Origin of the sequence: Aureimonas glaciei (assembly GCF_014643375.1) — a bacterium.
Lineage (GTDB): Bacteria > Pseudomonadota > Alphaproteobacteria > Rhizobiales > Rhizobiaceae > Plantimonas > Plantimonas glaciei.
This window is the reverse complement of sequence record NZ_BMJJ01000003.1, coordinates 280,771-338,250: the sequence shown is the minus strand read 5'-3', so window position 1 is coordinate 338,250 and position 57,480 is coordinate 280,771. Positions and strand designations below refer to the sequence as shown.

51 protein-coding genes, 1 tRNA gene and 1 pseudogene (2 of these 53 cut by a window edge) are annotated in these 57,480 nt (G+C 65.7%); 28 read left to right on the top strand and 25 right to left on the bottom strand.

The genetic code is table 11. The features are described from left to right. The 4 genes from IEX88_RS08320 to rsmA form a co-directional block, all read left to right on the top strand. Positions 1–1,627, top strand: the 3' portion of a protein-coding gene (locus tag IEX88_RS08320) for an LPS-assembly protein LptD (RefSeq protein WP_188850117.1). It extends 815 nt beyond the left edge of the window; only the last 1,627 of its 2,442 coding nucleotides appear in the window; its start codon lies off the left edge, out of view; its stop codon occupies positions 1,625–1,627. A 181-nt stretch (positions 1,628–1,808) separates the two neighbouring features. Beyond that, positions 1,809–2,756 (top strand): SurA N-terminal domain-containing protein, encoded by a 948-nt coding sequence (locus IEX88_RS08315; protein ID WP_188850116.1) that lies wholly within the window; start codon positions 1,809–1,811, stop codon positions 2,754–2,756. After that, positions 2,753–3,796, top strand: a complete 1,044-nt coding sequence (gene pdxA, locus IEX88_RS08310; RefSeq protein WP_188850115.1) for a 4-hydroxythreonine-4-phosphate dehydrogenase PdxA — start codon at positions 2,753–2,755, stop codon at positions 3,794–3,796. The genes IEX88_RS08315 and pdxA overlap by 4 nt, the downstream gene beginning before the upstream one ends. Further along, positions 3,793–4,620 carry a 16S rRNA (adenine(1518)-N(6)/adenine(1519)-N(6))-dimethyltransferase RsmA gene (gene rsmA / locus IEX88_RS08305; protein ID WP_188850114.1) on the top strand — a complete coding sequence of 276 codons (828 nt, stop codon included), beginning with the start codon at positions 3,793–3,795 and terminating at the stop codon, positions 4,618–4,620. Before pdxA ends, rsmA begins: the two co-directional genes overlap by 4 nt. Positions 4,621–4,683: 63 nt before the next feature. Here the strand turns inward: rsmA and IEX88_RS08300 are convergent, their stop codons facing one another. From IEX88_RS08300 to fabD, 8 genes are all read right to left on the bottom strand, one after another. Then, positions 4,684–5,745, bottom strand: coding sequence for an SDR family oxidoreductase (locus tag IEX88_RS08300; RefSeq protein ID WP_188850113.1), 1,062 nt, complete (start codon positions 5,743–5,745; stop codon positions 4,684–4,686). 174 nt (positions 5,746–5,919) lie between these two features. Further along, entirely contained in the window at positions 5,920–6,576 is a 657-nt protein-coding gene (gene gmk, locus IEX88_RS08295) for a guanylate kinase (RefSeq protein ID WP_188850112.1), read from the bottom strand. After that, a complete protein-coding gene (locus IEX88_RS08290) occupies positions 6,573–7,460 on the bottom strand; it encodes a YicC/YloC family endoribonuclease (RefSeq protein WP_188850111.1) in 888 nt (295 codons plus the stop codon). The genes gmk and IEX88_RS08290 overlap by 4 nt, the downstream gene beginning before the upstream one ends. A gap of 123 nt (positions 7,461–7,583) precedes the next feature. Next, a complete protein-coding gene (gene mltG, locus IEX88_RS08285) occupies positions 7,584–8,747 on the bottom strand; it encodes an endolytic transglycosylase MltG (RefSeq protein ID WP_244639954.1) in 1,164 nt (387 codons plus the stop codon). Positions 8,748–8,816: 69 nt separating this feature from the next. Continuing rightward, entirely contained in the window at positions 8,817–10,082 is a 1,266-nt protein-coding gene (gene fabF, locus IEX88_RS08280) for a beta-ketoacyl-ACP synthase II (RefSeq protein WP_188850109.1), read from the bottom strand. Between the two features lie 43 nt (positions 10,083–10,125). After that, complete coding sequence (locus tag IEX88_RS08275; protein WP_188850108.1) at positions 10,126–10,362, bottom strand: acyl carrier protein; 237 nt, start codon at positions 10,360–10,362, stop codon at positions 10,126–10,128. 206 nt (positions 10,363–10,568) lie between these two features. Further along, the gene (fabG, locus tag IEX88_RS08270; RefSeq protein WP_188850107.1) at positions 10,569–11,306 is read right to left on the bottom strand and encodes a 3-oxoacyl-[acyl-carrier-protein] reductase; all 738 of its coding nucleotides are present in this window, start codon (positions 11,304–11,306) and stop codon (positions 10,569–10,571) included. A gap of 82 nt (positions 11,307–11,388) precedes the next feature. Further along, positions 11,389–12,327 carry an ACP S-malonyltransferase gene (gene fabD, locus IEX88_RS08265; RefSeq protein ID WP_188850106.1) on the bottom strand — a complete coding sequence of 313 codons (939 nt, stop codon included), beginning with the start codon at positions 12,325–12,327 and terminating at the stop codon, positions 11,389–11,391. A gap of 909 nt (positions 12,328–13,236) precedes the next feature. Here fabD and rpsF point away from each other — a divergent pair. The 7 genes from rpsF (at position 13,237) to alr (ending at position 19,913) form a co-directional block, all read left to right on the top strand. Then, positions 13,237–13,689, top strand: coding sequence for a 30S ribosomal protein S6 (gene rpsF, locus IEX88_RS08260; protein WP_188850334.1), 453 nt, complete (start codon positions 13,237–13,239; stop codon positions 13,687–13,689). Between the two features lie 6 nt (positions 13,690–13,695). Then, positions 13,696–13,944 (top strand): 30S ribosomal protein S18, encoded by a 249-nt coding sequence (rpsR, locus tag IEX88_RS08255; RefSeq protein WP_188850105.1) that lies wholly within the window; start codon positions 13,696–13,698, stop codon positions 13,942–13,944. Positions 13,945–14,091: 147 nt separating this feature from the next. Further along, a complete protein-coding gene (locus IEX88_RS08250; RefSeq protein ID WP_188850104.1) occupies positions 14,092–15,042 on the top strand; it encodes a hypothetical protein in 951 nt (316 codons plus the stop codon). A gap of 42 nt (positions 15,043–15,084) precedes the next feature. Further along, positions 15,085–15,666 carry a 50S ribosomal protein L9 gene (gene rplI, locus IEX88_RS08245; RefSeq protein ID WP_188850103.1) on the top strand — a complete coding sequence of 194 codons (582 nt, stop codon included), beginning with the start codon at positions 15,085–15,087 and terminating at the stop codon, positions 15,664–15,666. A gap of 188 nt (positions 15,667–15,854) precedes the next feature. Then, entirely contained in the window at positions 15,855–17,120 is a 1,266-nt protein-coding gene (locus tag IEX88_RS08240) for a cyclopropane fatty acid synthase (RefSeq protein WP_188850102.1), read from the top strand. Positions 17,121–17,289: 169 nt separating this feature from the next. Further along, on the top strand, positions 17,290–18,774 hold the full coding sequence (locus IEX88_RS08235) for a replicative DNA helicase (RefSeq protein ID WP_188850101.1): 1,485 nt from the start codon (positions 17,290–17,292) through the stop codon (positions 18,772–18,774). Between the two features lie 2 nt (positions 18,775–18,776). After that, a complete protein-coding gene (gene alr, locus IEX88_RS08230) occupies positions 18,777–19,913 on the top strand; it encodes an alanine racemase (protein WP_188850100.1) in 1,137 nt (378 codons plus the stop codon). 628 nt (positions 19,914–20,541) lie between these two features. Here the strand turns inward: alr and IEX88_RS08225 are convergent. Then, positions 20,542–20,862, bottom strand: a complete 321-nt coding sequence (locus tag IEX88_RS08225) for a DUF1294 domain-containing protein (RefSeq protein WP_188850099.1) — start codon at positions 20,860–20,862, stop codon at positions 20,542–20,544. 158 nt (positions 20,863–21,020) lie between these two features. On the opposite strand from IEX88_RS08225, the gene radA reads away from it, so the two are divergent. From radA to IEX88_RS08200, 5 genes are all read left to right on the top strand, one after another. Beyond that, on the top strand, positions 21,021–22,415 hold the full coding sequence (radA, locus tag IEX88_RS08220; RefSeq protein ID WP_188850098.1) for a DNA repair protein RadA: 1,395 nt from the start codon (positions 21,021–21,023) through the stop codon (positions 22,413–22,415). A gap of 135 nt (positions 22,416–22,550) precedes the next feature. Further along, positions 22,551–23,231: a CvpA family protein gene (locus tag IEX88_RS08215; RefSeq protein WP_188850097.1), complete on the top strand. Its 681-nt coding sequence runs from the start codon at positions 22,551–22,553 to the stop codon at positions 23,229–23,231. A gap of 237 nt (positions 23,232–23,468) precedes the next feature. Next, positions 23,469–24,929 carry an amidophosphoribosyltransferase gene (gene purF / locus IEX88_RS08210; RefSeq protein ID WP_188850096.1) on the top strand — a complete coding sequence of 487 codons (1,461 nt, stop codon included), beginning with the start codon at positions 23,469–23,471 and terminating at the stop codon, positions 24,927–24,929. Between the two features lie 264 nt (positions 24,930–25,193). Next, entirely contained in the window at positions 25,194–25,934 is a 741-nt protein-coding gene (locus IEX88_RS08205; protein WP_188850095.1) for an SDR family NAD(P)-dependent oxidoreductase, read from the top strand. A gap of 32 nt (positions 25,935–25,966) precedes the next feature. Continuing rightward, positions 25,967–26,974: a KpsF/GutQ family sugar-phosphate isomerase gene (locus IEX88_RS08200; RefSeq protein ID WP_244639951.1), complete on the top strand. Its 1,008-nt coding sequence runs from the start codon at positions 25,967–25,969 to the stop codon at positions 26,972–26,974. Between the two features lie 119 nt (positions 26,975–27,093). Here IEX88_RS08200 and IEX88_RS08195 read toward each other — a convergent pair whose 3' ends face one another. The 9 genes and pseudogenes from IEX88_RS08195 to IEX88_RS08155 all read right to left on the bottom strand — a co-directional run bounded on the left by IEX88_RS08195 (position 27,094) and on the right by IEX88_RS08155 (position 37,214). Further along, the gene (locus IEX88_RS08195; RefSeq protein WP_188850333.1) at positions 27,094–27,426 is read right to left on the bottom strand and encodes an SMR family transporter; all 333 of its coding nucleotides are present in this window, start codon (positions 27,424–27,426) and stop codon (positions 27,094–27,096) included. 176 nt (positions 27,427–27,602) lie between these two features. Then, the gene (gene kdsA, locus IEX88_RS08190; protein ID WP_188850093.1) at positions 27,603–28,439 is read right to left on the bottom strand and encodes a 3-deoxy-8-phosphooctulonate synthase; all 837 of its coding nucleotides are present in this window, start codon (positions 28,437–28,439) and stop codon (positions 27,603–27,605) included. A gap of 34 nt (positions 28,440–28,473) precedes the next feature. After that, entirely contained in the window at positions 28,474–29,028 is a 555-nt protein-coding gene (locus IEX88_RS08185) for a pyridoxamine 5'-phosphate oxidase family protein (RefSeq protein WP_188850092.1), read from the bottom strand. 10 nt (positions 29,029–29,038) lie between these two features. Continuing rightward, the gene (locus IEX88_RS08180; RefSeq protein ID WP_188850091.1) at positions 29,039–29,881 is read right to left on the bottom strand and encodes a CDP-alcohol phosphatidyltransferase family protein; all 843 of its coding nucleotides are present in this window, start codon (positions 29,879–29,881) and stop codon (positions 29,039–29,041) included. 2 nt (positions 29,882–29,883) lie between these two features. Further along, positions 29,884–30,588, bottom strand: a pseudogene (locus IEX88_RS08175) (phosphatidylserine decarboxylase); the annotation flags it as partial. Positions 30,589–30,697: 109 nt separating this feature from the next. After that, positions 30,698–32,578, bottom strand: coding sequence for an ABCB family ABC transporter ATP-binding protein/permease (locus IEX88_RS08170; protein ID WP_188850332.1), 1,881 nt, complete (start codon positions 32,576–32,578; stop codon positions 30,698–30,700). 157 nt (positions 32,579–32,735) lie between these two features. Further along, positions 32,736–34,655, bottom strand: coding sequence for a LysM peptidoglycan-binding domain-containing protein (locus IEX88_RS08165; protein WP_188850089.1), 1,920 nt, complete (start codon positions 34,653–34,655; stop codon positions 32,736–32,738). Between the two features lie 328 nt (positions 34,656–34,983). Next, positions 34,984–35,910: a Gfo/Idh/MocA family protein gene (locus IEX88_RS08160; protein WP_244639948.1), complete on the bottom strand. Its 927-nt coding sequence runs from the start codon at positions 35,908–35,910 to the stop codon at positions 34,984–34,986. A gap of 149 nt (positions 35,911–36,059) precedes the next feature. Then, entirely contained in the window at positions 36,060–37,214 is a 1,155-nt protein-coding gene (locus tag IEX88_RS08155) for a DegT/DnrJ/EryC1/StrS family aminotransferase (RefSeq protein WP_188850088.1), read from the bottom strand. A 495-nt stretch (positions 37,215–37,709) separates the two neighbouring features. Between IEX88_RS08155 and IEX88_RS08150 the strand changes: the two genes are divergently transcribed. Beyond that, positions 37,710–37,799 (top strand) — tRNA-Ser (locus IEX88_RS08150). Positions 37,800–38,133: 334 nt separating this feature from the next. On the opposite strand, the gene IEX88_RS08145 is transcribed toward IEX88_RS08150, so the two are convergent. Next, positions 38,134–38,298: a hypothetical protein gene (locus tag IEX88_RS08145; protein ID WP_188850087.1), complete on the bottom strand. Its 165-nt coding sequence runs from the start codon at positions 38,296–38,298 to the stop codon at positions 38,134–38,136. A 231-nt stretch (positions 38,299–38,529) separates the two neighbouring features. Here IEX88_RS08145 and IEX88_RS08140 point away from each other — a divergent pair, with 231 nt between their 5' ends. The 9 genes from IEX88_RS08140 (at position 38,530) to IEX88_RS08100 (ending at position 48,131) form a co-directional block, all read left to right on the top strand. Continuing rightward, positions 38,530–39,669, top strand: a complete 1,140-nt coding sequence (locus IEX88_RS08140) for a DegT/DnrJ/EryC1/StrS family aminotransferase (protein ID WP_188850086.1) — start codon at positions 38,530–38,532, stop codon at positions 39,667–39,669. Beyond that, the gene (locus IEX88_RS08135; RefSeq protein ID WP_210319250.1) at positions 39,657–40,682 is read left to right on the top strand and encodes a glycosyltransferase family 2 protein; all 1,026 of its coding nucleotides are present in this window, start codon (positions 39,657–39,659) and stop codon (positions 40,680–40,682) included. The genes IEX88_RS08140 and IEX88_RS08135 overlap by 13 nt, the downstream gene beginning before the upstream one ends. Continuing rightward, entirely contained in the window at positions 40,679–41,635 is a 957-nt protein-coding gene (locus tag IEX88_RS27035; RefSeq protein WP_188850085.1) for a WxcM-like domain-containing protein, read from the top strand. The genes IEX88_RS08135 and IEX88_RS27035 overlap by 4 nt, the downstream gene beginning before the upstream one ends. 13 nt (positions 41,636–41,648) lie before the next feature. Continuing rightward, positions 41,649–42,041, top strand: a complete 393-nt coding sequence (locus IEX88_RS08125) for a GtrA family protein (RefSeq protein WP_188850084.1) — start codon at positions 41,649–41,651, stop codon at positions 42,039–42,041. A 408-nt stretch (positions 42,042–42,449) separates the two neighbouring features. Next, positions 42,450–43,313, top strand: a complete 864-nt coding sequence (locus IEX88_RS08120) for an ABC transporter permease (protein WP_188850083.1) — start codon at positions 42,450–42,452, stop codon at positions 43,311–43,313. Next, complete coding sequence (locus IEX88_RS08115; RefSeq protein WP_188850082.1) at positions 43,303–44,673, top strand: ABC transporter ATP-binding protein; 1,371 nt, start codon at positions 43,303–43,305, stop codon at positions 44,671–44,673. Before IEX88_RS08120 ends, IEX88_RS08115 begins: the two co-directional genes overlap by 11 nt. An 8-nt stretch (positions 44,674–44,681) precedes the next feature. Further along, positions 44,682–45,236: a class I SAM-dependent methyltransferase gene (locus tag IEX88_RS08110; protein ID WP_188850081.1), complete on the top strand. Its 555-nt coding sequence runs from the start codon at positions 44,682–44,684 to the stop codon at positions 45,234–45,236. After that, a complete protein-coding gene (locus tag IEX88_RS08105; protein ID WP_188850080.1) occupies positions 45,236–46,975 on the top strand; it encodes a glycosyltransferase in 1,740 nt (579 codons plus the stop codon). Before IEX88_RS08110 ends, IEX88_RS08105 begins: the two co-directional genes overlap by 1 nt. A gap of 106 nt (positions 46,976–47,081) precedes the next feature. Further along, complete coding sequence (locus tag IEX88_RS08100) at positions 47,082–48,131, top strand: DUF2793 domain-containing protein (RefSeq protein ID WP_188850079.1); 1,050 nt, start codon at positions 47,082–47,084, stop codon at positions 48,129–48,131. Positions 48,132–48,204: 73 nt separating this feature from the next. Here IEX88_RS08100 and IEX88_RS08095 read toward each other — a convergent pair whose 3' ends face one another. Genes IEX88_RS08095 through rfbC form a run of 6 tightly spaced genes read right to left on the bottom strand, consistent with a single transcriptional unit; the run spans position 48,205 to position 55,782 of the window. After that, on the bottom strand, positions 48,205–50,892 hold the full coding sequence (locus IEX88_RS08095) for a rhamnan synthesis F family protein (protein WP_188850078.1): 2,688 nt from the start codon (positions 50,890–50,892) through the stop codon (positions 48,205–48,207). A gap of 53 nt (positions 50,893–50,945) precedes the next feature. Then, positions 50,946–51,881, bottom strand: a complete 936-nt coding sequence (locus tag IEX88_RS08090; protein ID WP_188850077.1) for an NAD-dependent epimerase/dehydratase family protein — start codon at positions 51,879–51,881, stop codon at positions 50,946–50,948. A 1-nt stretch (position 51,882) separates the two neighbouring features. Further along, entirely contained in the window at positions 51,883–53,211 is a 1,329-nt protein-coding gene (locus IEX88_RS08085; RefSeq protein WP_188850076.1) for a glycosyltransferase family 4 protein, read from the bottom strand. Beyond that, positions 53,208–54,137, bottom strand: a complete 930-nt coding sequence (gene rfbD, locus IEX88_RS08080) for a dTDP-4-dehydrorhamnose reductase (RefSeq protein ID WP_188850329.1) — start codon at positions 54,135–54,137, stop codon at positions 53,208–53,210. Before rfbD ends, IEX88_RS08085 begins: the two co-directional genes overlap by 4 nt. Beyond that, entirely contained in the window at positions 54,137–55,201 is a 1,065-nt protein-coding gene (gene rfbB, locus IEX88_RS08075; RefSeq protein WP_188850075.1) for a dTDP-glucose 4,6-dehydratase, read from the bottom strand. Before rfbB ends, rfbD begins: the two co-directional genes overlap by 1 nt. After that, positions 55,198–55,782: a dTDP-4-dehydrorhamnose 3,5-epimerase gene (gene rfbC / locus IEX88_RS08070; RefSeq protein ID WP_188850074.1), complete on the bottom strand. Its 585-nt coding sequence runs from the start codon at positions 55,780–55,782 to the stop codon at positions 55,198–55,200. Before rfbC ends, rfbB begins: the two co-directional genes overlap by 4 nt. Positions 55,783–55,915: 133 nt before the next feature. Here rfbC and rfbA point away from each other — a divergent pair, with 133 nt between their 5' ends. Continuing rightward, positions 55,916–56,803 carry a glucose-1-phosphate thymidylyltransferase RfbA gene (rfbA, locus tag IEX88_RS08065; protein ID WP_188850073.1) on the top strand — a complete coding sequence of 296 codons (888 nt, stop codon included), beginning with the start codon at positions 55,916–55,918 and terminating at the stop codon, positions 56,801–56,803. A 272-nt stretch (positions 56,804–57,075) separates the two neighbouring features. Beyond that, positions 57,076–57,480 carry the start of a rhamnan synthesis F family protein gene (locus tag IEX88_RS08060; protein WP_188850072.1) on the top strand. 543 nt of this gene lie beyond the right edge of the window, so only the first 405 of its 948 coding nucleotides appear in the window; it begins with the start codon at positions 57,076–57,078; its stop codon lies off the right edge, out of view.

The following is a 57,480-nucleotide window of genomic DNA, read 5'->3' as shown; positions in this document are numbered from 1 at the left end:
CCTCGGCGAGGTCGAATACCGGCAGGCGATGGAGAACGGCTTCTTCACGCTTCAGGCGGCCGGGATCTCGCAGAACGATCCGGATGCCTTTACGCGGGACACGCCGAGTTTCGACAATGTCGATCGCGGCATGCTGGCCAGCACGGGGCGCTTCGACCTTAGCGACCGCTGGACTTTCGGCTGGGACATCCTCGCCCAGAGCGACCGGACCTTCTCGAACGTCTACGGCATCGAGAACTTTACCTCGCTCTACCATACGTCGGAAGTGTATCTGACGGGTCTTGGCGACCAGAGCTTCTTCAACCTCAGGGCACAGCGCTTCGACGTGCAGTCGGATGACGAGTTCACGTCCGAGAACCAGGCCGACGCCCTGCCGATCTTCGACTACCAGCGGATCGACCCGTCTTCGATCGGCGGCGGCGAGGTCGAGGTGAACGTCAACGTCGCGAGCCTCAGCCGCGACGATGCCAGAAACACCGAGCAGCTGCTGTGCTACTCGCAGTTCATCGTCAACGGTGGATGCAACAGCGCGGCAGCGTTGGCGGCAGGAGTGTCTACGCCGTTCCGAGACGACTTTTTCGATCGCAGCGTGCTGGAGGGTGACTATACGCGCGCCTCGACGGACGCCACCTGGCGGCGGACCATGACGACGGACGGCGGCCTGGTTATCACGCCGTCCGCCGGCGTCAGGGGAGACGTTTACCGGGCCGACATGTCACTCGACGAGCGCATCGGCGATAGTTATGCCAACTACCTTGATGGCGTCGACGTCGACGAGTCCGGCTTTCGCGGCATGGCCAACGCCGCCGTGATGGTGCGCTATCCCGTGGTGTTCGAGACGGCCAGCTCGTCCCATGTCATCGAGCCGATCGGCCAGCTGATCGTGCGGCCCGACGAGATGAAGGCGGGCCGGTTGCCGAACGAGGACGCCCAGAGCCTCGTCTTCTCGACCGCCAACCTCTTCTCCGAGGACAGGTTCTCCGGCTACGACCGGATCGAGGGCGGCACGCGCGCCAATGTCGGCCTGCGCTATGCCGGCACTTTCACCACCGGCTACACGCTGGACGCCATGGTCGGCCAGTCCTATCACCTGGCCGGGGCCAACCCCTTCGATCAGGCCGATCTCGCTCTGGTCGGCTATGATTCCGGCCTGGAGACCGACCGTTCGGATTATGTCACCTCGCTGACGCTCAGCACGCCGGTCGGCCTGTCGCTCGGCACCCAGGCGCGCTTCGACGAGGAGACCTTCGAGAACCGCCGCACCGACGTGTCCGCCGCCTACGGCAACAGCCGGGGCTCCGTCAGCGTCGCCTATTCCTTCATCGGCGCGCAGGAGATCTACGGCTTCCCGCTCGACCGCCGGCAGGTCACCACCTCCGCCAGCTTGAAGCTGACCTCGGAGTGGACGGCCTCGGCGTCTCTCGGCTACGATCTGGAAAATTCGACGCTGATCAGCCGGTCCTTCGGCCTCGGCTATCTCGACGAATGCTTCAGCGCGATGGCGACCTATACCAGCACCGAGGACGCCTACCGGCAGACCGACGCCCAGAACACCGTGCTGTTCAAGATCGGGCTGCGGACGATCGCCGATACGGAATTCGAGTACGATCTGAGCGACAAAGAGTAAGCCTGACCATGGTTTCGCCAAAGCGGTGGGTTAACCGCCCTGGCGAACAGGGAATGCTGGCGACACCCGTGCGGCGGCGGACAACAGGACGTGGCGCCCGCGACGCGGGGACATCGTCGCCTCCGTCCTCACCAAACCGTTCCCGGACCGCCGGAAACGGATCAATTCTGGGAGATATTCATTGGCGACCGCAGTCCTTCTCCGGCGAGCCCTGCTGGCTCTGACGCTCACCGTCGGCGTGGTCGCCGGCCTGGCGACGGAACCCGCCTCGGCCGCCTCCGAGATCAAGATCATCGTCAACAAGGAGCCGGTGACGACCTTCGCCATCCGGCAGCGCGCTGCCTTTCTCAAGCTGCGCCGGGTCAAGGGCGACCTGACCAAGGCGGCGACCGAGGAACTCATCGACGAGGCGCTGAAGAAGCAGGAGACGCGCCGGCGCAACATCAGCGTTCCCGACAGCGCGGTGGAGCAATCCTTCCAGAAATTCGCCGCCGACAACAAGCTGACCGCGGCGCAGCTCAACCAGATTTTCGGCCAGGTCGGCTTCTCCGAGAAGGCCTTCAAGGAATACATCCGGGTGCAGATGGGCTGGGGCCAGGCCGTGCAGTCCAGCGTGCGCAGCGGTGGCGGCACGGGCGGTCGCGTGACCGAGCAGGAAGCCGTGCAGCGCATGCTGGCGCAGGGCGGTACCAAGCCCTCGACGACCGAATACACGCTGCAGCAGGTGATTTTCGTCATTCCCGAGGCCAAGCGCGGCGCCATGAAGGCCGAGCGCCTGCGCGAGGCGAACGCTATGCGCGCCCGCTTCACCTCCTGCCCGGCGAACTACGAATTCGCCAAGGGCCTGCGTGACGTCACCGTGCGCGAACTCGGCCGCGTGCCGCAGCCGGCCCTCCCCGAGCGCTGGAAGGACGGCGTCGTCAAGGCCGGCTCGTCGGGGACGACGCCGGCGCAGGAGACCGAACGCGGCGTCGAATACATTGCCGTCTGCGCCGCGCGCACCGTCTCCGACGACAAGATCGCGGCCATGGTGTTCCAGACCCAGGACCTCGAAAAGATCGGCAATTCCGAGCCCGACGCCAAGCTCCTGAAGGATCTCCGCGACAAGGCGTCGATCATCAGACGATGACGGGTCCCGAGCCAAGGCCGCTCGCCGTCACCGTCGGCGAGCCTTCCGGCGTCGGCGCCGACATCACGCTCGCCGCCTATGCAGGGCGGGCGCACCGTCCTCTTCCCGTCTTTGCCTTTTTGGCCGATCCGGCGATGCTGGCCGCGCGCATGGCGCGTCTCGGCCTGACGCTTGCCGTGCGCGAGGTCGCATCGATCGAGGAGGCGTCCTCGTGCTTTGCCAGCCACCTGCCGGTCCTGCCCCTGGCGAACCGGCACCATGAGGCGCCGGGCCTCATCGACGCGCGCAATGCGCCGGCGACGATCGAGGCCATCGACCGAGCGACGCAGCTGGCGCTGGCGGGCGCGGCGAGTGCCGTCGTCACCAACCCGATCGACAAGAAGGCGCTCTACGACGCCGGCTTCCGGCACCCCGGCCACACCGAATATCTCGCCGATCTCTGCGCGACGGCGCTCGGCCGGGATTTCATGCCGGTGATGCTGCTGACCGGTCCGGCGTTGTCCTGCGTTCCCGTGACGATCCACATTCCCATCGCCGACGTGCCCTCGGTGCTGACGACCGCGCTCATCATCGACACGGGCCGGATCGTCGCGCGCGAAATGCGCACGCGCCTCGGGATACCTGCCCCGCGCCTCGCCTTTGCCGGCCTGAACCCACATGCGGGCGAACGCGGCGCAATCGGCCAAGAGGACGAGACGATCATCCGTCCGGCGGTCGAGCAGCTACGGGCCGAGGGGATCGACGCGGTCGGCCCCCTGCCCGCCGATACCATGTTCCATCCCGAGGCCCGCGCCCGCTACGACGTGGCGCTGTGCATGTATCACGACCAGGCGCTGATCCCGGCAAAGACGCTGGCCTTCGACGAGACCGTCAACTGCACGCTCGGCCTGCCGATCATCCGCACCTCGCCCGATCACGGCACGGCATCGGGTATCGCCGGGACCGGCACGGCGCGGCCGGACAGCTTTATTGCCGCCCTCGAGCTGGCCGCCCGCATGGCCGGGCACGCCGCCCTCGGCGACGCCGCGGCCGCCGCGTGAGCGCCCCCGACGGGCTGCCGCCGCTGCGCGCCGTGCTGGCCGAATACGGACTCGATCCCAAAAAGGCGCTTGGGCAGAATTTTCTCCTCGACCTCAACCTCACCGGCCGCATCGCTCGCCAGGCGCTTCCGCTCGCGGGTTGCAGCGTCGTCGAGATCGGCCCCGGTCCAGGCGGACTGACGCGGGCGCTCCTGGCTAACGGCGCCGAGCATCTGACCGTCATCGAGAAGGACAGCCGCTGCCTCGGCGCGCTCGCCGCCATCGCAGCGCATTATCCCGGCCGGCTGACGGCTATCGAGGGCGACGCGCTGAAGACTGACGTCGCAGCGTTCGCCGAGGGACGGCCGCTGAAGATCGTCGCCAACCTGCCCTACAATATCGGGACGCAGCTGCTGCTCGACTGGGTCGCCGTGCCGTCCTGGCCGCCGGTCTGGAGCGAGGCGACGCTGATGTTCCAGCGCGAGGTGGCCGAGCGCATCGTCGCCAAGCCGGGCACCTCGCATTACGGCCGCCTCGCCGTCCTCTGCGGCTGGCGCACGAAGGCCTCGATCCTCTTCGACGTCGGCCCGGAGGCGTTCACGCCGCCGCCGAAGGTGACCTCGTCGGTGGTGCAGCTGCATCCCCTTGCCGAGCCGATCGACGTCCCGCTGGAGGCGCTCGAGGCGGTCACCGCTGCCGGCTTCGGCCAGCGCCGCAAGATGCTGCGCCAGAGCCTGAAGCCGCTCGGCGGCGAAGCGCTGCTCTTGCGCGCGGACATCTCGCCCCAGCGCCGCGCAGAGACGCTGAGCGTCGAGGAATTCTGCCGCTTGGCCGCCCTGCTGTAGGGCGATGGCCTTCAGGACAGCGGCGGGCGAAGCGGCTTGCCACCCGCCCGCCGCGTTCGCGGCTCAGGGGATCAGGCGATCCCGGCGAAGCTGGGCAAACAGGTCGAAGAAGGCGTCGTCGGTCGGCTGGTAGGCCGTAAAGCCCAGCCGCCGGCTCTTCGACATGTCGGTCACCACCTCGATCGGACGGCCGAGATCGGCATCGGTGTGCCACGGCGAGGCGAGCCGGCCGAGGTCGGGCTCGGCCAGGTCCTCGCGTTCGGCGATCACCCGCCAGACCGGCGCATCGTCCGCCATCTGGATCTCCAGTGGCGCCGGTTCCCCATCGAAGGGCGCCGCCGTCGGGCCGAACCAGTCGGCGATCCGGCCCCACATCCACGACCAGCGAAAAACGTCGCCATTGACGATGTTGAAGGCCTCGTTGGCGGCCGCAGGGGTCGTGGACGCCCAGACCAGCTGCTGCGCCAACATGCGCGCATCGGTCATGTCGGTGAGCCCGTTCCACTGCGCGGCCGAGCCGGGGAAGCGGAAGGGACGGCCGGTCTCGCGGCAGAGCACGGCATAGGCGGCCAGCGTCGTGCCCATGTTCATCGTATTGCCGACGGCCTGGCCGATGACCGTGTGCGGGCGGTGAACGCTCCAGGTGAAGCCGTCGCGGGCGGCGGCGGCGAAGACCTCGTCCTCCTGCGCATAGTAGAAGTTGTCGACGTCGAGCCGGCCCTGCTCCTCGCGGAACGGCGTCTGCGGCAGCACGCCCTTTCCATAGGCCTCGAAGGGCCCGAGATAGTGTTTCAAGCCGGTGACGAGGGCGACGTGGCGGACACTGCCGCCGGGCCGCAGGGCGTCGAGGAGATTGCGGACCATCGCGGCGTTGACGCGGATGTTCTCGGCCTCGGTCGCCTGCCGCGCCCAGGTGGTCAGGAAGACGGTGTCGGGGCGGACCTCGGAGAGCGCCTGGTCGAGGGAGGCGGGGTCCTGGAGGTCGGCGGCCACGGGCGTGACGCCGTCCTGCGGCTGCGGCTTGCGCGCCAGGCCAAAGACCTGGGAGCCCTGTTCGCCGAGAAGCCTGGCCGTGGCACTACCTGCAATGCCGCTGGCACCGACGACGAGCGCGGTTTTGATCATGATATCCATCCTTGCTGAGACGCCGCTAATTGGGGCAGGCCGTCAGAAAGTCACGGAATTCGTCCCCGGCGACGATCAGCGCGTCGGGCATTCGAACGCCCCGGCCGGCTCACGGCCCCCGCCGGCCGGGCCTTTGGGCCCGGCAGGGACGTCGGCCAGGCGCGTCGAAACGCCTCAGACGTCTTCGCTCAGAAGCGCAGCGGTGAAGTCGAACAGGCCGGGACGCCGGTCGCGGCGCAGGCGCTCGGCATCGATGATCGCCCTGACCTCGCTGAACGCCTGGTTCAGGTCGGTGTTGACGACGACATAGTCGTAATCGCGCCAGCGCTCGATCTCGACGCGCGAGTTCTTCAGGCGCATGGCGATGGTGTCGGCGGAGTCCTCGTTGCGGCGCAAGAGGCGCCGCTTCAGCTCGGCCATCGACGGCGGCAGGATGAAGATCGAGACGATGTCGCCGCGGGCCTGTTCCTGCAGCTGCCGCGCGCCCTGCCAGTCGATGTCGAAGAGCATGTCGCGGCCCTCCTGCATCGCCTTTTCAGCCGCGGCACGAGGCGTGCCGTAGAAATTGCCGTGGACCTCGGCCCATTCCAACAGAGCATCGCCGTCGCGCAGGCGCTCGAACTCGTCGCGGCCGATGAAGCGGTAGTGCCGGCCCTCGATCTCGCTGCCGCGGCGCTGGCGCGTGGTGACGCTGACCGACAGCGAGAAGCGCGGGTCGCTTTCCAAGAGGTGGTGGGCGATCGTCGACTTGCCGGCGCCCGAAGGCGAGGACAGGACGAGCATCAGCCCCCGTCGCTTGATGTCGAGGGGCGGCTCAGCGATTTCGGTCATTCGACGTTCTGTACCTGTTCCCGGAATTGATCGACCACGACTTTCAGTTCGAGACCGACGGCGGTCAGCGAGGACGCGTTCGACTTGGCGCACAGCGTATTCGATTCGCGGTTAAATTCCTGCGAAAGAAAATCGAGGCGACGGCCGACCGGCCCGCCGGCGGCCAGAAGTTCGCGCGCGGCGACGACATGGGCGGAGAGCCTGTCCAGTTCCTCGCGGATGTCGGCCTTGGCGGCGAGGATCGCGGCCTCCTGGTGCAGCCGCTGTTCGTCCAGGCGCGGGCTGGCCTCCAGGAGCAACGCGACCTGGTCCGACAGCCGGCGTCGAATGGCCTCCAGCGTGCGGGCCGGATCGCGCTCCGCGGCGGCGGCCAGCGCGGCGACCTCCTCCAGACGCTCGTCGAGCAGCCCGCGCAGGATGGCGCCTTCTTCCTCGCGCATGGCGCACAGGCGCGACAGTGCGACGGCGAAGCCTTCCAGCACCGCCTCGCGCCGCTCGCGCTGGTGCACGGGATCGACCAAGGTTTCGGCGACGTCGATAATGCCCTTGACGCCGAGAATGCCGTCGGCTGTCGGCGCCACGGCGTGGCCGCCGGTGATCAGCCGGTCGGACAGTTCCAGCACCTGGCTCAGCATGGCTTCGTTCACGGTGAAGACCGGCGCGTCGTCGGTGCGCCGGAGCGCCAGGTTGATCTGGACATTGCCGCGCGACAGGCGCGCGCCGGCCATGCGCCGGATGTCGACCTCCAGACTTTCCATGCCTTGCGGCAGGCGCAGCCGCAGTTCCAGGCCCTTGCCGTTGACCGAGCGCAGTTCCCAGACGAAGGCGGTGTCGCCGATGTCGCCCTCGAAACGGGCAAAGCCTGTCATGCTGGCAACCGGCATGCCGCGCTCCTCTTCACTCTCGGATCGGTTCACCGCCCGCCGACGGGCTCTCGGCCCTGGCCCATCGGCCCTGCGACCCGATGTCATTCGCCGATTCCGCACCGATTGGCGAGGCCTGGGGCATTATTGGGCGACGGGGTCGTCCGGCTCGGCGTCGGCCGGGGCTCCGCCGGCGGCCGCGGCCGCGTTCTGCGCCCGCTCGATGGCGCGGTAGCGCCGGACATTGGCATTGTGCTCGTCGAGCGTCTTGGCAAAGATATGCCCGCCCGTTCCGTCGGCGACGAAGTAGACGTCCTGGGTCTCCGACGGATTGGCGACGGCTTCCAGCGCGGCTCGTCCCGGATTGGCGATCGGACCGGGCGGCAGGCCGTTGATGACGTAGGTGTTGTAGGGGTTGGCGTCCTTGATGTGGGACTGGCGGATCGGCTCGCTCGGCGGCTTTCCGCTGCCACCCCAGATGCCGTAGATGATCGTCGGGTCGGACTGGAGGCGCATGCCCTTCTTCAGCCGGTTGAGGAAGACGGCGGCGACGCGCGAGCGCTCGTCGGCGCGCCCGGTCTCCTTCTCGACGATCGAGGCGAGCGTTACGAACTCGCCGATATCCTTGATGTCGATGTCCTTGTCGCGGCGGGCCCAGACTTCCTCGACGAGGGCCGTCTGCGAGGCCTGCATCTTGGCGACCAGTTCAGCCCGGGTCATGCCGCGCTGGACGCGGTAGGTGTCGGTGCGCAGCGTCCCTTCCGGGACCAGCGGCGGGAGATCGCCGGTCAGCACCGGTTCGGCCTGCAGCCGGTCGTAGACCTGGCGGACCGTCCAGCCCTCGGGCACCGCGACGGAATGCAGGATCGACTGGCCGCTGCGGATCTTGTCCATCACGTCGCGCATGCTGGCGCCCGGCTCGAAGCCGTATTCGCCCGCCTTCAGGTCGCCGTCGGCCGAGGACAGCCGCACGCCGTACTCGAACACACTGGAATTGGAGATGATGCCCTCGCGCTCCAGGCCACGGGCGATGGTTTCCAGGCCCGAATTGCGCGGGATGACGTAGCTTGCCTGCGTCGTCAGCGGGCCCGCGCCATAGAACTCCGCCCGGCCCCAGGCGACGACGCCGACGGCGACGAGTGCGACGAGCAAAGCGACGGAGAAGATCAGGTTGAAGAAGACCACGACCTGGTTGCGGGCCCCGCGCGAGCGGCGCGGCGGCTTGGGAGCGGGCCGCGGCCGCAAAGCCTCGGCTGCGGACTGCGGAACCAAGCGCTGGTCACGACGGTCGCCAGATTCTTCGGTCACGAAGTCATCCTTCAAGGGTCGGTCGACAAAGGCTGGAACCACCACCGGAATGTGGCGAAAGACGGGATGTCAGTCGGCGAGACGCCGGAACACCAGCGAGGCATTCGTCCCGCCGAAGCCGAAGGAATTGGACAGGGCCACGTCGATCCGGTGCTCGCGCTTGGTGTGCGGGACGAGATCGATCTTGGTCGCGACCGAGGGATTGTCGAGATTGAGCGTCGGCGGGGCGATGTTGTCGCGGATGGCGAGGACGCAGAAGATCGCCTCGACCGAACCGGCGGCGCCCAGGAGATGGCCGATGGCCGACTTGGTGGACGACATCAGCATGCCGTCGGCCGCATCGCCGAGCAGGCGCTCGATCGCCCGCAGCTCGATCTCGTCGCCCATCGGCGTCGAGGTGCCGTGGGCGTTAATGTAGTCGATGTCGGCGGCCGTGATGCCGGCCCGCTTCAGCGCGGCCGACATGCAGCGATAGGCGCCGTCGCCGTCGGGAGCCGGCGCGGTGATGTGGTAGGCGTCGCCCGACATGCCGTAGCCGATGACCTCGGCATAGATCTTGGCGCCGCGGGCCCTGGCATGCTCGAGTTCCTCGAGCACGACGATGCCGGCGCCCTCGCCCATGACGAAACCGTCGCGGTCGCGGTCATAGGGGCGGGAGGCCTTGGTCGGGTCGTCGTTGAAACTGGTCGACAGCGCCTTGCAGGCGGCAAAGCCGGCCAGCGACAGGCGCGAGACCGGCGATTCGGTGCCGCCGGCGACCATCACGTCGGCGTCGCCGAAGGCGATCAGCCGGGCCGCGTCGCCGATCGCGTGCGCGCCGGTGGAGCAGGCGGTGACGATGGAGGAATTCGGCCCTTTCAGGCCGTTGCGAATCGACACCTGGCCGGCCGCCAGATTGATCAGGCTGCCGGGGATGAAGAAGGGGCTGATCCGTCGCGGACCCTTTTCGTCGAGGGTGAGCGACGTCCGCTCGATCGCCTGCAGGCCGCCGATGCCCGAGCCGATCAGAACGCCGGAGGCTATCTGGTCCTCGTAGGTCTCGGGGTGCCAATTGGCATCGTCCAGCGCCTCGGCGGCAGCGGCGACGGCGTAGATGATGAAATCATCGACCTTGCGCTGCTCCTTGGGCTCCATCCACTGGTCGGGATTGAAGCTTCCGTCGGTGCCGTCCCCCTTGGGGATTTCGCAGGCGATCTGACAGGGAAGGTCGGAAACCTCGAAACTGTCGACGCGCCGAGCGGCGCTTTCGCCGTTCAGCAACCGTTTCCAGGTGATGCCGGCGCCCGTCCCCAAGGGACTGATCATTCCAACGCCAGTGATGACCACTCGTCTCATGCAACACTCAATTCGCGGCGGCGGGACATGCCCGCCGCACGAGTCAGGACTGATTCTTTTCGATGAACTTCACGGCGTCGCCGACCGTCAGAATGGTCTCGGCGGCATCATCGGGAATCTCGACGCCGAACTCTTCTTCGAACGCCATCACGAGCTCGACCGTATCGAGGCTGTCGGCACCCAGATCGTCGATGAAGCTGGCGTTGTCGGTGACCTTGTCCTGCTCGACGCCGAGATGTTCGACCACGATCTTCTTAACCCGTTCAGCGGTGTCGCTCATGTTTCTTCCTCTGTTGAGATGGTTTCGTTGTTTTCGTTAGACGCGCCGGGTCTATGAATCAAGCGCCGGCGGCATCAATCGTCGTCGCTGGCCAGTCTGTCGGCGCGACGCACTGTCCCGATGCGCTTAGCATGCGGACCGGCGGCGGCCAAGCGCCCCCGGCCCCGGACCGGCCCCGACCGAACCGGCCGGGGCGCCCGAGCGTGTCAGATCATCGCCATGCCGCCGTTCACGTGGATGGTCTGTCCGGTGACGTAGGCGGCCTCGCTGGAGGCCAGGAACAGGGCGGCGGCGGCGATCTCGGCCGACTCGCCCATGCGCCGCATCGGGATCGCGCCCATGATGGCGTCCTTCTGCTTGTCGTTCAGCTTCTCGGTCATGGCGCTGGCGATGAAGCCGGGGGCGATGCAGTTCACCGTCACATTGCGGGAGGCGATTTCCTGTGCCAACGACTTGGAAAAGCCGATCATGCCGGCTTTGGCGGCGCAATAGTTCGCCTGGCCGGGATTGCCGGTGACGCCGACGATGGAGGTGATGTTGACGATGCGGCCATAGCGCCGGCGCATCATCTGGTGGGTCAAGCCGCGGGTCAGGCGGAAGGCCGCCGTCAGGTCGACCTCGATGACCTTGTCCCAGTCGTCGTCGGACATGCGCACGAACAGGCCGTCCTTGGTGATGCCGGCGTTGTTGACAAGGATGTCGACGCCGTCCATCGCCTTGTCGGCGGTCTCGGCCAGCGCCTTCTGCGCGTCGCGGTCGGACAGGTCGGCGGGAAAGACGTGGACCCGGTCGCCGAGCGAGGTCGCCAGCTCCTCGAGCTTTTCGCGGCGGGTGCCGTGCAGGCCGACGGTGGCGCCGGCGCCGTGCAGCGCGCGGGCGATGGCTTCGCCGATGCCACCGCTGGCGCCGGTGACGAGAGCCTTGCGGCCGGTGAGATCGAACATGGCTTCACTCCTTGGATCGGGGCCCTCCCCCGGCGCTGTGCCGGAGACGGCGGGTCGCGCCTCGGCGCGTATTATCGTCGTTTCAGGCGGGCGGCAGCAGGTCGAGATCGGCGGGGGCGCCGATGCTGATCGTGCCGACGGCCTCGTCGATTCGCTTGCCGAGGCCGGCCAGCACCTTGCCGTTGCCGATCTCGATCATGGTGTCGACGCCCTCTCGGGCCATGAACTCCACGCATTCGCGCCAGCGCACCTGACCCGTCACCTGTTCGACCAGGCGCTGGCGGATCTCGGCGGGATCGTCGATCGGGGCGGCGAGGACATTGGCGACGACCGGCACGACCGGCCGCTGCATGGCGACCCCTTCCAGCGCCTCGCGCATGCGCTCGGCCGCCGGCTGCATCAGGCTGCAGTGGAAGGGGGCCGAGACCGGCAGCGCGATCGCCCGCTTGGCGCCCTTCTCCAGCGCCAGCGCCATCGCCCGCTCCACCGCCTTCGCGGCGCCCGAGACGACGATCTGCCCGCCGCCATTGTCGTTGGCCAGTTCGCAGGGCTCGCCGGCGGCGCTGGCGGCGGCGCAGACCGCACCGACCCCGGCATGGTCGAGGCCGAGGATGGCGGCCATGGCGCCCTCGCCGGCCGGCACCGCCCGCTGCATCGAATCGCCGCGAATGCGCAGCAGCCGCGCCGTGTCCGCGAGGGTGAAGGCCCCGGCCGCGGCCAGCGCCGAATATTCGCCGAGCGAGTGGCCGGCGACGTAGCGCACCGAGGCGGCGAGGTCGAAGCCCCGCGCCCGCATGGCGGCGAGCGCCGCCATCGACACGGCCATCAGCGCCGGCTGGGCATTGGCAGTCAGCGTCAGCTCCGCCTCGGGACCCTCGAAGATGATCGCCGACAGTTTCTGCCCGAGCGCCTCGTCGACTTCCTCGAAGACGCGGCGGCTCTCGGGAAAGGCATCATGGAGGGCCCGGCCCATGCCGACGCTCTGGCTGCCCTGGCCGGGAAAGATCAATGCAAGCGCCATGGTGGTTCCAAAGTGGTTGATCGGATGTGTCGCGCCGTTGAAGGCGAATGCGGCGCAGCCTGTCAAGGCGGCCCCGCCGGGCCCTCCGTTTCAGCCGCAAAGAAAGAGCTGCATCGACTTCTTCTCCTTCCACGCCAGCAAGGCGGCATCGCGGCGGCCGAGGGGCCCGTCGGCATCCCGTCGCACCGCGCGACCCTCTCGCAGAATCGGGCAGCATGGAGCGGCGGCCCGCGCAGGTCTCACGGCCGCATCCCCCTCAACGCCGCATCTCTCTCAACGCCGCATTTCTCTCAAGGCCGCATCTCTCTCAAGGCCGCATTTCTCTCAAGGCCGCCTTTCTCTCAAGGCCGCATCTCTCTCCGGATAGTCATTCTCGGGCTTGACCCGAGAACCCATGCCGCAGCGGGGCATTTGCCAAATCGGGTCAAAACCATCCTCTTGGCAGCGGGATAGAGCGTCCCCGTCTCGGCATGGGTTCTCGGGTCAAGCCCGAGAATGACTACGCTTTTAGGGTGCATCCTGCCTTGCCCCATCAAGAGCGGATCGAGGTGAGACCAAACGAACGCGCGATAATCCTTATTGCAAGGGCGCAGATAGGATGAGCAGGCGTTCAGGGACGGCGCGAAGCCATCGCAGTGTCCCCGCACCTGCGGCACCCGGCCTTGTCATTTCCCGCAGAAACCGCTAAACGCCAGTCCGTCACTGCCCGGTCACAAGCCGGGGGCTGAACGGAAGATGCCGGCTCGCCGGTATGAGGACGCGCTGTCCGCTTCCCGTGTCCCCGCTCTCGACCGTCCCAAAGACGCGCCTTTCCGCCGCCGGCCCTCGGGCCTTCTGGAGAGTCGCAGAGGCTTAGCCGCTGTATCCGGGCAAGGGACAGGAAAACGAAAGAACGGAAAGGCGAAAGCGATGGCTCTGTATGAGCACGTATTTCTCGCCCGGCAGGACATTAGCGGCCAGCAGGTCGATCAGATCGTCGATACCTATCGCGGTGTGATCGAAGCCAATGGCGGCAAGGTCGGCAAGGTCGAGAGCTGGGGTCTGAAGACCCTGACCTATCGGATCAAGAAGAACCGGAAGGCCTACTACATCCTGATGAACATCGACGCCCCTTCCGCGGCGGTGCAGGAAATGGAGCGCCAGATGCGCTTCAACGAGGACATCCTGCGCTACATCACCATCAAGGTCGATGCGCATGATGAAGGCCAGTCGGTGATGATGCAGAAGCGCGACGACCGTCCGCGCCGTGGCGACCGTGACGACCGCCCGGGCGGCGACCGTCCGCGTCGTGACCGCGACGACCGTCCGCCGCGCCGCGACGACGACGATCGTCCGCGCCGCCCTCGTCCTGATGCGGAGTAAGGCACCATGAGCGACTCTTCTTCCAGCACCGTCCGTCGGCCGTTCCACCGCCGTCGCAAGTCCGATCCCTTCGCGGCGAGCGATTCGCCGAAGATCGACTACAAGGACGTCCGTCTGCTGCTGCGCTACATCTCCGAGCGCGGCAAGATCGTGCCCTCGCGCATCACCGCCGTCTCGCAGAAGAACCAGCGGGCGCTGGCCCAGGCGATCAAGCGCGCGCGCTTCCTCGGCCTGCTTCCCTACGTCCTGAAGTAAGCTTTCGACATCCGGCTGCGCGGCCCTTTCGGGGTCGCGCAGTCCTCGCCGCCGGCAATCGGCGAGACTGACAACAGGCCAATGTGGCCGAGCCGAGCTGGGGTGGCTTTTCCGCCCCTAACTGCGACGAGCAGGACAGCGACTTTCATGAAATTTTCCGCGATCCTCATCGGACTGGCTGCCGGCCTCGCCTCGGCGCTGCTGTTCGCCGGCCTGATCCTGCAGTCGCCCACGGCTGTCGGCCTGTCGCTGGCCGCGCCGATTCCGATTCTGATCGCCAGCCTCGGTTGGGGCAGCCGCATCGGCTTCATCGCCGCGCTCACCGCCTCCATCGCGCTCGCCGGCGTCACCGGATTTGCCGGCAGCGGCCTGATCCTCTTCGCCACCATGGCCCTGCCGAGCGCCATCGTCGGTCATCTGGCGGGCCTCGCGCGTCCGAAAGAGAACCCGGAGCCCGGCGTCGAGGGCCCCCTCGCCTACGACTGGTATCCGCTCGACCGCATCCTCTTCGCCATTGCCGGGATCGCCTCCCTCGCCTGCCTCTTCATCGGCTGGATGTTCGGCTACGACGCGGCCGAGATCGGCCCGGAGCTGGCGACGGCGCTCGGCGAACAGATGGGCGCCACGGTCGATCCGGCCATGCAGCAGCAGGTACAGACCTTGGCGCGGCTGATCGTGCAGATGGTGCCGTTCATCCAGCCGGCGCTGCTCGTCATCACGCTCGTCGCCGGCCTGCACCTCGCGGCGATTCTGACCCGCCTGTCCGGCCGCCTGGACCGCCCGCGCGACGATATTCCCTCTTCGGCTACGCTGCCCGGCTTCGCCGTGTCGATCTTCGCCCTCGCCGTCGCCGGCTGCTTCGTGCCCGGCACGCTGTCGGTGATCGCGTCCGTCGTCGCCGGCGCTTTCGGCACCGCCTTCACCCTGGTCGGCCTCGCCTCGCTGCATCGCCGCACGCGCGGCGCCAAACAGCGCGCTCTCCTGCTCATCGGCGCCTATGGCGCGATCGTGCTCCTGACCTTTCCGCTGCTGGCCGCCACGGCGATCGGCATCTTCGAAACCGCCCGTTCCGCTGCCAGGGACCGGGCGCCGCGTTAGTTCGCATTCCCCTCAACACCCTCAACGAAAAGGAATACCCCCATGGACGTCATTCTTCTGGAGCGCGTCGCCCGCCTCGGCCAGATGGGCGACACCGTCCGCGTCAAGGACGGCTTTGCCCGCAACTTCCTCCTGCCCACCGGCAAGGCGCTGCGCGCCAACGAGGCCAACCGCGCCAAGTTCGAATCGCAGAAGAGCGAGCACATCGCCCGCAACGAGGAGCGCAAGCGCGAGGCGGGCGAGATCGCCGAGACGCTGGCCGGCAAGAGCTTCACCACCATCCGTTCGGCCGGCGAAACCGGCCAGATGTACGGCTCGGTCTCGGCCCGCGACGTCTCCGACATCCTGAAGGAAGCCGGCTTCCGCATCGGCCGCAACCAGATCCTCCTGAACCAGCCGATCAAGGTCATCGGCCTGCACAAGGTTCAGATCTCGCTGCATTCGGAAGTCGAGATCTCGATCGAGATCAACATCGCCCGCTCGCATGAGGAAGGCCAGCGCCAGGCGCAGGGCGAGAACCTCACCTCGGTCGACGCGATGATGGACATCGACGATCTCGAGGACGAGTACGACGCCGGCGAAGACGCCGAGGCGACCGAGACGACCGACGAGACCGCCGCCTGATCCCAGCGGATCTTTCGCAGAAGAACAGAAGGCCCCGGCATCGCGCCGGGGCCTTTTTTTGTGGTCCGATACCCCGCTTGCCCGCCCTGCCGCAATGCACAGCCGACGACGAATCTTGCGATTGACGATTTCGCTAAGGGGTCCAAACTGAAGTTCTAGACCGATCAGTCAAAATGGATGGCGGTGCAATGAACCCCCTCTTGTCGTTCTACCTCCACCGCCTGTTCAGGCAGGGAAACCTGCGCATCACCGACGCCGGCGGCGGTGACCATCGCATCGGCGACGGGACCGGCGATCCGATCCACGTGCGCTTTCGCGATCCGGCCACCGAGCGAGCGGTCGCCATCAATCCCGGGCTGCGCTTCGGCGAAGCCTACATGGAAGGGCGGATCGACCTGATCGAAGGCACCATCTTCGACCTTCTCAAGCTGATCTCGGAGAATGCCGGCAGCGCGGGTGCCGCCGAGCCCTGGATGAAGGCGATCGACAGGGTCCGCCTCTCCTATCGCCGCATTGTCCAGGACAACACGCCGACGCGCGCCCGGCGCAACGTGCACCATCACTACGACCTTTCGGCCGAGTTCTACGGCCTGTTCCTCGACAGCGACCGACAATATTCCTGCGCCTATTTCGAGACGCCGGACTCGACGCTGGAGGAAGCGCAGCTGGCCAAGAAGCGCCATATCGCCGCGAAGCTCTTGTTTGATCATCCCGGCCTCGACGTGCTCGACATCGGCTGCGGCTGGGGCGGCATGGGCCTCTATCTCGCCGAGAACTGCGGGGCCGAGGTCAAGGGAATCACCCTGTCCACCGAGCAGCACGCTCTGGCCAACGAGCGTGCCCGCGCCGCCGGGCTCGAGGACCACGCGCACTTCGAGATCGAGGACTACCGCGCCGTCACCGGCGGCTTCGACCGCATCGTCTCGGTCGGCATGTTCGAACATGTCGGCCGCGACTTCTACGACGATTTCTTCCACCAGTCCTCCCGGCTGCTCCGGGACGACGGCGTCATGCTGCTGCACACGATCGGGCGCTACGAGCCGCCGGCCAACACCAACGCCTTCATCTCCAAATACATTTTCCCCGGCGGCTATATCCCGGCGCTGTCGGAAATCATGCCCGCGGTCGAGCGTGCCGGGCTGATCGTCACCGACGTCGAGGTGCTGCGCCTGCACTATGCCGAGACGCTGAAGCACTGGCGGCTGCGCTTTGCGGCACGACGCGACGAAGCCAAGGCGATCTACGACGAGCGCTTCTGCCGCATGTGGGAATTCTACCTCGCCGCCTCCGAATGCACTTTTCGCTGGCAGGACCTCGTGGTCTTCCAGCTGCAACTCGCCCATCGCCACGGCGTCGTGCCGATCACGCGCGGCTACATCGCCGAGGCAGAAGCGGCGCTGCGCGCGCGCGAGGCCGATAACGCCACGTCCGGGAGCCAGCAGGCGGCCGAATAGGCCGGAGTCGATTCACTCCCGCGGTCAAGCCGTTCCACAGCTTTCCCACAGGGTCTGTGCGCACCCTGTGCACAGAGCGCGGCTTGGTCGCCGCATCGCTAAAACGCTGTCATCTCGCCGACCGTTTCGCTAAAACACCGCGATCGGCGGACGGATGAAGGACACGGCAATGGCCGAGGCAGCGCGCAAATTCGAGGAAGAAGCAGCCCTCTATCGCGAAGCCCCGAACAATATCGAGGCCGAACAGGCCCTGCTCGGCGCCATTCTCGTCAACAACGACGCCTATTACGTCGTCCACGACTTTCTGAAGCCCGACCATTTCTTCGAGCCGCTGCACCGCGAGATCTTCACCAAGACGTCGGAAATGATCCGGATGGGCAAGATCGCCAATCCGGTGACGATCAAGACCTTCCTGGCCGCCAACGACAAGGTCGGCGACATGACCGTCGCGCAGTATCTGGCGCGACTCGCGGCCGAAGCCACGACCATCATCAACGCGGCCGACTATGGCCGCGCGATCTACGATCTGGCGCTCCGGCGCAACCTGATCCGGATCGGCGAGGACATGGTCAATATCGCCTTCGACGCGCCGCTCGACGTCGAGCCGAAGGCGCAGATCGAGGATGCCGAGCGCCGGCTGTTCGAGCTGGCCGAAACCGGCCGCTACGACGGCGGCTTCCAGTCCTTCACCGATGCCGTGACGCTCGCCGTCGAGATGGCGTCGGCCGCCAAGGACCGCGACGGCGGCCTGTCGGGCGTCTCCACCGGCATCACCGCCCTCGACCGCCGGCTCGGCGGCCTGCAGCGCTCCGATCTGATCGTGCTCGCCGGCCGCCCGGCCATGGGCAAGACGTCGCTCGCCACCAACATCGCCTTCAACATCGCCGCCGCCTTCGAGCCGGCCGATCAGTCGGACGGCACCTTTGCCGCCAAGAACGGCGGCGTCGTCGGCTTCTTCAGCCTCGAGATGTCGGCCGAACAGCTGGCGACGCGTATCATCTCGGAGCAGACCGAGATTTCGTCCTCGAAAATCCGCCGCGGCATGATCAACGAGACCGAGCTCGTGAAGCTCATCGCCTGCTCCGAGACCATGCAGCGCCTGCCGCTCTATATCGACCAGACCGGCGGCATCTCCATCGCCCAGTTGGCCGCCCGGGCCCGGCGGCTGAAGCGCCAGCGCGGGCTCGACGTCATGGTCATCGACTATCTCCAGCTGATGCAGGGCTCGTCGAAGAACTCGCAGAACCGCGTCCAGGAAATGACCGAGATCACCACCGGCCTGAAGGCGCTGGCCAAGGAGCTGAACGTCCCGATCATCGGCCTGTCGCAGCTCTCGCGCCAGGTCGAGAACCGCGAGGACAAGCACCCGCAGCTCTCCGACCTTCGCGAATCCGGCTCGATCGAGCAGGACGCCGACGTCGTGATGTTCGTGTACCGCGAGGAATACTACCTCTCGAACAAGGAGCCGAAGCCCGGCACGCAGGAACATTTCACCTGGCAGACCGAGATGAACGAGGCGCGCGGCAAGGCCGAGGTGATCATCGCCAAGCAGCGTCACGGACCGACCGGCACGGTGCCGCTCGCCTTCCAGGCCGAGTTCACCCGCTTCACCGATCTCGCCGACGAGAGCTATCTGCCCGAGCGGTTCGAGTAGGCATGTCCGACATCCGAAGTCTTGCCGCGCCCCGCTCGGCGCGCCTGCCGAGCGTCGAGATCGACCGCACGGCGCTCGCCGGCAACTGGCAGCGCCTCGCGGCGCTCGCGCCCGGCGCGCGCACCGGCGCCGCCGTCAAGGCCAATGGCTACGGACTCGGGGCGCCAGAAGTCGCGCGCACGCTGTACGAGGCGGGATGCCGCGATTTCTTCGTCGCCTGGGCCGAAGAGGGAGCCCTGGTGCGCCAGGCCCTCACCGCGCCGGACGCCCGCATCATGGTCCTGCAGGGTCTCGACACCGACGCCGCCGCGCTCTGCCGCGAGGCGACGCTCTTGCCCGTGCTGTCGACCCCGGACGACATCGCGATCTGGCGCGAGGCCGGCCTCGGATCCCCACCGGCGCCCGCCTTTCTACAGCTCGAAACCGGCATGAACCGACTCGGCCTCGACGAGGCTGACGCGCGGGCCGCCGCGGACCTCGTCAGGGCCGGCGCCCTCTCCGTCTCCTGCGTCATGAGCCACCTCGCCTCGGCCGACGAGGCGAGCGAACAGAGCCGCGACCAGCGCGCCGTGTTTGAGCGCCTGTCGACTCTGTTTCCCGGTGTGCCGCGCTCCCTCGCCAATTCCGCCGGCGTGCTTCTCGGCCCGGACTTTCACTACGATCTGACGCGGCCGGGCATCGCCCTCTATGGCGGCACGTGCGATGCCTTGGAGGGCCTGCGTCCCGTCGCAACGCTGACCGCTTCCGTCCTGCAGGTCCGCACCGCCCGCCGCGGCGAAGCGGCCGGCTACGGCGCGGCCGCGCCGCTGCGCCGCGACACCCGCATCGCCACCGTCGGCCTCGGCTACGCCGACGGCTTTTTGCGCGCGGGCTCGGGCGCGGGCGTCGCTACCTGGCCAGGCCGGCCGGCGCCGACGGCCTTTCTCGCCAACCGGGCCGTGCCGATTCTCGGCCGTGTGTCGATGGACCTCACCCTGCTCGACATCACCGATCTGGCCGAGGACGCGGTTGGCCCCGGCGACAGGGCCGAGTTCTATGGCCGGAACGTTCCGATCGAGCAGGTCGCGGCGGCAGCCGGCACGATTCCCTACGAGCTACTGACGGGCCTCGGCCCGAGGGTCGCACGCGAGTGGGGGTGATGAAGGGCGGATTGTCGCGGGTGGCAGAAGATGTCACCGGCTGCCGAACGCAAAGCGCCGTCCTTTCCGGATAGTCATCCCGGACTTGATCCGGGACCCATTCCAAATCGCTGACCATGATCGAGGGCGGTGGACATTCCCGGTCCTGATCCGATTTGGCAGTGACGACGCCTCGGCATGGGTTCCGGGTCAAGCCCGGAATGACTAAACTGAGAAGGTCGCAGGAAGCTTCTTTGCCTGCCGAACGCCAAGCGCCGTCCTCGCCGAATAGTCATCCCGGACTTGATCCGGGACCCATTCCAAATCGCTGAACATGATCGAGGGCGGTGGACATTCCCGGTCCTGATCCGATTTGGCAGTGACGGCGCCTCGGCATGGGTTCCGGGTCAAGCCCGGAATGACTAATCTGAGGGGGTGGCAGGAAGCTTTATGGCCTGCAAAGCGAGAAGCACTGTTCCCTCCGGATCGTCACCCGGCCTTGAGCGGGAATTCATGCCGAAGCACCGAACCCGCCCCATTCGATGCCGAAACCGCGCGGACCTGCGCGTCACGCAGGCCATCCCCCCTGGGAAAGGCCACCGTGCAGTACACTTCGACGGCCAAGAGCCACGGCGACGGCGGACGAGACCTACCGGCCGAGCTCCGCCGCCAGCGCTTCCAACCCCTCGAGCAGCCACGCCTCGCCGAGGAACAGCCAAGCGAGCACCAGCGCGCCATGCAGAACGACGATCGCCAGGAGGCGCGAGCGGAACGGCTCCTTCTGGGTCTTGTGGCGCAGGGTCCGCTGCGCCGTCACCGCGCCCACGCTGCCGCCCGCCAGCGCCAGGCCGAGCAAGGTGCGCTCGGGGATCCGGCGGCGGCCGGCGCGCGCGAGGCTCTTGTCCCAGGCGAAGGCCGCATAGGCTGCGGCGTTGATAAGGACGAGATAGGCGATCAACGGCAGTATCATCGGGCTCTCCTGACAGGAGCGCCAGTCAGCACCGGCGCGTCGGCGTGTCGAGCCCTCCCCGCGCGCAAGTCCGGTGAAGCGACCGCGCCGCGCCGTCTTGTTTCCGCTTTGTTCTCATGGCATGGATCATCCATCCCCGCCACCCTTCGAAAGACCCCATGGCCAAGCTGAAAGCCTCCTTCATCTGCCAGAACTGCGGCACCGTCACCGCCCGCTGGCAGGGACGCTGCGAGGCCTGCGGCGAGTGGAACACCATCGTCGAGGAGAGCGCCGGCGGCGGCATCGGCGGCGGGCCGCAGCGCGGCGCCCGGCGCGGCCGCGTCACCGCCCTCCTGCCGCTGTCGGGCGAGATGGAGGAGGCGCCGCGCATCTCGACGGGGATCGCCGAGCTCGACCGCGCCTGCGGCGGCGGCATCGTGCGCGGCTCGGCCATCCTCATCGGCGGCGATCCCGGCATCGGCAAGTCGACGCTGCTGATGCAGGCCGCCGCCGGCCTGTCGCGCGGCGGCAACCGCGTCGTCTACGTCTCCGGCGAGGAGGCGGTGGCGCAGGTGCGCCTGAGGGCGCAGCGGCTGAAGGCCGACGACACCGACGTGATGCTGATGGCCGAGACGAATGTCGAGGACATCCTCGCCACCCTCGGCGACGACAAGCGGCCCGACCTCGTGATCATCGATTCGATCCAGACCCTCTGGTCGGATCTCGCCGAATCGGCGCCGGGAACGGTGACGCAGGTACGCACCGGTGTTCAGGCCATGGTGAAATACGCCAAGGCGAGCGGCGCGGCGGTGATCCTCGTCGGCCACGTCACCAAGGACGGCCAGATCGCCGGCCCGCGCGTGGTCGAGCACATGGTCGACGCCGTGCTCTATTTCGAAGGCGAAGGCGGCCACCATTTCCGCATCCTGCGCACGGTGAAGAACCGTTTTGGCCCGACCGACGAGATCGGCGTGTTCGAGATGTCGGATCTCGGCCTGCGCGAGGTGCAGAACCCGTCCGAACTCTTCCTCGGCGAGCGCAACACGAAATCGCCGGGCTCCGCCGTCTTCGCCGGCATGGAGGGGACGCGCCCCGTTCTTGTCGAGATCCAGGCACTGGTCGTCGCCTCGGCGCTCGGTACGCCGCGCCGCGCCGTCGTCGGCTGGGACCAGCCGCGGCTCGCCATGGTGCTCGCCGTTCTGGAGGCCCATTGCGGCGTCCGGCTCGGCCAGCACGACGTCTATCTCAACGTCGCCGGCGGCTTCCGGATCAGCGAGCCGGCGGCCGATCTCGCCGTCGCGGCGGCGCTGGTCTCCTCGCTGTCCGGGCTTGCTCTGCCCGCCGATTGTGTCTATTTCGGCGAAATCAGCCTGTCGGGCGCGGTGCGGCCGGTGGCCCATTCCGCGCAGCGGCTGAAGGAGGCGGAAAAGCTCGGCTTCGGCCAAGCGGTCCTGCCCTCCCTCAGCGCCGATCTGCCGAAGGGCCGCGATGTCTCCACGCACGAGGTCGAAACGCTTCCCCATCTCGTCGCCCGGGTCGCCGGCGCGGCGGTGAGTCAGGAAGCCGAGCCGTGAAATGCCTGAATTGACCTTGCCAAACACGATTTGATCGCCAAAGTGGCCGCGCGCTCGCCGGTCGTTGAAACCGGCCTCGCAGACGACCGACACCGACCGAAGTTTGACGACCATCTACGACAGGGCTGGAACGCAATGACCATCACGCTGCTCGACGCGATCCTTGTCGGGATCATGCTCGTCTCCGCTCTGCTGGCGATGGTCCGGGGGTTTTCCCGCGAGGTCCTCTCCGTGGTCTCCTGGCTCGCGGCGGCGGCGGCGGCCTTCTTCTTCTACGAGCAGCTGACGCCCTATGCGCAGGAATACATCGCCAACGAGGACGTCGCCATGGCGGCCTCCGCGCTGGCGATTTTCATCGTCACGCTGATCATCGTCTCCTTCATCACGCTGCGCATCGCCGACTTCATCATCGACAGCCGGATCGGTGCGCTGGACCGGGCGCTCGGCTTCCTCTTCGGCGCCGCGCGCGGGCTCTTGCTCGTCGTCGTCGCCATGCTTTTCTTCAACTGGTTGAGCCCGGCGGAATCGCAGCCCGGCTGGATCGTCAATGCCCGCTCCAAGCCCATGCTCGACGATCTCGGCGCGCGTCTCCTCGCCGCCGTGCCGGAAAAGCCGGTGGAGCTGCTGCCCGAGCAGCTGCGCGACAAGCTGGAGCCGTCGGTGAGCGGCGAGCCGGTCGCGGGAGAACCGGTCGCGGGCGAGCCGGCCACGCCGAGCGACGCCGCGCCGGCCGAGCCGTCCGAAACGGTCGATCCTGCCGAGCCCAGCTCCATCGAGGACGCCATCGGCGGCGCCACCGAGGCCCCGGCGAACTGATCGATTCCTGTCATCGAATTGTCGCCATCGCCGTCTTTTCGGTGCCATTTGCCATGTTGCGTCTCGCGCAATCGGGCGAGAGGGCCTATATGACGGGCGACAGCAAGGACTGACAACCGTACGGCCGGCCCCTGGAGACAGGGCCGTCGGTGCGGCTTTCGTCATTTTTGGACCGCGCCTCCCCGCGGTGGCGAGCAGAGGCGGATCGGCCAACCACGATCCGGGATGAGCGATCAGATGGATGAAACTCCCTTCGGCGATGCGGACGACGACAGCCTGCACGAAGAGTGCGGCGTGTTCGGCATTTTCAACCGCACGGACGCGGCGCCCTTCGTCACGCTCGGGCTGCATGCCTTGCAGCACCGGGGCCAGGAGGCAGCCGGCATCGTCGCCTTCGACGGCACGCAGTTCCACATCGAGCGCCATGCCGGCCTGATCGGCGACACCTTCACCAAGCAGGCGGTGCTGGAGCGCCTGCCCGGCCATGCCGCGATCGGCCATACCCGCTACTCCACCTCCGGCGGCGGCGGCCTGCGCAATGTCCAGCCCTTCTTCGCCGAGCTTTCCGCCGGCGGGTTCGCGGTCGCCCACAACGGCAACATCACCAATGCCATGACCGTGCAGCGCGAGCTGCAGCGCCGCGGCTCGATCTTCTCGTCCACGTCCGACACCGAGACGATCCTGCATCTCGTCGCCACCAGTGCGGCGCGGCTGTTCACCGACAAGCTGATCGACGCCCTGTCGCGGCTGGAAGGCGCCTTCTCGCTGGTCGGCCTCGCGCCGGAAAAGATGGTCGGCGTACGCGATGCCCTCGGCATCCGCCCTCTCGTCCTCGGCGATTTCGAGGGCTCGCCGATCCTCGCCTCTGAAACCTGCGCCCTCGACATCATCGGCGCCACCTTCGTGCGCGACATCGAGCCCGGCGAGATGGTGATCATCACCGAGGACGGCATCGAGAGCATCTTCCCCTTCCAGGCGCGGCGCCCGCGCTTCTGCATCTTCGAATATGTCTATTTCGCCCGCCCCGATTCCAACATCGAAGGGCGCAACGTCTACGACATCCGCAAGAAAATCGGGGCGGAGCTCGCCCGCGAGAGCCATGCGGCGGCGGACGTCATCGTGCCCGTGCCCGATTCCGGCGTGCCGGCGGCGATCGGTTATGCGCAGGAGTCGGGCATCCCGTTCGAGCTCGGCATCATCCGCAACCATTATGTCGGCCGGACCTTCATCCAGCCGACCGACGCGATCCGCCACATGGGCGTCAAGCTGAAGCACAATGCCAACCGCGCGGTGCTCGAGGGCAAGCGGGTGATCCTCGTCGACGATTCGATCGTCCGCGGCACCACCTCGCAGAAGATCGTGCAGATGGTGCGTGACGCCGGCGCCAGCGAAGTGCACATGCGCATTGCCAGCCCGCCGACGCGTTCGAGCTGCTTCTACGGCGTCGATACGCCTGAAAAGGCCAAGCTCCTGGCCTCGCGCATGTCGGTCGAGGAGATGGCCGACTTCATCAATGTCGACTCTCTCGCCTTCCTGACGATCGACGGCCTCTACCGCGCCGTCGGGGAGCCCTCGCGAAATGCCCATGCGCCGCAGTTCTGCGATGCCTGTTTCACCAGCGACTATCCGACATCGCTGACCGACGTCGAGGGCGCCGACAATGTCCGCCAGCTCTCGCTCTTGGGCGGCGTCAGCTGACGTCCAGAGGCTTGCCGCCTGCCGGGCGGCACGCCTTCCGGCCTTCGGGCATCCCTTGCCCCGTCACCCGGACTTGACCCGGGCCCCGCACCTCCCGCATTAAATCCCCGCATCGGCGCCCTGCGCGACGGCTCTGCCGTGGCGCGCGGACGCCGACGCTTCGGGCAGCATGGGAAGCACGGCAACGGCGCCCGACAGGGCCTTCGGCTGTCACCCGAGCGGTCGCCGAGGACGGTGGGCCACGAGCAAGGATCGGAACGACGGATGAGCGCAAGACTTCAGGACAAGATCGTACTGGTGACCGGCGCCTCGCGCGGCATCGGCTACCAGATCGCCAAGCAGATGGCGGCCGAGGGCGCGCATGTCGTGGCCGTCGCCCGCACCGTCGGCGGCCTGGAAGAGCTCGACGATGCCATCCGCCGCGGCGGCAATTCGGCGACGCTCGTGCCCCTCGATCTGACCGATGCCGGCGGCGTCGACCGTCTGGGCGAAGCGATCCACAAACGCTGGGGCCGGCTCGACGTGCTCGTCGCCAATGCCGGCGCGCTCGGCGTGCTGTCGCCGATCGGCCATATCGAGGCGAAGGTCTTCGAGAAGACCATGGCGCTCAACGTCACCGCCACCTGGCGGCTGATCCGCTCGGTCGATCCCCTGCTGCGGCTGTCGCCGGCCGGCCGCGCCATCGTCATGTCGTCGGGGGCCGCCCATTCCTGCCGTGCCTTCTGGGGCCTCTATGCCGCCACCAAGGCGGCCACCGAGGCCATGGTGCGGTCCTGGGCGGCCGAGACCGAGAACCTGCCGCTGAGGGTGAATTCGGTCAATCCCGGCGCCACGCGCACGGCCATGCGCGCGCTGGCGATGCCTGGTGAGGATCCGGACACGCTGCCGAAGGCCGCCGACGTCGCCGCGCGGATCCTGCCGCTGGCGTTGCCCGAGCTGACCGAGACCGGCCAGCTGTTCGACATTCGCGAGAACCGCTTCCTCGCCTATCGCGCGCCGCTCTGATGCGGCCCGATCTTCCGCGCCGTGAAGGCCCGGTGGTGGGACCGGAAGCCGCCACCACCGCGTCCGTGCACGAAGGCATCGACGCGATGCGCACGGCGCGCGAGACGATCGCGCTGGAGATTGCCGGGCTGGAGGCGCTGGCGGCCTCGATCGATGAGCGCTTCGTCGCCGTCGTCGATCTGGTCAAGGCCTGCCGCGGCCGCGTCATTGTCACCGGCGTCGGCAAGTCCGGGCACATCGGCCAGAAGATCGCGGCGACGCTCGCCTCCACCGGCACGCCCGCCTTCTTCCTGCATGCGGCCGAGGCGGCGCACGGGGATCTCGGCATGGTCGGTGACGACGACGTGGTCATCGCCATCTCCAATTCCGGCGAAAGCACCGAGCTCCAGGCGATCATCGAATATTGCCGGCGCTTTCGCGTGACGCTCGTCGCCATGACCGCGCGGCCGGCCTCGGCCCTCGGACGCCATGCCGACGCGCTGCTGGCCCTGCCGGACGCCGTGGAAGCCTGTCCGCTGGCGCTCGCGCCGATGACGTCGACGACGATGTCGCTCGCCATCGGCGACGCGCTGGCCGCCGCGCTGATCCGCGCCCGCAATTTCCAGCGCGACGATTTTGCCAAGTTCCATCCGGCCGGCAAGCTCGGTGCGCAGCTGCTGCGCATGCACGAAGTGCTGGAGCGCCTGCCTCATCTGAAGGAAGTCCCGAGCGTTCCGCGCGATGCGCTGCTGCCCGCGGTGATCGCCGCGATCTCCAACGGGCGGCGCGGCGCGACGGCGGTGATGGAGGCCGACGGGCGGCTCGCCGGCATCGTCACCGACGGCGACCTTCGCCGCGCCATGACCGACCGCAGCGTCTTCGACCGGACCGCCGCGGACATGATGACCGTCGACCCGCGCCAGATCGGTGCCGACAAGCTCGCGGTGGATGCGCTGGCGCTGTGCGAGGCCGAACGACTCGGCGCGCTGTTCGTCGAAGCCGACGGCGAGATCGTCGGGCTCGTCGACCTCAAGGGGCTGCTCTCGCTCGGGATCGTCTGACCGGCTCGGCCCCGAGCATCCTCATGCCGCCGCAGGGCGGGTTGTGACACGATCGGCACTGCCCTCCCGTCCGCCTTGCGCGACGGCTCCTGCGACCTCCCCTCGCCCGAAGCGACGTCTCAGTGGCCCACCGTCCGGGAAAACACGTTGACGACGATCACGCCGGCCATGATGAGGCCGAGGCCGACGATAGCCGGCAGGTCGAGCGGCTGCTTGCTCCAGAGCCAGGCGACGAGCGTGATCAGGACGATGCCGAGGCCGGACCAGACGGCGTAGACGACGCCGGTCGGCATGCTGCGCAGCGGGAAGGACAGGAGCCAGAAGGCGACGGCGTAGCCGAGGATGGCGACGAGGCTCGGCCCCACCCGCGTAAAACTTTCCGAGCGTGCCAGCGCGGTCGTCGCGACGACTTCGGCTGTGATCGCGGCCGCAAGAATCAGATAGAGCTTCAGCGAGGCCAAGCGGATCATCCCTTTCGGCCGACGCCGGGTTTGATCCATCCTATCGCGGCGCGGCAAGGGTGTCGCGGCCCGGCGGATGGCTTTTCTTCGAATCGCCAACCCGCTCGGGCGTCTTGTCGTCGCATGATCTTTCCCCGAAAGCCGGAAGGCCCCTTTCGGGATCAGCTTCAGCCCTTGGTGATCTCGTCGATGCGCTTCATCGTGGCGAGGAAGCCCGGCATCCAGTCCAGCGGCAGCATGTTCGGGCCGTCGCTCGGCGCGGTATCGGGCGCCTCGTGCGATTCGACGAAGAGAGCGGCGATGCCGACGGCGGCGGCGGCCTTGGCCAGCGGCGGGGCGAAGCGCCGGTCGCCACCCGACGACGTGCCCTGCCCGCCCGGCTGCTGGACGGAATGGGTGGCGTCGAAGACCACGGGATAGCCGGTCTCGGCCATGATCGGCAGCGCGCGGAAGTCGGTGACGAGGGTGTTGTAGCCGAAGGAGGCGCCGCGCTCGCACAGCATGATCCGCTCATTGCCGGAGCCGGCGATCTTCGCCGCGACATTGGCCATGTCCCAGGGCGCGAGGAACTGCCCCTTCTTGACGTTGATCGCCCGACCGGTCTTAGCGGCGGCGACGAGCAGGTCGGTCTGCCGCGACAGGAAGGCCGGGATCTGCAGGATGTCGACCGCCTCGGCCGCGGCGATCGCCTGCGGGATGTCATGGATGTCGGTGAGAACCGGGCAGCCGAAGGCGTCGCGGATGTCGGAGAGGATGCGCAGGCCCTCGTCGATGCCGATGCCGCGCGTGCCCGACAGCGAGGTGCGGTTGGCCTTGTCGTAGGAGGCCTTGAAGACGAAGGGAATGCCGGCCTCGGTGGCGATGCGGTCGAGGCTCTCGGCCATGAAGAAGGCATGTTGCCGCGACTCGATCTGGCACGGGCCGGAGATCAGCACGAAGGGCAGGCTGTTGCCGAAGCGGATCGCCCCGACGTCGAAATCCCGGTCGGCTTGGGTCTTTGTCACGGGCAGGTCCTCGTCAGAAGATGGCAGGCAGGGGTCAGGCGTCGAACATGCCGGTGGGCAGTCCGTCGAGGCTGACGGCGTTCTTTTCGCGGCGATAGGCTTCGAGCCCTTCCTCGCCCTTGGCCTCGGCGAAGTTCTGCATCGAGGCGCGCTCGCCGACATGCTCGAACAGCGGCACGCCGTAGCCACAGGAGGTGTGGACGAAGTCCACGTCGACGACGACGATCTGCCGCGTCCCGAGCGGCGCCTCTCCATCGAAGTGGCTGGCGATCATCGCATCGAATTCCGGCGTGTCCTTCAGCACGATCCGGCCGTGGCCGTAGAAGCGCAGGATCATCGGCGGCCCGTCGACGGCACAGAACATGATGGTGATCCGGCCGTCGGCCCGCATGTGCGCCGCCGTCTCGTTGCCGCTGCCGGTGAGGTCGCGATAGGCGACGGTGTTGGCACCCAGGACGCGAAAGGCGTCGGTGCCGCGCGGCGAGATGTTGATGCGGGTGCCGGCGGCGGCCGAGCCGGTGAAGAAGATCTTCTGCCGGGCGACGAAATCGCGGTGCCGGTCGTCGATGGCGGTGAACTGCTTGCCCATGGCGTCTCTCTCAGCCGGCGGAGGGGTCGGAGGCAGCGTCGAGGCGCGCGCGTCGCCGATACGCCCTGACGGAAAAGCCCATGGCGATGTAGTAGGCGACGACGGTGGCCGACAGCGTCTCCCAGAGATAGCTGGTGAGGAGGACGATGTAGAGGACAAGACCCAGGATCACCGGGATGACCATGTCGCGCCGTACCGGCATGGAGACGGTCTTGCCCGACCAGGTCGGGATGCGGCTGGCCATCAGGAAGCCGACAAGAAGGAGGTAGGCCGCCGACAGGAAGGCGGTGAACCTCGGCTCGCCGAGATCGACGCCGCTGAAGGAGAGGTACATCGGGAACATGGCGAGGCCCGCGCCCGCCGGGGCCGGCACGCCTGTGAAGAAGGCGGACTTCCATTCCGGCTGTTTCGGGCCGTCGAGCATGGTGTTGAAGCGCGCCAGGCGAAGGGCGCAGGTCGCCGAGTAGAGGAGCGCGGCGATCCAGCCGGCCGAGCCGGCCCCGCTCAGCGTATAAGCGTAGAGCACCATGCCGGGCACGACGCCGAAATTGACGATGTCGGCGAGCGAATCCATTTCCGCGCCGAACCGGCTCTGCCCCTTCAGGAGACGCGCGATGCGCCCGTCGACGCCGTCCAGCAGCGCCGCGCCGATCACCATGCCGACGGCGAGTTCAAAGCGGCCCTCGAAGGCGAGGCGCATGCCCGTCATGCCGGCGCAGATGGCGATGATGGTGATGAGATTGGGCACGATGTGGCGGAACGGGATGCGCCGCCGCACGGCCGGGGTCTCCGGCGGGTCGACCATATCGGTCTCGGGAACGTCCTTGTCGAAGGGCTGGAAGGGTGACTGCATGACTAGTCCCGCCGTGCCGAATAGGTCTGGAGGCCCGCGCCGAACTCGGCGATCACCGTCTCGCCGGCGATCGCCGTCTGGCCCTCGGAAACCCGCGCCTTCGCCCCGTCGGGCAGGTAGATGTCGAGGCGCGAGCCGAAGCGGATCAGGCCAAAACGCTCGCCCGCCTCGACGCGGTCGCCGACGCCACGCCAGCAGATGATGCGGCGGGCGAGAAAGCCGGCAATCTGGACGACACCGAGATCACCCTGCGGTCCCTCGATGACCAGCGAGTTGCGCTCGTTGACGTCGCTCGCCTTGTCGAGCTCGGCATTCTTGAACTCGCCCTCGCGATAGGCGATGCGGCTGATGCGGCCGCGCATCGGCGCGCGGTTCACATGGCAGTTGAAGACGTTCATGAACACCGAGACGCGCAGCATCGGCTCCGAGCCGAGGCCGAGTTCCTCGGGCGGCACGACATGGCCGACCAGCGACACCGTGCCGTCGGCCGGGCTGACGGCGAGCGTGTCGGACAAGGGCGTCACGCGCTCGGGATCGCGGAAGAAGTAGGCGCACCAGAGCGTCAGCACGACGCCGACCCAGAACAGCGGCTCCCAGAAGAGGCCGAGGACCACGGCGATGGCGAAGAAGATCGCGATGAACGGATAGCCGGCGCGGTGGATCGGGACGAGCGCGTTCCGGATCGAGGCGATCATGTGCATGCGGGCACTCCTTTTGGCGCGATAACGACGGCAAGCGCCTCATGGCTGCGTTAGGGCAAGTTTTGACGGCCTTCGCAAGATCGGACGGGCGAAAAGATGCCGGCGGCCGATCGCCTCACCCGGCCTCGATCGGCCGCTTGCGCTCGATGATGCCCTGCGCGTCGGCCTCGCGGGCCCGGCGCAGCGTCTCCTCCGCCTCGGTCGCCTCGCGCTGCATGCGCCACATCTCGGCATAGAGCCCGTCAGCGTCGAGCAGCGACTTGTGCGTGCCGCGCTCGACGATCGTGCCCGCCTTCAGGACGATGATCTCGTCGGCATTGATGATCGTCGACAGCCGGTGCGCGATGGTCAGCGTCGTGCGTTCCTGCGAGACGAGGTCGAGCGCCGACTGGATTTCCTGCTCGGTGTGCGTGTCGAGCGCCGAGGTCGCCTCGTCGAGGATGAGGATCGGCGGCGCCTTGAGGATCGTCCGGGCGATGGCGACGCGCTGCTTCTCGCCGCCGGAGAGCTTCAGCCCGCGCTCGCCGACCATGGTGTCGAATCCTTCCGGCAGGACGTCGATGAAGCCGGCGACCTGGGCGAGCTCGGCGGCGCGGCGCACGTCGGCATCGGTGGCGTCCATCCGGCCGTAGCGGACATTGTAGGCGATGGTGTCGTTGAACAGCACGGTGTCCTGCGGAACGATGCCGATCGCCGCCCGCACGCTGGCCTGCGTGACCTCCGAGATGTCCTGGCCGTCGATGGTAATGCGGCCGGAGGTGAGGTCGTAGAAGCGGAACAGCAGGCGCGAGATCGTCGACTTGCCGGCCCCGGAGGGGCCGACGATGGCGACCGACTTGCCGGGCGGCACCTCGAAGGAAATGCCCTTTAAGATCTCGCGCGCCGGATCGTAGTTGAAGCGCACGTTCTCGAAGCGGATGGCGCCGTCGGTGACCTTCAGCGCCACGGCGCCCGGCCGGTCCTTGACCTCTTCCTCGACCTCGAGCAGCGCGAACATCTGCTCGATGTCGGTGAGGCCCTGGCGGATCTCGCGGTAGATGAAGCCGATGAAGTTCAGCGGGATCGACAGCTGCATCAGCATGGCGTTGATGAAGACGAAATCGCCGAGCGTCTGCGTGCCGGCCTGCACCTCCAGCGCCGACATCACCATGGTCACGCCCATGCCGACGGCAAAAATCACGCCCTGGCCGAAATTCAGCCAGCCGAGCGAGGTCCAGGTCTGGGTCGCGGCCTTCTCGTAGCGCGCCATCGAGCGGTCGAAGCGCTCGGCCTCCATCGTCTCGTTGCCGAAATACTTCACCGTCTCGAAGTTCAAGAGCGAGTCGATCGCCTTGGTATTGGCCTCGTTGTCGCTGTCGTTCATCTCGCGGCGAATGGTGATGCGCCAGTCGCTCGCCTTGATGGTGAACCAGGAATAGAGCCAGACCGTCGCCGCGATCACGAGGAGATAGGAAATCCCGTAGCTGACGCCGAAGATCGCCGCGGTCAGGCCGAATTCGAGGATGGTCGGCGCGGTGTTGAGGATGGTGAATCGGACGATCGTCTCGATGCCCTTGGTGCCGCGCTCGATGATCCGCGACAGGCCGCCGGTGCGCCGCTCCAGATGGAAGCGCAGCGACAGTTTGTGCATGTGGTTGAAGGTGCGGAAGGCGAGCTGGCGCACGGCATACTGCCCGACGCTGGCAAACAGCGCGTCGCGCAGCTGGTTGAAGCCGACGGAGACGACGCGGGCGACATTGTAGGCGACGACGAGCGTCACCGCGCCGGTGACAGCGAGCGGCAGCCAGGAATGGGCCGTGTTGGCGCCGTCCAGCGCGTCGGTCGCCCATTTGTAGAAATACGGCACGCCGACGGTCAGGAGCTTGGCGATGACGAGAAAGAGCGTCGCCCAGACCACGCGCGCCTTCAGGTCCGGCCGACCCGCCGGCCACATATAGGGCGTGAGATTGCGGAGGGTCGCGAAGGTCGACTGGCTGTCGACCATTGGTTTCGGCATTTCGGACAAAGGCAGATCCATCGTGCGACGCGGCTCGGCGTCTTTCGATGGGTTCTAAAGTGAAACGCGCGAGGGAGGAAGCGCCCAGCGGGCAAAAGCGGTCATGCCCCGATCCTTCGCAGCCCGCCGACCGACGATCCGGTGGCGGCGCCGCCTGCTATTCGTCCTTCGGCGTCCGGAACACCTGGCCGGGATAGATGCGGTTGGGGTCGCGGATCTGGTCGCCATTGGCCAGATAAATCACGGTGTAGCGGGCGCCGCGCCCGTAGGTGTCGCGCGAGATGCGCCAGAGCGTGTCGCCGCGGCGGATGATGACGCGCGCCTCCACGGCTTCCAGCGCCGGCTGGCGCAGGACGGCGACGTCCTCGCCGGGCGCCGTCGCCGCGACGGCCGGGCTTTCGCTCCCGGCGGGCGTGGTGGTGGCGGCGGGCGCAGCGGCGAGGGTCTCCGCGGGCGGAGAGGACGCCAGCGGCGCCACGGCGACGGACGGGTCGACCGCGTCGGCCGGCGCAGGCTCGGCCAGCACGGGGGCGGCCGGCACTGGGGCGGCCGGCGGCGGGGTCGGGGACTGGGACACGGCGGAAGGCCCGGCCGGCGCGGTGGCGACCTGCGCCGCGGGCGCGGGCTCGGCCGGCGCGCCATCACCGGCCGCCGACGCGGCCGCGTCAGTCGGCGCAGCCTTGGCGGCCGGGGCCGGCGGACTGGCCGTCACCGGGGCCGTGGGCGCGGATATGGCCGACATGGCGCGGCCTTCCGGCCGGTTGAACGGCACTTCGACCCGGGCGATCACCGCTCCGGCGGCGTTCAGGGCATCGGCGCGCACCAGATGCTCGCCCGGCAGCACCGGCGCCTTGGCCGTCACCAGGAAGCGGTCGGCCAAAAGCTTCGGCGCCGCGGAGAGGAATTCATTGTCGATGTACACGCGCACCGAAGCCGCTCCCGCGGCCCGGCCGGCGATGTAGATCTGGTCGCCGTCGATCTCGACCGCCTCGACGGCAAGGGGCGTCGCCGGCTGCGACGGCGCGGACGTCTCGCCGGGCGTCAGCGGCAGCGTCAGGTCGCCCTGCGCCTCCGGCGCGCTCGACGGCAGCAGCGGCGCCGCGACCGCGGCACTGTCGGCTGGTGACGCGGCAGAAGGAGCCGCGGGCTCGCGGCCGGCGGGCGCGGCGGCGGGAATGCTGATCAGGCGCGACGGCTGGTCCGGCGACTCCACCATGGCCAGCAATTCGTTCTCGCGCCCCTTTTGCGGGATGCTGACGATCACCGTCTCCGCCGAGGTCGCGACCCTCCCGTCCGGTGCCGTCGCCTCGAGCGTCAACTGGTGCTCGCCCACCGCGAGCCTCTCGTCGAGAGCGACGACGAAGTCGCCGCTCGCGCTGGCTTTGTCCTCGCCGACCGTCGTCTGGCCGTCGCGAAGCAGGATGGCGCTGCCGGCCGGGGCGCGCCCGGCGAGAACCGTCGAACCGTCGGGCTCGACCCGCACGATGTCGAAGGTCGGCAAGGCCAGAGGGGCGTTTGCCGTGACCGGTTCGGCCACGGTGGATGCGGGTTCCTGCGGCGCCGTCTTCGCCGGGGCCGGACCGGACGCGGCGTCACCGGCCGCGGGTGCTTCCGTTGGCGCGGGAGACGCCGGCGCATCCGACGGCGCCGTAACTGAACCCGGTGTCGCCTCGTTCGGCGCAGAACCGGGTGCGGCCATTGCTTCCGCCTTCGAGGCTGGCGGATTTGCCGGCGCAGCCGAGGGTGCGGGCGGCGCGGATGGCGCCTCGGATGTCACCGTCGTGGACGGGGCGTCCGAGCCCGGGGCCTCGCCAGGCGTTGCGGCGGGAGCCCCCTCCGGCGACGGCGTCCCTTCGCTGCCCGAGGACGGCGCGGGGGTCGGGGCCGGATCGGCGGCGGACGAGTCTACGGAAGGCGCGCCGGGGCGCACGACATCGGCGATCTCGCCCACGGCCTGCGAGGCCTCGTCGCGGACGATGCGCAATTTTTCGGTGCTCAGCATGTCCCAGTAGCCGGCCAGAATGGCGGCGAACAGGAGGACGCAGAACAGGCCGGCACCGATGATTTTACGCTTCATGTGAGGACGCCGTCGCTCCCGAGAAAAAGCTGTCAAGAACACGCTTTGTTCATCGAGGTTTAACCAAGCCGGGGACCGGTCACAAGACGGCCGGCCGCTTAACCGGACTTCTGGTTAAAGCCCCGCCGCCATCGAGTTTCCCGGTGCCGATCCGCGGTCGCCAATCCGGCCGACCGCGGGGGGAGAGGACAGTACACGCGCTGGTCTCGCCTGCAAAAGCCGTGGGCCAGCGGACCTGGGGAACGCCGGCTCCCTTTCGGATCGGCGCCCGCTTAGGCGCCTGTCTTCGCAGGATCTTTTTCCGAAGCGGGAAGGCCGGCCTCCGGCATCATCGCTGGCTCAGGCAGGCGAGCGCGATCTCCAGGCTGCGCAGCCCGTCATGGCCGGAAACCGGCACCTCGGCCTCGCCGCGAATGGCGGCATAGAAGGCCGCATGTTCGGCCGCCAGCGGATCGCTCGCCGGCACGAAGAGCGCGCGCTGGCGAAAACTGCCGTCCTTGCCGTAGTCGCGGAACACGGTGACGGTCCGCTGCAGCATGTCGCAGACGAAGAAGTGGTCGCGTGTCGCCACCTCCATCCGCCGCTGGCGGAAGGGAGTCAGCCAGTTCGTGTTGATGCTGGCGATCGCGCCGCCGGAGGTGCGGAACTGCAGGAGCGCGCTGTCCTCGTGCGCCCCGAGCGTCTGGGAGACCAGCGCCTGGTGCTCGGCGATCTCGGACGCGGCGATCCAGCGGATGAGGTCGATGTCGTGCACCGCCAGGTCCAGCACGATGCCGACATCGCCGATGCGGGCGGGATAGGGGCTGGCCCGGGTGATGACGATCGAGCGCACGTCCTCGCCGGCCAGCGCCGCCTTCAGCGCCGCGAGCGCCGGGTTGAAGCGCTCGACATGGCCGACCATCAGCCTGAGGTCTCGGGCCTGCGCCAGCGCCACGAGATCGCGGGCCTCGTCCGCCGTCGCGGCGATCGGCTTTTCCACCAGCACATGCACGCCGGCCGACAGAAGCTCTGCAGCCATCGCATGGTGACGGGCGGTCGGCGCGGCGATGACGGCCCCGTCGATGCCGGCGGCCAGAAGCGCGGCGACGTCCGCATGGCCGGGCACGGCGTTGGCGGCGGCGACCGCCGTCCGGCGGGCCTCGTCGGGGTCGACGACGCCGACGAGACGGGCGGCCGGGCTGGCCGCGACGGTGCGGACGTGGTGCGCCCCCATCACGCCGCAGCCGATGACGCCGATCCTCAGTCTATCCGTCACTGCAATGCCTCTTCATGCTGGGGCCGATCCGCGCGGCCCCTGTCGGCCGCCGGCGTGGACCGGGAAAATTCGCAGCGGACGGACATGGCCGTCCGGCGATGGATGGGCCGGGCGGGCAGCGCCACAAGCGCCCTCCCCGCCCGGACGTCTCAGGCCGCCTCGGCGCGCAGTTCGGCCAGCGTCTCGGTGACCGCGCCGATGATCCGGTCCTGTGTCGCGGCATCGAGATAGGGATGCATCGGCAGGCTGATCACTTCGCCGGCGAGCCGGTCCGAGACCGGCAGGCCGTTGCCGGCCACGGGGAAATGCCGGTAGGCGGTCTGCCGATGCAGGGGTTTGGGATAATAGATCGCCGTCGGCACGCCGCGCGTCTTTAGCGCCGCGGCAAGGCCGTCGCGCAGGCCCGCGGGCACGCGGATGGTATACTGCGCCCAGGTCGAGACCGCGTTCGCGACGACGGTCTGCGGCGTGACGAGGCCGGCGAAGGCCGCGTTGTAGCGCTCGGCGATGCGGTTGCGGGCCTCGATCTCGCCGGGGAAGATGGCGAGCTTCTCGATCAGCACGGCGGCCTGGATCGTGTCCATGCGGCCGTTCATGCCGATGCGGACATTGTCGTAGCGGTCCTCGCCCTGGCCATGGACGCGCAGCGACTGCATCACGGCATGGAGTTCGGCATCGTCCGTCTGCACCGCGCCGCCGTCGCCATAGCAGCCGAGCGGCTTGGCCGGGAAGAAGCTGGTGGAGACGACGTCGGCCCATTCATTGGCCATCTTTCCGTCGAGCGTTCCGCCGAAGCCTTGCGCGGCGTCCGAGATCAGCTTCAGGCCGAACTCGTCGCACAGCGCACGGATCGCGGGATAGTCCGCCGCCTGGCCGAACAGGTCGACGGCAATCACCGCGCGCGGCACCAGCTGGCCGGCGGCGAGCGTCTCCTCGATCGCCCGGCGCAGATTGGCGGTATCGAGGTTGAAGGTTTCTTCGTCGACATCGACGAATACGGCCGTCGCCCCAACCAGCGCGACGACCTCGGCGGTGGCGGCGAAGGTGAAGCTCGGGCAGAACACCGCGTCCCCCGGCCCGACGCCCCAGGCCATCAGCGGCAGCACCAGCGCATCGGTGCCGGATCCGCAGGACAGGGTATGCGCGGCCCCGGAAAACGCCGACAGCTGGCGTTCGAGGGTGGCGATCTCCGGCCCCATGATGAAGGCGGCACTGTCGACGACGCGGGCGATGGCCGCGTCGATGCGGTCGCGAATCCGGTCGCGCTGCGCGCCGAGGTCGATGAAGGGGATCGGTCTGTCCATGCTCTTCCTCTTGGCTGCGATCGGCCTTTCCGGAAAACCCGGAGCATCCGTGCCGCACTGACTGCGTGGTGCGCCGCAGCGTCCCCGCGCAGCACTTCCGCCCGGTGGCTAAACTGTTTGGGCACGGAAGCAAACGCCGCAGCAGGGCGGCGCCCGGTCACATATTGTCGCGAAAGGGGGAGTTTTCGTGACCGGCCGGCCGAGCTGGCCAACCGCGGCGATCGGCGCCTCTGACCAGAACGCCGTTCCGCGGTGGCCACGCGGCACGGATTCCGGCGTCCTGCGGCGCGCCCGGCAGATCTCGCGTCGCCGAATCGCAGTGCCCGTTCCGGGCGGTCCGCGGGCCTTTCTTTCGTTGAGGCCGACGCCCCCAAAGCCGCCACCGGGCGATTTTCGACGAAAGAAACCCCTGGTCCGCCGCCATTGCGGGGCGGCGGTCGAATAGTGCGCGCCGCGCCTTGAAAAGCCGGGACGCTTCCTTTAGTGCACGGAGTTGGAGAGGTGGCCGAGTGGTCGAAGGCGCGCCCCTGCTAAGGGCGTAAACGGGGAACCGTTTCGAGGGTTCGAATCCCTTCTTCTCCGCCAGACGATCTTCAAAGCTTTACCGACAAGCCATCCCTGTGACTCAGGGATTGTAACCGCCGTCGCCAGCCGTTTCGCCCTTGAGAATCTCGCTCTCCACCGTCTTGGGCCGAGCAGGCGCCCGAGGTCGCGGACCTGCCTCTCCAGATCGCCCATGCTGGATGTGCCGACGAGGTCTTCGCCTGCCCGGATGGCGGCACGGACGCCCTCCAGCATTCGGTCCTTCCGGGCATAGAGCTGTGACGGCGAGACACCCGCCTGCCGCGGCACGAAGGACACTCTCAATCCCGCCTGCGTGCCTCCTCGACGAGGCCGCCTTCTCGGTCGTCGACCGTCGCTACCGGCGCTGCACGGAGGTGATCACGTCGACCCGCGAAAACGGGTCATCAGGAGCATTCAAATGGCCGTACACCTGGGCGGAGGCCTGTGCCGGCCATGCCGCCCGGCCGACCAGAACGGAGTGCGCGCGGCCGATCGATCGCGGCAGCAAAGTGAGGTCCATCTCCGGGCTCGGACGCGTCGCTATCGATCGGCTGGTTCCCGGCCGCCTGAACGGGCCAACGCGGCGTTAAAACCCGTCCCTAAGACCGCAGGTTTTGTTGCGGAAGAACTGCCGGATGGATTAGTAGCGTATTCTCATGCTGTCTCCGATGGGGCCCGCATTCGCCAGCGACCCCTTCAGGTCGATCGAGCCGCCGTGTCGAACCGGCGGCATTAGGGAGTTGAGACAACCATGAATCAGTTTTCCGCCGTCAGCCCCATCCCCCTGAACGATCTGAAGCGAATCTACCAGGACAGCTCGGAACCGATCACGGAGGCGGTGAACGCGGTGCTCGCATCGGGCTGGTGGCTCAACGGGGACAGGGCCGCGCGTTTCTGCGCCGATTTCGCCCGCTATGTGGGTGTCGAACACTGCGTCGGCGTTGCCAACGGCACCGACGCCTTGGAAATCGCCTTCCGCGCGCTCCTCTCCGTCCGCAAACCAAAGGGCCGCGACATCATCACCGTGGCCAATGCAGGCGGCTATTCGACCATTGCCGCCCGTTCGGTCGGCCTGACGCCGGTCTATGTCGATATCGAAGAAGCCTCTCAGCTGGCCGACATCGACTCCATCCTTCGCGCACTGAGCGACGAGACAGCCCTGGTCGTCGTGACGCACCTGTATGGTGGGGTGGTCGACGTATCCACTCTCCGGGAAAAGATGGATCAGGCCGGCCACCAGTCGGTTCCCATCCTCGAAGATTGCGCACAGGCCCATGGGGCCGAGCTTCACGGCAAGCGCGTCGGCAGCCTGGGCGACATCGCCACCTTCAGCTTCTATCCGACCAAGAATCTCGGCGCCTTCGGCGATGCGGGCGGCATCGTGACATCGGACGACGAACTGGCTCAGGCCTGCAATGCCCTGCGCCAGTACGGTTGGTCTGACAAATATACAATCGCCCGACCGGGGGGCAGGAACTCTCGCATCGACGAGATCCAGGCGGCGATCCTTTCGGTGCTTCTCCCCCATCTCGGTCAGGCGAACGATCGGCGTGTCCAGATACTGGCGCGCTATGCAGAGGCATTGCCCGAGGGCGTTCGTCTCGTTCAGAGTTCGCACGGAAGCGTCGGCCATCTGGCGATCCTCCTGGCTGACGATCGCGATGAGCTTCGCCGTCATCTGAGCGAACGACGGATCGGGACCGACATCCATTATCCGATCCTCGACTGTGATCAGCCCGGCTGGGCCGACATGCCAAAGCGCGAAGCTGCCGGCGGCCTGCCGGTTTCTCGCCGGAGTATCGGTCGTCTTCTGACCATTCCCTGTTTTCCGGGCATGACGGAGCAGGAGATCGAGCGGGTCAGCGAGGGGCTGTCCGCGTGGCGTCGTTGAAACCGGCGGACCTTGGCCTGGCCGTGCCCTTGATCAACCTTGCGCCGCGGCGCTCCCTGATTATTCCGATCTATCGGAACGAGGAGAACATCGACGACCTGATCGAAGTCCTCTCGGGGTTTTCGCGGGACCCCGGAGATATCGAAATCATCTTCGTGATCGACGGATCACCCGACCGGTCGGGCAAGATGATCGAGGGCCGCCTGGCCGAACTCGGTTGTCCTGCCACGGTCATCTACCACAGCCGGAATTTCGGCTCCTTCACGGCGATCCGGACCGGACTGGAACTGGCCCGCGGTGAGATGATCGCGGTGATGGCCGCCGATCTGCAGGAGCCACCTGAGCTCATACGCACGTTTTTCGGCTTGCTGGAGAGCGACGAGGGCGACATCGCCTTTGGTCAGCGCTCGGGGCGGCACGATTCCGTGCTCCAGAACGTCTTGTCCAACAGTTTCTGGTGGCTCTACCGGAAGATGGTCATCCGCGACATTCCCAAAGGCGGCGTTGATATTTTCGCTTGCAACCGGGCCGTCGCCGACTCTGTGCTGGAGATCCATGAGCCGAACAGTTCGCTCGTCGCGCAACTATTCTGGGTCGGATATCGTCGTGTCTTCGTCCCCTACGAGCGGCGGCCGCGGCTGAAGGGGACGAGCGCCTGGAATTTTTCGCGGCGGCTGCGCTACATGATGGACAGCATTTTCTCGTTCTCCGATCTGCCGATCCTGGCCGTCTTATGGATCGGAATCCTGGGATGCGTGCTGAGCCTGATCTTCGCCGTGGTCGTTCTCATGGGGCGCCTGTTCGGCCTGATCACCGAGCCCGGCTATACCGCTCTGGCGTTGCTCATCGTGTTTATGGGCTCTTCCACCCTGGCCGTTCAGGGCGTGATCGGATCCTATCTCTGGCGCACGTTTGAGAATACAAAGCGACGCCCGCTGCGCGTCATCCAGCAGATCGTCAGAAACGACCCGCCATTGCCGGGCACAGCGGCGCCAGCAGAGAGACTGCCATGACCACTCACGAAAGAGCCTTCTTCGTCCATCCTTCCGGGATCTGCGAGAGCGAAAACATCGGCGATAGAACCCGAATCTGGGCGTTCGCGCACGTGCTTCCCGGAGCGCAGATCGGGCAGGACTGCAATATCTGCGACAACGTCTTCATCGAGAACGACGTCCAGCTGGGCGACGGCGTGACAGTCAAATGCGGCGTCCAGGTCTGGGACGGCATCACCATCGGCGATCGCGTCTTCATCGGTCCGAACGCAACGTTCACCAACGACCGTTTTCCCCGCTCGCGGCAATATCCCGAGGTGTTCCAGAAGACGGTCGTCGAGGACGATGCCTCCATCGGCGCCAATGCCACGATCTTGCCGGGCCTGCGGATCTCGCGCGGCGCCATGATCGGCGCCGGCGCCGTCGTCACGAGAGACGTGCCCCCGAACGCCATCGTCGTCGGCAATCCCGCGCGGATTGTCGGTTATTCCAACACCAAGCTGCAGGCAGACTCGCCGGTAGCGGCCAGCGGCGAAACGGACCTCGATGAGGCCGTGACCGAGCTCGGCGTCGGCGGCGCGACGCTGCATCGCCTGAAAGTCGTCTCCGACATGCGCGGGAGCCTCTCCGTCGGCGAGTTCGAGAAGGATCTTCCTTTTCAGGCCAAGCGTTATTTCGTCGTCTACGACGTTCCTTCGCGCGAGGTTCGGGGAGAACATGCGCACAAGGTCTGTCAGCAGTTTCTGATCTGCCTGCGCGGATCCGTTACCGTTCTGCTCGATGACGGCAAGAACCGGACGGAGGTCCTCCTCGATCGCCCCAGCCGCGGGGTCCACATGCCCGCTATGGTCTGGGGAACCCAATACCGCTATACGGACGATGCCGTCCTTCTCGTCTTTGCCTCAGAAAATTACGATTCCAACGACTACATTCGGTCCTACGAAGACTTCAAGCGAGCGACGACTCGTGATTGATCGAATTCGGCAGTTGCGGCAGAAGGACGTCGCCCGTCAGCTCACGCGATTTTTGATATCCGGCGTTCTTAACACCGGGACGACATATCTTATTTTTCTGGCCCTGCTACAATTCTTCAGTTACCGACTGGCATATTCGATTACATACGCTTGTGGGATACTGATCGCCTATTTTCTGAACTCGCGTTTCGTTTTCCGCAAACAGTATACGGTGCGTCTAGGCCTGGCCGTTCTGGTTTCCTACTCCATCCAGTATTTATACGGGCTGCTCGCGCTGTCGATCCTCGTGGACGCTCTGGATGTGCCGCCGTCCGTGGCCATGCTCGTCGTGGTCCTGACGGCCATCCCTCTGCAGTTTGCGATCCTGAGAAGCGTCGCCGATACGATACCCGGGAAGGCCCGGTAAGCCCTTCCCTCCGCAGCCCGTTCGTCGCGTTGAGGGCTGTTCGCAGCGAAGCAGACAGGACAAACCCGACCGTCGCAGGAGAAGGCGAACTGGCCTGACGGTCCACGGCGGCGTTGCAGCCGGGGCGAGCGACAATGGGCTGGCTCAGGTACGTTGCCCCTCCGCTCCATCCAGTGGGGAGTTCTTCGATCGAAAAAGGGAAGGCGGGACCGGGAGCAGGCTCCCCTCTATCGGCTTCGACAAGACCTGTGTAAGCCGCGCAGATGCCCAGCGAGCGAGGAGCGTCGCTCTGCCCGGCGCCGAAAAACGCGACGCTTGCCCGCAGAGGCCAGCACCCCGACGGCCAGGCCCTGACGGGATTGGCCGCTGCGAAAAGGTCACGAATCAATCCTAGCAGCGGCAGTTGCGATGTCGTACACGCCGTATCGCGCTCACGCGGTACTCAACTTCAGCCAGGGGCACACCTTGATTCTCGACTTCTTCCTTCTCCCGTGGCGACAGCGCGGGCTGATCGGCAGTCTGACGCGTCGCGAAGTGGAGGCGCGCTATCGCGGATCGTTTCTCGGTTTCGGTTGGTCGGTCCTGCTGCCGCTGATGTCCATCGGCATCTATTCCTTCGTGTTCGGCACGCTTGTCCAAGCGCGGTGGCAGGTGCCGAGCAGCGCCCCCGGCGACTACTCCTTCGCCATGCTGCTGTTCGGCCCCTTCATTGCCTACACCATCTTCGCCGAGTCGATCGGTCGGGCGCCCACGCTGATCCTGGACAACACGCCTTATGTGAAGAAGGTCGTCTTCCCGCTGGAGGTTCTTTGCTGGGTCACGCTCTACAGCGCCCTGTTCAACGCGGCGGTCGCCTTCCTGGTCTTCATCGGCTTGTTCATCGTCCTTTACGGCCTGCCGAGCGTCACGATTCTGCTCCTGCCCTTCGCCGTGCTGCCCATCGCCCTGATTTCGCTCGCCGCGCTTTTCTTTCTCTCCTCGATCGGCGTCTTCCTGCGCGACATCCGGCAGATCGTACCGCTCCTCACCACGGCCTTCCTGTTCCTTTCCCCGGTCTTCTTCCCCCTCGAGGCGATCCCGGAGGCTTACCGGCCGCTGATGTACCTCAATCCTCTGACACTGGCCGTCGGCCACATACGCGATGTCATTTTCTGGGGCACCGTGCCGCCGCTCGGCGAATGGGCCCTCTACGCTCTTCTCTGCTTGTCTGCGGCGGTACTGGGGTATCTCTGGTTCATGCGCACGAAGAAGGCCTTTGCCGATGTCCTCTGAGATGACTGCTCCGGTTCAGCCGTCGTATGAGATGGAGGATCGCGATGACTCCGGACCTGCAATCCATGCCCGAGGGCTCGGAAAGGCCTACCTGATCTTTTCCAAGCCAGAAGATCGCCTCAAGCAGATGATCTTCAAGCGCCGGCGTTTCTTCGAGGAGTATTGGGCCTTCCAGGGTATCGATCTCGACATCCAAACCGGCGAGACCGTGGGAATTATCGGCCGCAATGGTTCGGGTAAGTCGACCCTGTTGCAGGTCATCGCCGGGACTCTGGAACCCACAACCGGCACCTGCTCCGTTCGCGGGCGCGTCGCGCCGCTGCTGGAGCTCGGGGCCGGTTTCAACCCGGAATTTACCGGCCGCGAAAATGTCCGCCTGGCCGGAACGATCCTGGGGCTCTCGAGGGACGAGGTGAGCGCGCGCTTGGAAGCTATCCTTGCCTTCGCCGGCATCGGCGACTTCATCGAACAGCCGGTGAAGACCTACTCCTCCGGCATGTACGCTCGCCTTGCTTTCGCAGTCGCCGCGCATGTGGATGCCGACATCTTCATCGTCGATGAAATTCTGTCGGTGGGTGACTTTTCTTTCCAGAGCAAGTGCTTGGCGAAGCTGGAGGAGCGGCGGGCTGCCGGGGCGACGGTCCTTTTTGTCAGCCATGATATTTCGCAGGTTCGCAAGATCTGCGACAGAGCGATCTACATGAAGGATGGCCGTCTCGCGGCCTTCGGCCCCGTCCGGGAGGTGTGCGACCGCTACTTTGAGGATTCGTCAGGACTCATGGCCGCCGAGGCGCCTGTTCGCAGGATCGTCGAGCCGCTTGATTCCGGGACCGTGTCTCCGCGCTCTGAGGCTCACCCCATAGGACCGGACATGCTGGCTGAGTTCGCCGACAGTGTTCATCCCTTCCGCACGGGACCGCGGACCAAGGGCCATATCGACTACGTCTCGGTCAACGGCAACCAGCAGGAACTCGCCCACGTCGATTTCGGCGATCAGGTTGTCGTTGAAGTCTATGCCACGGTCAGCAAGTCTATGGCCGACGCGACGATCTCGGTTTACATCATTGATGCCGCGGGCCAAATGATTATTGGAACAAACAGTCGATACGAGGGTCTGCCGCCAGATGCCTTGTCACAGCACGGTCAACACCGCATCTCCTTCGCCTTCGAAAATCGTCTTCTCTCGGCGGAATATGGCGTCACCGTCATTCTCTCCACTTTCGATCCGAAGGGACCGACCGAGTACGAGGACTACATCACGATCGCTCGTCGCCTGACATGCCTGCCTTCTCCGGAGAATCAACGCTGGGCACTATTTAATCCTGAAATGACACTCCGCCACGACCCGATAGCAGAGTAGGAACGACCATGTCCGCCCGCCAGCCCGTGGAAGAAATAGAGGCACACTACAGTGTCGCAGACCCTTGGAACTATGAGGGAAACGTCGATGACGACCGTCGAAAGAGCGAATTGCTCTCGGTTCTCCCTAATAAGCCCTTCCAGCGAGTTTTGGATATCGGTTGCGGCGATGGCTTCATCACCTTCGCTTTGCCGGGGGAGCAAATCCTCGGCGTCGACATTTCCGCCCGTGCGATCGAATTCGCCCGGCTCAGGAATGCCTCGCAGCCGGATCCTTCTCGAATTGCGTTTGAATGCCTCTCCCTGTTCGATCTGAGCGCCAAAAAACTCGGGCAGTTCGATCTTATCATCATCACCGGCGTCCTGTACTCGCAGTATATTGCCAAGGGCGCCGCAAACGTCCGTCTGATCATCGACGATCTACTGGAGCCTGGCGGCATTCTTGCAAGTTGCCACATCGCGGCCTGGCAACCGGTGCGCTTTGCCTACGATCCCCTCGACGAAATCCATTACCCCTATCGGGACTTCACCCATGTCCTAGAGGTCCTGAAAAAATGCTCTTAATGTACCATAAGGTTGCTCCAGATACCCCGACGATGTGGTGGGTAAGCTCGGATGCATTCGACCGCCAGATGGCGGATTTGCAGGCTTACGACGTGGTGCCATTGAGCGAGTATGATCCGAGCAACCGGAGGCATGCCTGCATCACTTTCGACGGCATCTACGAAAACGTCTATCAGTACGCCTTTCCGATCCTGAAGAAGTGGGGTTACCCGTTCGAACTCTTTGTGATCGGCGATCATATTGGCGGCGACAACGCGTTTGACACGGTCGAGCCCCTGACGCCCTTCTGCACCTTGGAGCAGCTGCTCGAAATGGCCGAGGGCGGCGCGCGGATCCAGTGGCACACGCGCTCTCATCAACGCTTGAAGAACGCCTCCGACGAGACCCTCGACGACGAACTTCTGGTTCCGCCGGGTCTCAGAGAGATGTTTTCCGCCCCCCATTTCGACTGGTTCGCCTACCCCCACGGCGACCATGACGATCGCGCCGTCGAGCGGGTCAAGGAGCACTATGTCGGCGCCCTCTCCTGCATCGCCGGCAGCGATGGAGATCGTTATCAGCTGAACCGGATCACCGTGGAGGAGTCCACGAAACTTTCGTCCAGCAGCGTGACGGTGATCATTGCAAACTACAACTATGGTCCATTCATGCCAGAAGCCGTCGCTTCGGTACTGGCACAGACCAGGCAGCCGGACGAGATTATCATCCTTGACGATTGTTCGAGCGATGGGTCTCAGAAGATCGCGCGGCGTTACGCGGATAAAGCGAGGGTCGTCCTGAACGAGAAGAACCTCGGCATTGTCGAGAACTTCCGGAAGGGCGTTTCGCTGGCCAACAGCGACTACATTGTGTTTCTCGGTGCCGACAACCGGATGCGGCCGGACTACATCGAGCGCTGCAAGGCAATCCTGGACGCAAATCCTGAAGCTGGCGTCGTCTACACCGACATGCTGATCTTCGGCGAGCGTGCCGCAGCCCTGGCAGAAACCGTCGGCGCGGAACTCATCGGGGACAGCAAGGCGGAGCGGTGGCCGCTTTATGCCTGGCGTTTTCCCGATCCCACGCCGGAAGCCGTCGCGGGACTTGCGATCAGGAACTTCATCCATGGTTCCTCGATGTACCGCAGATGCGCCTATGATCAGGTCGGCGGCTATCGAGCCAGCGAACTTCCCGAAGACCATCATCTCTTCCACCGGATGGTTGTCGCCGGGTGGAAGCCTATGCGCTGCGCGCACACTGTCCTGCAGTACCGGCAACACTCCTACAAGCAAGCGAATTCTGTCCTGAGCCTCCAGAACGAGGTGTCCTACTGGCGTACGCAGTTCTATTCCAACGCTGAGAAGTTGGCAGCGTTCGAGCGGGAGGCAGAGGAGCGCGCGCTCAACGGTGACGTCATGGACGCCGAGTTCAAGCGGCTCGTACAGGCGGTGAGCAAGGTGCAGCTCATCGTGTCGAGCCAGATGCTCGACGTGCAGCGCTATGCCGCCGAATTCGACCTGCCGCTTGACGACGTCGATCAGGTCGTTTGGCACTATCTTCTCTGTGGTGAGCCGCAGGGAATTGCCCCGAGCGAAAAGTTCGACCCTGCGTATTACTCCACGACCTATCGCGACGTCGCTTCTGCCGGACTGAGCCCGCTGCTTCACTACCTCACGTGGGGACGGTTCGAAGGACGGCTCGCGCGCCCCGCTGCGCCCGACGTCGCACTACCGCAAGGCGGACCGGCAGCGCTGGGCTGACCGGTAAAACTTGGCACGCGTCGACAACGAAGACGCGTGCCCTTCAGACTTATCCTCCCTCCACCGTCGTCTCCTAGAATGATCTCCTGTTCGTCAGGAGATCACCATGGCCGTCACGCCGCATCTCTCCCTCCCCCTCCTCGCCGCCGCGCAGGCCCAGAAGCATGTGACGCACAACGAGGCGCTGCTGGCGCTTGACGCGTTCGTGGGCGCGGCCGTCCGCGACAGGGGCCGCTCTGCGCCGCCCGAGCAACCGGCGGACGGCGACCGGCACCTGGTGGCGGCCGAAGCCGTCGGCGCCTGGGCCGGCAGAGAGGGCACCATGGCCGCGTTTCAGGGCGGAGCCTGGGTCTTCTACGCACTGAAGCCCGGCATGCGCCTCTTCGTCGAGGACGAGGGTCGCTTGCTGGTCCACGACGGGCTGACATGGCGCGACGCACTCGGCACGGTGTCGAGGCTCGGCATCAATGCCACGCCGACGGCCGTCAACCGGCTTGCCGTCTCGGCCCCCGCAACGCTTCTTGACCATCAGGGCGACGACCATCGCCTGTTGATCAACAAGGCAGAGACGGCCGACACGGCCAGCCTGGTCTTCCAGAACGCCTACGCCGGCAAGGCGGAAATCGGTCTCGCGGGCTCGGACGCGCTGTCGGTAAAGGTCAGCACGGACGGGATGGCGTGGCGCGAGGCGATGCGTCTGGACGCGGCCACCGGCGCCGTCCTGAAGCCCCACTGCGTCAGCTTCGAAGCCACCGGCAGCGGACAGGCCCACACGACGTCGGCCGACTACCAGACCATCGGCGCCCCCAACTTTCCCGGCACCTTCGATGTCATCCAGCACCAGGTCGGCAACGCATTCGACCCGGCCACCGGCCGCTTCACGGCACCCGTGAGCGGGCGGTATTACATCTACGCCGGGATATTTCTGATCGGAATAATCGGTAGCGGCAGGCTATGCCTTTCACGGAACAACAACCCTGACCTCACATATCAGATCACCTTTTCGTCGGTCGTTCCTTGCGTCCTCTCTCGGATAGTGATGCTCGAATTGGGGGACACAATCGAATTGGCCACCGGTAATATGGATCACGACAGCGGAAACTATTTTACCTTCTGGAGTAGTCATTCCGCCTTCGGCGCAATGCTGGTCGGATGACTTAGCGGCCGACTACGTCGCCGCTAAAGTCGAACACCGGCACCGATCGCCATCTTGAACCTAAAACTGCTTCTTAGCGCGTATAACCAGGGGAAGTCGTTGTCAGCCAGCTAAACCCCTGGCTTTCACAGACGAGCGGAGTCATACGCTCGATTGCGTGTAAGATCGTGCCGTCGTAGGGGATGGGCTCCTCCGGGTAGTCTGACCAATCGAACTGCCCGTCGAAAAGAGGTTTGATTGCCGCTGGACGCGCGAAAAACATGTTTCCTGTTGGAAATTCAATCGCCTTGGGCAAGTCGGGCGACATACCGATACGCGCCGCGACTGCCTGGGCAAACTTATAGTTTTCCGTCCAACCCACAACGGTTGGGTCTTCGGGAAATACTAGACCAAGGTTCTTATCGTTGTTGAACGACTGAACAATCAAGTCTAGCGCTCTGAAACGGTCGCCGAGCAGATTCTGAAAAAGAAACTCACGCCATATGTCGCTTGCGGAAGCGCCGCCCGCCATCTGGTTCCACGCCTCGCTTTTCTTTCCGTGTATGTGACCGATTATGTCGTAGCCAAGAAGCTCTGATCCGAACTCGGTAAGCATTGGACCGATATCTCGACCTCGGTTTGGCGTAAGCCGCACCTCGACCTTCCCACGACGGTAACTCTTAAGTCGCTTCACTATGTAGGAGGCAGCCTTCTCCGAAGTAGTGCTCACAAACAGATCCGGCTTCGTCTCATTTACCTCTAGACGCGACAATATTTCGTCCAGCACCACCGCGTAGTGCAGGTGAATATGTAGACCAACCGTCGCCTTTCGACTTACGTCCAACCGACCGCTTGTCTCTAGGGACATCACGTTACGGAGCCAAGGTCCTTCGGGACGCCCACTGCGTATCCAGTGTGCCAACGGGTTCTGGAATGGCGGCGCTGACAGGTCTGGATGTCGCTCGCGGTAGATGTGAGGTGAAAAGCCTGGCTTGGGGCGACGAAACATTCCACCATGGAAACTCGCTCCGGCCGCGGTCAGCCGAACATAACGCTTTACTGCGTCGGTGCCAGCCAAGCCGTTACCGAGTGTATCGGGAAGGCTTTCCAGACTCAGTTCATCCTGCTCACGGAGAGTGGCCTCATCCTGTTTAGCCTGGTCGACGATCTTTGCTGCCTGGGCCAGGAAAGCTGTCAACTGTTCCACGTAGGTATGCATCTCGAACTGTTCGCTAGCCAGTTGCTGAAAACGAGCAGCAATACATTCTCGCCTCGCGGGGTCCTTCGCCAATTTGACAACGACGTTTGCTGCAGCCTCAACGTCCAAATAGGGAACAGCGAGCTCCTTCAAGTCCGGATCTCTTGAAAGGTACTCCGCGATTCCAGTTGTCTGCTCAAAACACAGCAGCGGCAATCCGGCGTGAAACGCGTCGATGGCGACGTTCGGGAACGGGTCCAAGCGGGAACTCAATATCATCATATCCGCAGCGAGGTAGAGCTCTTCGAGCTCCGACGCGTCGACTGCCGGAACCATTGAGAAATTTTCTGCCAATCCGCTCCGACTAATTTGGTCCTTCAGCCATAGCGAATAGTGCGGATCTTGGTCGGGTTGGAAGCCATCACCAACCCAAATAAAATGAACATGATCCCTACCTAATTTCTTTAAAACCTTTTCAGCGATTATAGCAAATAGGTCCACACCCTTTCGAATTTGAACGTAACCACAGCCTATGCAAAGAAACTTCCCATTATCCTTTGCGATCTTTATCGCCTTTGGCAGTTCCGTCGATGCTTGAACCTTACCTGCAGTCGCCGGGATGACACTTTTGCCCTGCGGCAGGACGACCGCGTGCGGTAGCTCCTGATATTTACCGGCCTGCAATGCAGAATCCATCGTCAACTGCGACGAGAAGACGACGACTGTCGAATAGTCGAGAACATTCTTCATCCGGGAAAACGGAACGACATACTCAGAAAATTCATGGATCAGCGAGACAACAGGAAGCCCCATCTCCGAACAGGCTACAATAACATTCTCCGTCTCCGCACTGTTCGAGATTACGCCCGAAATGCGGTATTCCTCACAGAGGTGCGTCAGGAACAGGCGTCGCAAGAGTGACGGCGGCATCGTTACAAGAGAATTATCCGTCGCCGTTATTACGACGGCTGAATACTCTAAAAGTCGCTCATGGAGCTTTCCGCTTCTCAGCGAGACAGTCAAAACGTTGTATTTTCCAGATAGATGCCGGAGAATATTTAACCCCAGGATAGGGGCGCCAGTCATCGACGACTCGTGGATAACAAGCAGAATTGTCTCTCTATTAGACGATATTTTCTGCCTACCAATAGTTAAATTCTGTGAGGCATCGAAGCGCGCTGATCTCCCTTCATTGCGCCCATATTCAGTATAGTGGACAAGCAAATTCCCTTGAAAGTGCTGCAAGTCTGCATAGCGCTCACGATAGAAAATTGGATCAAAGAATTTACTTGGGTTGTGGCCCTGATTCTCACCTGAAATTATGTAGTGCCGCGCCGCCTCTTCATCGCTAGCTTCTGGCAAGCCAGCGACCTCTCGATAGTAATGCAGGTCGAAAAACGGGCTAACCAACACCTTTGCCGCCATCTCGCCGTCGCTGAGAGAAGCAGGAGCGGGCAGAGGCGGAACCTCGTTGATCCGTATCGACTGGAATTGTCCTAGAGCTCTCGCCGTATACGGTCGCAGGATCGGATAGCGCCTTATGACCCGTCGGCCCAAATCCTTCAACTGCTCGAAAAGCTTCACGTGGCAGCTCCTGTGGGTCTGAGAAATCAAGAGAAGATACTTGGAACAATCCGCTAACGTGCTCGGTCCAATTCCTCATATAGCCTCTTCACGGTCTGTGTAAGGCCTGCCTTGAGGGATATATTTGGTCCCCAACCAGTGTCGCGGAGTACTTTGGAAGTGTCTAAGATATTGGCGCGCACGTCGAAGCTGCGCTCTGTTTGGAACACGACTTTTGGCTTCCTGCCGACAATGTCGCCAAGTAGCTCAATAAGCTCTAACAGTGTCGTTCCGATCCTGGAACCGAGATTGTATACGGGCACGTGTTCTGCGGGCTGCCGTTGCAAATCGAGCACGGACAGGAGACCGGCGGCGGCATCCTCGACATGGAGGTAGTCGCGGACGATGCCGCCATCGCCCCAGATGACGATCTCCTCGCCGGCGATGATTTTGCGCGCGAAGATCGGGACGGCCCCCTGCAGCTTGGCCTGCGACTGGCTGGCGCCGTAGGGATTGCTGATGCGCGCGACGCGGAAATCCAGTCCGTCCCGGGCCCGGAAGAGGCTGCCGTAATGTTCCGCGCTCGCCTTGCCCCGGCCGTAGAAGCTGATGGGCCTGAGAGCATGGGATTCCGGGATCGGCAGCGTGTCGGCCGGTCCATAGACGGTACCGCCCGAGGACGCGAACACGACAACGGTTTCTGGAATGTCCGCCAGGTGCTGGAGCAGCGCGACCGTTCCGCCGACGTTCGTGGCGAGGTCGGCCGTGACGTCCCGGTCGGCGATCGCGGGCGTGCTGGACCAGGCAAGGTGGACGATCCCCTTCGGGCGCGCCTCGATCAGGGCGGCGAAGGTTCCATGATCGCGCAGGTCGAAGTGCAGCCAATCCAGTTCGTGCTCCGGCGGCCGCTGGCGTGAGGCGACGATCAGCTGATCGCCCCGCTTGCGGAACGCCTCGATGACCGCGGAGCCCAGGAAGCCGGTCGCGCCGGTCACCACATAGGTCGCCATCTCAGATCTCCTCTTTCCGCTTGCCCGTGGCGAGCGAGCCCAGGAGCGTCTCGAGCGTGTCGGCATAGAGCGACATTCCGAAGCGCTCGCGCGCCAGGATCAGCAACTTCGCCCGCAAGTCGCTGCGCCATGAAGGATCCACCGCAAGGCGCGACAGGACGGCGGCCGCCTCCTCGATGCCGAAATAGGGGACGACGAGGCTGCGCAGGTCCGGATCGGACTCCAGGATCTCCGGCAGGCCGCTGGCCTGGTCGAAGCAGACGACGGGAAGCCCGGCCGCAACGGCATCGATCGCCACGTTCGGCAACGGGTCGAGCCGGGAAGAAAGGAACATGGCATCGGCCGTCGCGTAGAGGCGCTCGAGCGATTGCTTGCCGAGCGCCGGCAGGAAGGTGAAACGGTCGGCCAGACCGCTGCGCTCGACCTGGTCCTTCAGCCAGACGGAGAGCAGAAAATCGCGGTCGGGCATGTAACCGTCGCCAACCCACACGAATTGAGCCTCGACGCCCTGCCGCCGGAGCCTTGCCGCGGCCGCGATGAAGAGGTCGACGCCCTTGCGCGGCTGCACATAGCCGCAGCCGATGCACAGGAACTGCCCGCCGCGCGCGTGCGCGGCGATGACGGGCTCGATCGCGTCGGCGTCCCGGGCCGGATCGCCGCCCGCCCTTTCGGGTATCTCGGACTTGCCCTGCGGCAGAACGATCGATGGCGGCATCTCGCCCGCGTCCCGGAAGGAATGCCGCTGCACTTCCGACGAGAAAACCAGGAGATCGGCATGGTCGATGACGGTGGCGAGGCGCGGCGGCGACATGTAGCCGGCAAACTCGTGCACCAGACACAGGACGGGGATGCCGGCCTGCTTTCCGGCAGCGGCGACGACCGCCGTCTCCGTGCTGTTGGCCAGGATCGCGCCGATGGGGAAATCCCGCTGCAAGGGACGCAGCACGCGCTGCGCGAAGGCTGCCGGATCGGCATCGATGATCGAGCCGAAAGCCGGCGATACCAGCGCCACGGCGAACTTGGCGAAATCTTCCCGGATCTCTCCGCCGTTCAGAAGAACGCAGACCACGTTAACCTTGCGCGACAGCTCACGGGCGAGATTGAGGCCGAGGATCGGGGCCCCTGTCCGGCTGGCCTCGTGCACGCAGAGCAGGATCGTCGGGCGGGCAGCGTCGAAGACCTGCTGCCCCGCCTGGCGACGGATGCGCACGAGCGAGGACAGCGAGATCGCGCGAAGAGCAAGCGGCCGCAAGGCCGGGTAACGGGCGAACAGGCCGCGGCCGACGGCGCGCACGCGCGGGCTGAGAGCCGCGACGAGACCCGCGCTCACGACGGCCTCGGCAGCGCGTCCGCGCCGGTTCGCGCGCCGACCGGACCGCCGAGGCAGGCTTGCACGCACCGCTCAACGCCACTCTGCCAGCTCGGCAGGACGTGATCGAACACGGCGTTGAAACGGCTGGCGTCGAGACGCGAGTTGGCCGGGCGCCGGGCCGGCGTCGGATAGTCGGCGGTGGTGATCGGGACAACCCGGGCGCTGGGTCCCCCGCGCGCCGCGGATGCGGCGAAGACCGCCTCGGCGAAGCCGGCCCAGCTCGTCTCGCCCGTCGCGACCATGTGGAACACGCCGTACCAGGCGCGCCGATCGCCAGGCGCCGCGAGGCGGCGTGCGACGGCAAAGATCGCCTCGGCAATGTCGGGCGCATAGGTCGGCGTGCCGCGCTGATCGCCGACGACCGAAACCGCGTCGCGCTCGCCGGCCAGGCGCAGCATCGTGCGCACGAAGTTCGCCCCCTGCGGCGCATGGATCCAAGCCGTGCGCAGGATCACATGGGCAGGATTGGCCAAAGCGACGGCGCCCTCCCCCTGCAGCTTGGAGCGCCCATAGACGCTTTGCGGGTCGGGTCGATCGTCCTCGGTGTAGGGCGTCATCTTGTCGCCGGAAAAGACGTAGTCGGTCGACAGGTGGATCAGGGGCAGGCCGGCCGCCGCCGCCGCGGCTGCGATGGCGCCGGCCCCCGTCGCGTTGACGGCGAACGCGCTCTCCGGCTCGGCCTCGGCCTTGTCGACCGCTGTATAGGCCCCTGCATTGACCACCACGTCCGGCCGTGCGTCGTCGATCGCCCGGACAAGGCTCGCCGGCTGGGCCAAGTCGAGATCCGGCCGCCCGACGGCGACCAGCGCGACGCCGCTCTTCGCCGCCTCATCGATCAAGGCGCGGGCGACCTGGCCGGTGCGACCGATGACGAGCAGGCGCATCACGCCTGCCGCTTCGTGCCAAGGCGTTCGCCGGCATACCGCCGGTCACGGATCGGCCGCCACCAGGCCTCGTTGTCGAGATACCATCTCACCGTCCGTTCCAGTCCGCTTTCGAACGTATCCTGCGCCTTCCACCCCAGTTCGGTCTCGATGCGGGTCGCATCGATGGCGTAGCGCAGGTCGTGCCCCGGACGGTCGGTCACATAGGTGATGAGGTCGCGTCGCGAGCCGCCGCCGGCCCGCGGCGCGAGCCTGTCGACCGTGTCGCAGATGGCTTTGACCACGTCGAGGTTGGAGCGTTCGTTGTTGCCGCCGATATTGTAGGAGCGGCCGGGTCGTCCCTCGGTGACGACGAGGGCGAGCGCCCGCGCATGATCCTCGACATGGAGCCAGTCGCGCACGTTCTCGCCGCGTCCGTACACCGGCAGCGGCTCGTCATGCAGCGCATTGAGGATCATCAGCGGGATCAGCTTTTCCGGGAAGTGGTACGGTCCGTAGTTGTTGGAGCAGTTGGAAAGCACCACCGGCAGCCCGTAGGTATGATGCCACGCCATGACCAGATGGTCGGACGCGGCCTTGGAGGCAGAGTAGGGCGAGGAGGGGTTGTAAGGCGTTTCCTCGGTAAACAGCCCGCCGTCCAGCGGCAGATCGCCGTAGACCTCGTCGGTCGAGATGTGGTGGAAGCGGAAGGCCTCGCGCCGTTCCGCAGGCAGCGAGTCCCAGTAACCCCGCGCCGCCTCCAGCAGTTCGAAGGTCCCATTGATATTGGTGCGAATGAAAGCGCCGGGTCCGTCGATCGAACGGTCGACATGGCTTTCCGCCGCCAGGTGCATGATGGCATCGACGCCTTCGCTGGCCAGCAGCTCGGAGACCAGCGCGCGATCGCAGATGTCACCTTCCACGAGCCGATAGTTGGGATCGTCGGCGATCGAGTCGAGCGACGAGAGGCTGGCGGCATAGGTCAGCGCATCCAGGTTGACCAACTGGTGCCGGCCGTCCCGAACAAGATGGCGGCAGACCGCCGATCCGATGAAGCCGGCGCCGCCGGTAACGAGAATCTTCAAGCGTCCTTCTCCTTGTCGAGTCCAGTAAGCGACGAGAACCGGGCACCGGCCAAGCCAGGCGCATCGCGATCCTTGTCGGATAGGATGGGGGTTGCGCCGTTCAGGGCCCAGTCGATTCCGATGTCGGGGTCGTCCCAGCGCAGCGAACGATCATGATCTTTCGAATAGGGCGACGAGACCTTGTAGAGCACCTCGGTATTCGGCTCGAGGGTCAGGAAGCCATGGGCGAAGCCGACCGGAATGTAGATCTGGTTGAAGCGGTCGGGCGACAGCTCCAGCGTGACGTATTGGCCGAAACTGGCCGAGCCCTCGCGAAGATCCACCGCCACATCGAGCGCGCGTCCCCGGATCACCCGCACCAGCTTGGCCTGGGCGAAAGGCGGCACCTGGAAGTGAAGTCCGCGCAGGGTGTGCATCGGCACCGACAGGGAATGGTTGTCCTGGCACCAGTCGTCGGCAATGCCGGCCTCAACGAAGCGCTGACGGTTATACGTCTCGGAGAAGTAGCCCCGTTCGTCCCCGAACTTCGGCATGCGCACCTCAAGGACGTCCGAAATGGCCAGGGGACGGATGTCGATCATGTGGCTCTCATGGTTGAGGGGGTCCATACCGAGTGCTCGAAAGTGGGCTATAAAGCCGATGCGCGGCCCTTGTGCAATGCCGGGCAGCTAAGTAGGAGCTATCGAAATCAAGGCTGGCGAAAGGAAGACAACGATGAAGGGAATCATTCTCGCCGGCGGCAGCGGCACCCGACTCCACCCCATGACGTTGACGGCCTCCAAGCAGTTGCTGCCGATCTACGACAAGCCGATGATCTATTATCCGCTCGCGACCCTGATGCTGGCCGGCATCGGTGACATCCTGATCATCTCGACTCCGCACGACTTGCCGCGTTTTCAAGCCCTTCTGGGGACGGGCGAGCGCTGGGGCATCTCCCTCAGCTATGCGGAACAAGCCAAGCCCGAAGGGCTCGCGCAGGCGTACCTCATCGGCGAGGAATTCGTGGCGGGCGAACCCTCGGCCCTGATCCTCGGCGACAATCTCTTCTATGGCCACGGCCTTCCCGACCTGCTGGTGCGGGCCGCAGAGCGGCTCGACCGCGGCGAGCCCGGCGCGTCGGTCTTTGCTTATCACGTCTCGGATCCCGAACGGTATGGTGTGGTCGCGTTCGACGCGGACGGCCGCGCCGAAAGCATCGAGGAAAAGCCGGCGAATCCGCGATCGAAATGGGCGGTGACCGGCCTCTACTTCTACGACGGTCGAGCGGCTGAGCTGGCTGGATCGCTCAAGCCGTCGCCGCGCGGAGAACTGGAGATCACCGATCTCAACCGCCTTTACCTGGAGGAGGCGACGCTGCGGGTGGAAACGCTCGGCAGAGGCTTCGCCTGGCTCGACACCGGCACGCCGGACTCTCTCCTCGAGGCGGCCGAATTCGTCCGAACGCTGGAAAAACGCCAGGGCTACAAAATCTGTTGCCCCGAGGAGATCGCGTTTGCCATGGGCTTCATCGACGTCGAGCAGCTGGCCCATCTCGCGCAGGAGCTCGGCAAGAGCAATTACGGCCAATATCTCGCCGAGCTCGTGCGCAACAACCGGTCGTAAAGCAATCCTATGCCCATCGCGAGGGCTGGGGATCTGCATCGCGACTGCAGAACGCAGCCCGTCTTGCGACAGAATGCGTGCCTCACCGTTGCAGTCTCTTCTGCCGTCGGACTGGTCGAAGCAAAGGAAATCGACTGGACGCGGGCTGCCGTCCGCGGCCGGGCCGATCGTTCAGGATGTCGCTGCGAACGGCCCCCTTCGGTTTGGTCGACAGGGCGCGGAAGGGGCGCAATGAAGGCGTCCGATGCGGGACTTCGGCCGAATCTTTGTATATGACCCATGACTTGACCCAAGCTCCTCCCCATCCATCCGTCGTCATCTTCGTCCACGTCTTCTACCCGGACGTCTGGAGCGAGATGGCCAGAGTCATCGCTGCTCATGTTGCAACGCCATTCCGGCTCGTGATCACGACGCCGCTCGATCCGAGCGAGATAGTCCCCCTCGCCTCCCCGTTCCTCATCAGCCAGGTAACGCGCACCAGCGAGAATCGCGGGCGTGACATCCTGCCGTTTCTGTTGGCGCTCGAAGCGGAGGAACCGTTCGAGATCGGGCTGAAGTTGCACACCAAGCGGTCGCCGCATCGCGCGGACGGCCACCTCTGGCGCCAGTCGATCCTTGCTTCACTGCTGCCGCCCCCGCCTGGCGTCGACGAAATCATCTCCGCTTTGCGCGACACG

Coding starts and splice junctions, on each gene's coding strand:
- pdxA (WP_188850115.1), top strand. CDS start 2,753: ATGACGGGTCCCGAGCCAAGGCCGCTCGCCGTCACCGTCGGCGAGCCT.
- IEX88_RS08300 (WP_188850113.1), bottom strand. CDS start 5,745: ATGATCAAAACCGCGCTCGTCGTCGGTGCCAGCGGCATTGCAGGTAGT.
- gmk (WP_188850112.1), bottom strand. CDS start 6,576: ATGACCGAAATCGCTGAGCCGCCCCTCGACATCAAGCGACGGGGGCTG.
- IEX88_RS08290 (WP_188850111.1), bottom strand. CDS start 7,460: ATGCCGGTTGCCAGCATGACAGGCTTTGCCCGTTTCGAGGGCGACATC.
- fabF (WP_188850109.1), bottom strand. CDS start 10,082: ATGAGACGAGTGGTCATCACTGGCGTTGGAATGATCAGTCCCTTGGGG.
- IEX88_RS08275 (WP_188850108.1), bottom strand. CDS start 10,362: ATGAGCGACACCGCTGAACGGGTTAAGAAGATCGTGGTCGAACATCTC.
- fabG (WP_188850107.1), bottom strand. CDS start 11,306: ATGTTCGATCTCACCGGCCGCAAGGCTCTCGTCACCGGCGCCAGCGGT.
- fabD (WP_188850106.1), bottom strand. CDS start 12,327: ATGGCGCTTGCATTGATCTTTCCCGGCCAGGGCAGCCAGAGCGTCGGC.
- rpsF (WP_188850334.1), top strand. CDS start 13,237: ATGGCTCTGTATGAGCACGTATTTCTCGCCCGGCAGGACATTAGCGGC.
- rpsR (WP_188850105.1), top strand. CDS start 13,696: ATGAGCGACTCTTCTTCCAGCACCGTCCGTCGGCCGTTCCACCGCCGT.
- IEX88_RS08250 (WP_188850104.1), top strand. CDS start 14,092: ATGAAATTTTCCGCGATCCTCATCGGACTGGCTGCCGGCCTCGCCTCG.
- rplI (WP_188850103.1), top strand. CDS start 15,085: ATGGACGTCATTCTTCTGGAGCGCGTCGCCCGCCTCGGCCAGATGGGC.
- IEX88_RS08240 (WP_188850102.1), top strand. CDS start 15,855: ATGAACCCCCTCTTGTCGTTCTACCTCCACCGCCTGTTCAGGCAGGGA.
- IEX88_RS08235 (WP_188850101.1), top strand. CDS start 17,290: ATGGCCGAGGCAGCGCGCAAATTCGAGGAAGAAGCAGCCCTCTATCGC.
- alr (WP_188850100.1), top strand. CDS start 18,777: ATGTCCGACATCCGAAGTCTTGCCGCGCCCCGCTCGGCGCGCCTGCCG.
- IEX88_RS08225 (WP_188850099.1), bottom strand. CDS start 20,862: ATGATACTGCCGTTGATCGCCTATCTCGTCCTTATCAACGCCGCAGCC.
- radA (WP_188850098.1), top strand. CDS start 21,021: ATGGCCAAGCTGAAAGCCTCCTTCATCTGCCAGAACTGCGGCACCGTC.
- IEX88_RS08215 (WP_188850097.1), top strand. CDS start 22,551: ATGACCATCACGCTGCTCGACGCGATCCTTGTCGGGATCATGCTCGTC.
- purF (WP_188850096.1), top strand. CDS start 23,469: ATGGATGAAACTCCCTTCGGCGATGCGGACGACGACAGCCTGCACGAA.
- IEX88_RS08205 (WP_188850095.1), top strand. CDS start 25,194: ATGAGCGCAAGACTTCAGGACAAGATCGTACTGGTGACCGGCGCCTCG.
- IEX88_RS08185 (WP_188850092.1), bottom strand. CDS start 29,028: ATGGGCAAGCAGTTCACCGCCATCGACGACCGGCACCGCGATTTCGTC.
- IEX88_RS08180 (WP_188850091.1), bottom strand. CDS start 29,881: ATGCAGTCACCCTTCCAGCCCTTCGACAAGGACGTTCCCGAGACCGAT.
- IEX88_RS08170 (WP_188850332.1), bottom strand. CDS start 32,578: ATGCCGAAACCAATGGTCGACAGCCAGTCGACCTTCGCGACCCTCCGC.
- IEX88_RS08165 (WP_188850089.1), bottom strand. CDS start 34,655: ATGAAGCGTAAAATCATCGGTGCCGGCCTGTTCTGCGTCCTCCTGTTC.
- IEX88_RS08155 (WP_188850088.1), bottom strand. CDS start 37,214: ATGGACAGACCGATCCCCTTCATCGACCTCGGCGCGCAGCGCGACCGG.
- IEX88_RS08145 (WP_188850087.1), bottom strand. CDS start 38,298: ATGGACCTCACTTTGCTGCCGCGATCGATCGGCCGCGCGCACTCCGTT.
- IEX88_RS08140 (WP_188850086.1), top strand. CDS start 38,530: ATGAATCAGTTTTCCGCCGTCAGCCCCATCCCCCTGAACGATCTGAAG.
- IEX88_RS27035 (WP_188850085.1), top strand. CDS start 40,679: ATGACCACTCACGAAAGAGCCTTCTTCGTCCATCCTTCCGGGATCTGC.
- IEX88_RS08120 (WP_188850083.1), top strand. CDS start 42,450: ATGTCGTACACGCCGTATCGCGCTCACGCGGTACTCAACTTCAGCCAG.
- IEX88_RS08115 (WP_188850082.1), top strand. CDS start 43,303: ATGTCCTCTGAGATGACTGCTCCGGTTCAGCCGTCGTATGAGATGGAG.
- IEX88_RS08110 (WP_188850081.1), top strand. CDS start 44,682: ATGTCCGCCCGCCAGCCCGTGGAAGAAATAGAGGCACACTACAGTGTC.
- IEX88_RS08105 (WP_188850080.1), top strand. CDS start 45,236: ATGTACCATAAGGTTGCTCCAGATACCCCGACGATGTGGTGGGTAAGC.
- IEX88_RS08100 (WP_188850079.1), top strand. CDS start 47,082: ATGGCCGTCACGCCGCATCTCTCCCTCCCCCTCCTCGCCGCCGCGCAG.
- IEX88_RS08090 (WP_188850077.1), bottom strand. CDS start 51,881: ATGGCGACCTATGTGGTGACCGGCGCGACCGGCTTCCTGGGCTCCGCG.
- rfbD (WP_188850329.1), bottom strand. CDS start 54,137: ATGCGCCTGCTCGTCATCGGTCGCACCGGCCAGGTCGCCCGCGCCTTG.
- rfbC (WP_188850074.1), bottom strand. CDS start 55,782: ATGATCGACATCCGTCCCCTGGCCATTTCGGACGTCCTTGAGGTGCGC.
- rfbA (WP_188850073.1), top strand. CDS start 55,916: ATGAAGGGAATCATTCTCGCCGGCGGCAGCGGCACCCGACTCCACCCC.